Origin of the sequence: Rhizobium sp. SG570, assembly GCF_012275345.1 — a bacterium.
GTDB classification, from domain to species: Bacteria; Pseudomonadota; Alphaproteobacteria; order Rhizobiales; family Rhizobiaceae; genus Rhizobium; species Rhizobium lusitanum.
Map to the genome: position 1 here is coordinate 222,685 of NZ_JAAZQI010000006.1, position 57,671 is coordinate 280,355.

Consider the following 57,671-nt stretch of genomic DNA (forward strand, 5'->3'; position numbering starts at 1 on the left):
CGGAGTTGGTGGTGCGCGGCGGAATGACGATCCTCGGAGGATCGGAGGCGGCAGCGGCGAAATCCGCATGCGCCAGCAAGGCGAAACCGAGAGCGCAACCGAACGCGATCCTGCCGAAAACAGCCATGATAAACTCCTGTAGCGGGCGCCGCCAGCCGATGTCGCTGCCGCGGCGCTTCCATATCTATTTGGGGTCATGACGGTGGCAAAACCAGTGCTGCCGCAACCGGAAAACAACGCTTCACGATCGGTTGATCCTTAAGACGGCTTGCGCCATAACAGCGCAATCATTCCGAGGAGATTGCCCGTGAGCAGCTTGAAATTTGGCACCAGCGGCCTTCGCGGCCTGTCCGTCGACCTCATCGGACGGGCATCCGCCCTCTATGCGACCGCCTTTGCCCACCACCTGTTGAAGAGCGGCCATGCCAAACCCGGCGACCTCATTCTCGTCGGCCGCGACTTCCGCGAGTCGAGCCCTGCCATTTCGGCCACCTGCATCGGCGCCCTGAAGCGCGCCGGTCTGACGCCGATCGATTGCGGCGCGCTGCCGACCCCCGCGCTGGCGCTTTACGGGCTGCAGCTCAAAGCCGCCTCGCTGATGATCACCGGCTCGCATATTCCCGCCGATCGCAACGGCATCAAATTCTACCGGCCGGACGGCGAGATCGACAAGCAGGACGAGCTGGCGATCAGCGCGGAAGCAACCGCGATCATCGACACGCTCATCGACGAGACATCAGGCAGTGCCGAAAATCGCACGGCGGAGACCGAAGCGCTGTTCCTGGAACGCAACAAGGGTCTGCTTCCCGCAGGCAGCCTCGCGGGCCTCACCATCGGCGTCTATCAGCATAGCACGGTCGCCCGCGACCTCTTCGGCCAGGTGCTTGCCCATTACGGCGCTCGCGTGGTGCCGCTCGGCCGCTCCGAGAGCTTCATTCCGGTCGATACCGAGGCCGTTTCCGCCGATACCATCCGGCTGCTGAAGGGCTGGGCGCCGGAGCACGGGCTTGATGCCATCGTCTCGGCTGATGGCGATGGCGACCGGCCGCTTGTCGCGGATGAAACCGGCGAGCCGCTGCGCGGCGATCTGCTCGGCCTCATCGCCGCGAACTTCCTCGGCGCCGAGGTCGTGGTGACCCCGATCACCTCCAATTCCGGCATCGAGGCCGCCGGCTCCTATGCGGTCACCCGCACCCGCGTCGGCTCGCCTTATGTGATCGCCGGCATGGACGAAGCCGTTGCCGCCGGCAAGGCCAATGTCATGGGTTTCGAGGCCAATGGCGGCACGCTGACGGCGAGCCGCTTCACCGTCGCGGGCAAGCCCTTCGACGCCCTGCCGACACGGGACAGCTTCCTGCCGATCCTCGTGACGCTCTATGCCGCCGCACAGGCGAAGAAACCGCTCTCCGCCGTGGCCGGCGGCTATCGCCTGCCCTTTGCCGCCGCCGACCGTCTGGAGAATTTCCCTGTGGAAACCAGCGCCGCGCTGATGGCCTATTTGCGCGCTTCCGACGCCAACCTCGCGGACTTCCTTGGCCCCATTGCAGGGGTGACATCGAAGAGCGACATAGACGGGCTGCGGGTAACGCTTGCGGACGGCCGAATCATTCATTTCCGCCCCTCCGGAAACGCGCCGGAAATGCGCTGCTATGTCGAAGCCGGAAGCGAAAACGAGGCAAAGGCCCTGCTGGAACAGGGACTTGGCCTCATCACCGCGTGGGCGGCAGCCCGGGTCTGACCCGGGCTTCAACCGCTTTTTTCCAGATTGACACGAAAACTTCAAAAACCCTGTTGACACCAGACGGCCGCCCCCTTACATGCGTGTCCGTCGCCCAGATGGCGGAATTGGTAGACGCGCCAGCTTCAGGTGCTGGTACCCGAAAGGGTGTGGAGGTTCGAGTCCTCTTCTGGGCACCATTCCATTTGATCACTGCCAAGATCAAACACTTAATCCTGCACAATAATTTGCATATTTGCTGCTCTGTAACAGAGGGTAGCAACATTGCGTCTGGGCCTGCTCACGCGTCACCCACGCGCCCTCGTCCCCCACTTTGCGCAACCCTCCATCCCGCTACAGAACTACCTCTCGGTCCCCCATCTGGTTAACCTCCCGCAAGGGAGGGACAGACCAATAAGGGGAACAATAAAATGGACCATATCTGCAATCTCCTCTGGCTTGCTTTCAGCGTCGCTCTTCTCTTTGCCGCGCTGAACAGGAGGCTGGTCGGGGATTATCTGACCATGTGGTATCTGCTTGTCATCACGGCCATCGCCGTATTGGCCTGGGTTGGGGTATTCCCGACTGACGTCACCGCGGCGCGGGCCGGGTAACCTGGCGAAATGAAGCAATTTTGGCTTTGCCGGCCGTCATTTGTCACCTCATTCCAGGCATGAAAAAGCCGCCGAAAGTTTCTTTCGGCAGCTTCGAACACGGTGAGACATTGAATAAGAACGCCTCACCCCCAAGTGGTCTGCGCTAGAGCTTCGGGCTGAGCGGGACGATGGCGGCAAAGCGCAGCCAGTCCTTTTGCGCCTTCGGCGTCCATGCGGCCTCGGCAACGGCCGGCAGGCGTGGGAAGACCAGACGATTGAAGTAATCACGCGAGATGAAATTCTCCTGCCAGATGCAGGCCTGCACACCCTTCATGAGGTGCTTCAGTTCATCCGGGAAATCACCCTCCGCCTCGTAGGCATAGGTATGGGCCGGCGGCACCGTGCCGGCCCAGCTGGCACCGGGCTCCTGCCAGGCGTCGGCCTGCACCATGTCGAGATAATAGGCCTGGCCCGGGGTCATGACGACCTCATAGCCTTCGCGCGCAAGCTCGATGCCGACCTCGGGCTTTTCCCAGGCCATCAGCAGCGTGCCTTCGGCACCGACACCGCCACCATGGGCGACTTCGTTCCAGCCGGCAAGCTTGCGGCCGCGCTCGGTCAGCATGGCCTTGATGCGCTTCAGGAAATAGGATTGCAGCGCAAAGGTGCCCGATATGCCTTCCTTCTCCATCAGCTTGCGCGCCAGGGGCGAAGCGAGCCAGGAACCGTTGGCGACCTCGTCGCCGCCAATATGGATATATTCGGAAGGGAAGAGCTCGACCATTTCGTCGAAGACCTTGCCGAGGAATTCGTAGGTCGGCTCGATGGCGGGGTTCAATGCGTTGTTCGGAAAGCCCTGGACGGAATGATAGCTGTCCGGCGCTTCCTGCCCGTCCGTCAGGTCAGGCAGGGCAACAAGGGTGGCGGTGCTATGGCCGGGAATATCGACCTCGGGCACGACCTCGATGCCGAGCGCCAGGGCATGGGCGACGATCTCGCGCACATCATCCTGCGAATAGAAACCGCCGACGGGCTCGGCGGCGTTTCCGAGCTGCGGCAGCAACGGCTCATCCGGTCCGCGCAGCACGCCGGTCGATGTCAGCTGCGGATAGGCCCGGATCTCCAGCCGCCAGGCCTCGTCGTCCGTCAGGTGCCAGTGGAAGATATTGAGCTTCAGCCAGGCGAGAATGTCGAGCAGGCGCAGGACATCCGCCTTGGGGGTAAACTGCCTGGATACGTCGAGATGGCAGCCGCGCCAGCCGTAACGCGGTTGGTCGGCGATCTCGCCCGAAATCGGGAAGCGGAACTTGCCGGGTTCGCGTCGCGCGCCGTCCAGAAGCTGCGCCAGCGTCGTCAGGCCGTAGAGGCGGCCGGCATCGGCCGAATAGGCGAGCACGACCTCATCGCCGGAGAAGGTAAGCTCATAGGCTTCGCGCGCGAGCACCGGCCGATCGACGAAGCGCAGCACCCTGCCCTGCGGCGCGGCGATGAGGCTGAAGGGAATGTGATTGGCGGGAAACAGCCGGCGGAACAGCGCCTGCGCCATGGCGAGCGCCTTCACGCTTGCAGCATCCGTGCCCTTTGCGGGATAGAGCGCAACCGGGAAGTCTTTGCCCGGCTCGACATCGATCGTCGCCGGCCATGGTTGGATGGCGAAGGGAAGCTCCAGCCTGCCCTCCGGCAACAGCACCGGCGGCGGCTCGCTGACGCGGCCTTCGAGCAGGAGGTCCGACGTGAAGACGGTGACATGGCTGCCATCCGCCAGCGTCAAATAGGCTGATTTGGCGCCGTCGGTGCAATGCCGCGCGACCCGGTGAAGGGCGGAGACACTGAACGTCCAGCTCTCTCCGGGACCTACGGAGAAGCCTGCCGGTGGGGCGAACTCATGGAAATTGGCGTTGCGGCGGACGAAGATGGCATTGTCGCAGGCCTCTGGATCAACGACGCGCGTCAGTGTCGTATAGGCAAGGCGGAAATTCGCGAGCGGCGCATCCGAGAAATTGAAAAGCGTCAGGGTCAGTCGACCATGCTTTCCTCCCTCGGGAGACCAGGTGTTTTCGAGATGAAAGGAAGCCGGCTGCATCTTTGTTCCCTCTTTGGCGACGCGCGTTCAGAGCATGATGCCGAAAAGTGTAAGCGGTTTTCGGACGACATCATGCTCTACCTCTTTGATTCTAGGGCGGATTCAGATTGTAGGTCGAACAGACCTAAAATCATCCGACTCTAGTAGTGATCGGATTGTGAGAATGTGTGGGCGAGCTCGGCCTGCCCCGCAGTCAACCCGCAATCGACCGGCAGGCAAACGCCGGTAATGGCGGCGGCGAGCGGGCTTGCCAGGAAGGAAACCGCATTGGCGACATCGACCGGGTCGACGACGCGCTGCAGCGCATACCAGCGCTTTGCTTCCTCGAAGACATTCGGATTTGCGGCGGCGCGCTTTTCCCATGCCTGCGTGCGCACCGTGCCGGGTGCCACCGCGTTGGCACGGATGCCGAACTTGCCGTATTCGACAGCGACCAGCCGGGTGAAATGCAGGAGCCCCGCCTTGGCGGCGCTATAGGCCGGGTGGCCGAAGACCGCCAGGCCGTTGACGGAGGCGATGTTGACCAACGACCCTTTCGAGGCCTTCAACATGTCCTCGACGGCGCGGAAGCAGAGAAACGCCGCTTCCAGATTGAGGGCATTGTCGGCGCGCCAGATCTCGGGCGTCGTATCGTGCAGACTGACGGCGCGGGCAGCCCCGGCATTATTGACCAGCGTCCTCAGCGTGCCGAGCCGAGCCGTAGCCTTCGCCATCTCGGCGGTATCGGCTTCGCTTGTTATATCCGCCTTGAACGCAACGAAGCGCTCTGCGGTGCCCAACGCCTCCGCCGCCTTTTGCGCGGCAGCCTCGTCGATATCGACGAGCAGGATGACCTCGTGGTCATCCGCCAGGCGCTTGGCGATGGCGCGGCCGATATCGCCCGCGGCCCCGGTGACGATGGCTACCGATCTGCTCATGTCTCTGTTCCCTTGATGAAATCCTAGTCCCCGAGAAGCTGGCGATCATCGCCGTCGCGATGGGTGACGAGCTGCTGTTTGATACGGCGCAATGTCACCGTGGCCTGCGGCTGGATGCGGTATGCGACGAGGCTGGCGAGAATGTCGAGAACGGCCACATATGCGATGCGCGTCGATGTCGGTCGATAGATATTCTCGCCTTCCGGCAAATCGACCGGCACCGTGATGTCGGCGACGTGCGCCACCGGGCTTCCGCTCTGCGTCAGCGCAATGGTCGGCACCTTGGCCTCGCGCGCCAGCGTGAAGGCGCGCACGAGCTCGGCGTTGCGGCCGGAAAAAGACGAACCGATCAGCACATCCGTCGGCTTGGCGGCCGCAGCCATCATCAGCTGCATGCTGTGGTCGGAGCTTGCGGTGATGCGCAGGCCGAGCCGGAACAGACGGTTCTGCATCTCGCTGGCGATCATCGAGGAATTGCCGCCGGAGCCGAAGGCGTAGATCATCTCGGCGCCGGCGAGCCGATTGGCCGCCTGTTCGATGGCCGCGACATCGAGCCCGCGGTGCAGCAGGAAGAGCGCATTCTGCGCCTTGGTGATGATGTCCTGGGCGACATCGGCCGGGGCGATGCTCTTCGGCTCTGGCTTGAGATAGCGCATGCCGACATAGGCCGTGCGCGCAAGCTGCACCTTGAAATCGGAGAAGCTTTCGCAGCCGAGACGGCGGCAGAAGCGGGTGACGGTCGGCGGCGAGACATCCGCCTTGCCGGCCAGCTCGATGATGGAAGCGTTAACAGCGAATTCGAAGTCACCGAGGACGATATCGGCGATCCGGATTTCCGATTGTGAAAGCCGCCCCCTCTCGTCCTGCATGGTCGTGAAGATATCCATCAGCTCCCCCTTTGCGTTGCTGCGCTTAAGAACGTCCGATACTTAATGAGCGACGCAATCCATCTCAATCCGGTTATCCATCATCGGGCCAAAACATGGCGCAAGAGCGGTTGCGGCTCGCCGCCTGCTCTTCTCTGGCCGGAACCATAACGCTCGATGGACATCATGCGATTCCTGCAAATTATTTTCTTGATACGTTGACAAGTGACCATAGAAAGCAGAATTTGACCAGTGAAAATCGTGGATTATGAAAAGAATTTAAATGACGGCCGATACAATGCGTGATCCCTTCAAGAATCCCTTCCCTGCCAGCGATACCATAAGGCATGCGATCTGGGAGATGCTCGTGCCGCGTGACATCGACGCTTTCCTTGCCGCCGACTGGTCGTCGGTAGCAGGCGATTTCGTCGAGGAGGGCTTCATCGGCATCGACGGACGGCGCGAAATCAACCCCGACAAGTGGCGCCTCGCCTTTCCGACACTGTCAGCCTATCGCGAGGAATGGCTGCGCCAGGCGCGCGACTTCGCCGGCCAATCCTTTGCCGAGGATCCGCGTACCGCCATTTTCACGACGACGACGCTCGAAGACATCGAGATCGAAGGCGACACGGCGCTGGTGCGCAAGAAATTCGACGGCAGCCTGAAGAAGTCGGATGGCGGCATCGACGTGCTGAAATGGCAGACACTTTACTATTGCCGACTGCATGAGGGGCGCTGGAAGATCTCCGGCTTTACCGGTTACCTGCCGAACCCCATGGAATAAAGGCGACCGTATTGCGCATTTTCACTGCGGCATTCGCGACCGAGACGAATACCTTCTCCCCGATCTGTATCGACCGGCGCGCCTTCGAGGCTTCCCTCTATGCGCCGCCGGGCATGCATCCGGAAACGCCGACACTCTGTTCCGCACCGATCACTGTGGGACGGCGCGTTGCCGCCCAAAAGGGTTGGGACCTGATCGAGGGCACCGCGGCATGGGCCGATCCTGCCGGCCTGGTGAACCGCCGGACCTATGAGGACTTACGGGACGAGATCCTCGATCAGCTTCGTGCGGCCATGCCGGTCGATGCCGTGGTGCTTGGCCTGCACGGCGCCATGGTTGCGGACGGCTATGAGGATACCGAGGGTGACTTGCTGTCCCGGGTCCGCGAGATCGTCGGGCCGGACATTCTTGTCTGCGCCGAACTCGACCCGCACAGCCATCTGACCGAGAAGCGCGTCGCGGCTGCGGATTTCTTCGTCTACTTCAAGGAATTCCCGCACACCGATTTCGTCGATCGCGCCGAGGACCTCTGGCGCATTGCCGTCGATACGCTGGAAGGCCGCGTAGAGCCTGCCATGTCCGTGTTCGATTGCCGCATGATCGATGTCTTTCCGACATCGCGAGAGCCGATGCGCTCCTTCGTCGACAAGATCATGGCGATGGAAAAGAGCGATGCGGATATCCTGTCCATATCGGTCATTCATGGTTTCATGGCCGGCGACGTGCCTGAGATGGGCACGAAGCTGCTTGTCGTGACCAATAGCAAGCCGGATAAGGGCTCCGCGATTGCGCGTGCGCTCGGGCTGGAGCTGTTCTCCAAGCGCGGCACGTTCATCATGCCGCAGATCGACGAGAAGCAGGCGGTGAGCCAGGCCATGGCGGCGACATCAGGACCTGTCGTCATTGCCGACCTCTGGGACAATCCCGGCGGCGGTACGGCTGGTGATGCGACCGTCATTCTTCAGGAGCTGCTCGACCGCGGCGCCACCGACACGGCGATCGGCACGATCTGGGATCCGATGGCGGTGCAGATCTGCATGGCAGCGGGCGAAGGCGCGGAAATCCCGCTGCGGTTCGGCGCAAAATCGGCGCCTGGCACGGGCAATCCCATCGACGGCCTGGTCAAGATCATCAGCCTCGTCGCCAGTGCCGAGATGCGCTTCGGCGAAAGCTTCGCCCCCTTTGGCGACGCCGCGCATATCCAGCTCGACGGCATCGACATCATCCTCAATTCGACGCGCGCGCAGAGTTTCGATCCGAGCCTCTTCTCCGTGATGGGCATCGACCCCACGCTCAAGAAGATCCTGGTCATCAAATCAACCAATCATTTCTACGCGTCCTTCTCCAGGATCGCCTCGGAGATCCTTTACTGCTCCGCCGGAACGCCCTATCCGAACAATCCGGCCCGCACGCCCTATCGCCGCGCGCGGAAAGATATCTGGCCGATGGTGGCCGATCCTCATGTGGAAAAACGGAAAGAAGCCTGAGATGGCACATGATATTGCGCTCGAAATCAGCCCCAAGCCCGGCGACCGAATCGACGGAATTTCGACGCCGCGTCCGATCATCGACGAAGAGCGGCTGGCGGCGAATATAGCCCGCGTCCAGTCCTACATGGATGCGCACGGCTTGAACTTCCGGCCGCATATCAAGACGCACAAGATTCCCGCGCTGGCGCGCGCCCAGGTGGCCGCCGGCGCCAAGGGTATCAATTGCCAGAAGATCACCGAGGCGGAAGCCTTCGCCGATGCAGGTTTCGAGGATATCCTGATCACCTTCAATATTCTCGGCCCCGAAAAGCTCGTTCGCCTCTCGGCCTTGAACGATCGCATTTCCGGCTTGAAGGTCGTGGCCGACAACACCGTCACCGTCGACGGGCTCTCCGCCTGGTTCGCCGAACGCAGACCGCTGACCGTGCTGGTGGAATGCGATACGGGCGGCGCGCGCTGCGGCGTGCAATCGCCAGCCGAAGCTGCTGCGCTCGGCAAGCATATCGCCGGCAAAGAGCGCCTCGTCTTCGGCGGCTTGATGAGCTATCCGAAGCCGAACAATGCTGCCGGAACACAGGCGTTCCTCGCCGAAGCCGTCGCGTTGCTGAAGGGCGAGAACATCGAATGCCCGATCGTCAGCAACGGCGGCACGCCAAGCCTGTTCGAAGCGCATCTCGTGACGGCGGCCACCGAGCATCGCGCCGGAACCTATATCTACAATGACAGATCGATGGTGCGGGCAGGCCATTGCCGCGAGGAGGACTGCGCAATGCATATCCTCGCCACCGTCGTCTCGCGGCCGACGGAAGACCGCGCCGTTATCGATGCCGGCTCGAAGGCTCTTACCTCCGATCTCCTCGGCTTTGCGGATTACGGCCAAGTGGTCGGCTACCCGGAAGCCGTGATCAAGGGCCTTTCGGAAGAACATGGCGTCATCGATCTATCCAATTGCACCGGTCCGCGCCCGCAGATCGGCGACAAGATCCGCATCATCCCCAACCATACCTGCGTCGTGTCCAACCTGTTCGATCAGATGGTGTTTCACCGCGACGGTATCGTCACGCGCGTCGAGGATGTCGCTGCGCGCGGCCTGGTCTGGTAACGGCTTCAGCAGCAACCCGCCTTCATGCCTCGCGATCTACACACCTCACCAGGAGAACTGATCCTTTCCCGTCCGGCGACGGCAAAGTTAATCGCTCGACTGCTATTTTGTCACAGCGCTGGCCCGCTCCCCTCATTTTGAGGTACGCAGCCCACAGGGCGGAGCCTCGAAGGACAAGGCGGCCCGAGATGGCAACCGCTTCCCTTAGGAAGCCGCAGAATTCAGCAAATCCATGTCGATATCGGTCAGTTCCACCCTGCGCTCGAAGGCCATGCCGCTTTCATCGAACAGATGGCAATCGGCGATACGGATGCCGGTCTTGAGCGGTGCCTCCAGGCGGATGGCGACGCTGCCCGGCAGCGTGGCGCAAAAATTCTCGTCGACACCCTCGGCGGCGGCGTAGGCAACGGTCTGCGCACCCAGATGTTCGACGACGGTCGGCACGATGGTCAATGTCAGCTCGCCGCCACCGAGCTGGACATGCTCCGGCCGTATGCCGAGCGTCAGCGCCTTGCCGACCGCGCCCTGGCGCGGCGTCACCGGCAACAGCGCCTTCTGGCCCTTATAGTCTATTTCCACGCCGGCCTCGCTGACATCAGTGCAGGTCACGGGCAGGAAGTTCATCTTGGGATTGCCGATGAACCGGGCGACGAATGTATTCGCAGGCTTGTGATAAAGCTCCAGCGGCTCGCCGACCTGCGATATCTCGCCGGCATTGAGGACGACGATCCGGTCGGCCATGGTCATGGCTTCGACCTGGTCGTGGGTGACGTAGATCATCGTCGCCTGCAGCTGGTGATGCAGCTTCGCCAGCTCGATGCGCATGTCGGCGCGCAGAGCGGCGTCGAGGTTCGACAGGGGTTCGTCGAAAAGGAAGATCTTCGGCTCGCGGACGATCGCGCGGCCGATGGCGACGCGCTGGCGCTGGCCACCGGACAAATTGCCCGGCTTCTGCTGCAGGCGCTGCTCCAGATGCAAAATGCGGGCGGCATGCGCGACCTTGGCCTTGAGCTTGTCCTCCGGCATCTTCTCCACCCGCAAGGGGAAGGCGATGTTCTCGAACACCGACATATGCGGATAGAGAGCATAGGACTGGAACACCATGGCAATGCCGCGCTTGACGGGCGGCAGATCGTTGACGCGAGCGCCGTCGATCAGGATGTCGCCACTGGTCACCTCGTCGAGGCCGGCGATCATCCGCAGCAGGGTCGACTTGCCGCAACCGGACGGCCCGACGAAGACGATGAATTCACCGTCCGTGACGTCGAGCTCGACGCCTTTGATGACCTCGAAATGACCATAGAATTTCTTGACCTGATTAAGGTGCAGCTTTCCCAAACTCTGTCTCCGCGCGGCGCCGCCATTGTGCGTGCAGGGCTCGAAAGGCCGCGCGCGATGCGCGCGGCCCGGCGATTTGCGATCTTATTTGTACTGCTCGAGATTGGCAGCTGCCTTCTTCAGGGCATCCGCCGGCTCGGCCTTGCCTGTTACGACCGACTGGACCATCTCGATCATCACATTCTGGAAGCCCTTATAGTCCTTGAACAGCGGCTCGGGACCACCATAGCTGATGCCGTCGATGAACGGCTTCCAGAAGGGATCCTTCTTCTCGAACTCATCGACCATCGGAGACGGACGCAAAGGCGTGAGACCGGCGCCGCCCTGCAGCTCGTATTCGCCCTGCGGACCGGGCGATGTGATGAACTTCGCAAATTCGATCGCCTTGTCCTCGACGCCGCTGCCCTTGAAGACGGCAAGGCTGTCGGTGATGAGCAACGTGCCCTGGCCCTTGGCCGCCGGGCCGAGCGGCAACGGTGCGACGCCCCAGTTGATCTTCGTTTCCTTCAGGCGATAGGCAGCCCCCGAGCCCGCCTGGAGCATGCCGACTTTGCCGTCCAGGAAGATGGCGCGCATTTCGTTCTGCTCGTAAGCAGTCGGTCCTTCGACGGAGTAAGGCGTGATGTCCTTGTAGGCCTGAAGGGCGGCCAGCACTTCAGGGCTATCGAGCACGATCTTGTCGCCGTCGATCACCTTGCCGTTGTTGGTGTAAACCCAATGGAGGAACTGGTGCATGGTGTTGTCGAAGGTCTTGGCCGACAGGCCGTAGCCGGGGATACCGGTTTTTTCCTTGATCGTCTTGGCGTCGGCGATTTCTTCAGCCCAGGTGGTCGGCGGCTTCTCCGGATCGAGACCGGCCTGCTTGAAAAGGTCCTTGTTCCAGTAGAGCGCCTTGGTCGAGAAGGCGATCGGCACGCCCCACTGCTGGCCACCGGAGGTAACGGTACCGACGATACCCGGATAATATGTCTTCTTCTCATCGTCCGTCATCGGAATAGGAACGATGAGGTCGTTCTCCGCGAACTCCTTGAGCGTGCGCGAGCCGACATAGGCCATGGCGACCGGCGTGCCGGCTGCGGCAAGCGTCGTCGCCTTGTCCTGGCACTGTTCCCAGCCGACGACTTCGGGCTTGACCGCCCAACCCGGATTCTTGTCTTCCCATGCCTTGATATATTTCTCATGGATCGGGTCGATCTTGTCGCCGCAATAGATCCAGCTGATTTCCTTGTCGGCAGCATGGGCAGTCACAGCGCCAAGCGCGGTGGAGCCAAGCAAAGCAAGGGCAACCAGCCCCGTTTTGAAATGGAATGTCACGTTTAAGCTCCCGTTTCTCTGGTGTTTGATTGGTTTTATTGCTTCACCGCGCCGGCGGTCAGACCGCTGACGAGATACCGTTGCAGGAAGAAGATCACGACCAGCGCCGGCGCGATGCCGACGAAGCTTGCAGCCATGAGTTCGTTCCAGACGACCTCCTGCCGGCCGAAATAGGCAAACAGCCCAACCGGCAACGGCATGTATTCCGTTTTCGAATTGAAGGTGAGCGCATAGATGAACTGCTGCGCATAGGCCTCGATGAAGGAAGAAATCGCAACCACAGTGATACCAGGCATGGCGATCGGCAGAATGACGCGGCGCAGCGTGTAGAGCTGGCTCGCGCCATCGACATAGGCGGCCTCGTCGAGTTCGCGGGGAATGCGCCTGATATAGGTGTGCAGCAGCCAGATGCCCGTGGGTATGATGAAGGCCACGCCGGGTATGATCATGGCGAAATAGGTATTGAGCACGCCGAAGGAGCGCATGAGCCGGAACAGCGGGATCAGAAGAACGGCGCCGGAGAACATCTTGACGGCCAGAAAGGCGCCGAGCAACAGGCCGGCGCCCCTGAACTCGAACCGGGCGAAGGCATAGGCGGCCGGCACCACGAGGATCAGCACGATGATGGTGATCGAACCGGAGATCAGGAACGAGTTGAAGATATACCAGCCGAAGCCCGGCACGCTGGTCCACATCGTGCGATAGGCATCGAAGGACCCGTGCTCGGGGATGAAGCGGTAAGGCGATGAAAAAAGCTGGCTGAGCGGCTTGAGCGAGACCAGGAACCCTTCGATGAAGGGCGCCAGGACGAAGGTGAGGAACAGCAGGATTCCGGCATAGATGCCGATGAGCTCATACCATTTGTAACGATTGATCATCGCGGGCTGGCTCATCGCTTGGCTCCTGTGGAAAAGCGGCTGGTGAGGCGGAAATAGGCAAGGCAGAAAAGCGACAGGAAGATGCAGATCAGCACCGCGCGCGCAGCACCTTCCCCGTATTTGTAAGATCCGATCGCCGTGCGATAGGTGTCGATGATCATCGTCGTCGTCTCGCCGTTCGGGCCGCCGCGGGTCAAGATCCAAATGATGTCGAAGGAGTTGAACGTCGAAATCAGCGACAGCATCGACATGGTGACCAGAGAGGGCACCAGGAGCGGCAGCGTGATGCGGCGGAAGCGATAGAACCGGCCGGCACCGTCGGTCCAGGCGGCTTCATAGAGATCCTGCGGGATCGCCTGCATGGCCGCCAGCATATAAAGCGTCACCATCGGTACGCCGATCCAGACGTCGGTGACGATCGTCGCCCAGAAGGCCGTGCTGCCATAGGCAAGAAACGCAACCGGACTGTCGACGATGCCGAAGCGCTGCAGTAGGCCGGAAATCATGCCGAACTGGCCGTTATACATCCAGCCCCACATGAAGATGCCGATCGCCATGGGCACGATCCAGGGCGGCATGGTCAGCACCCGGAAGAGCGCACGCCCAGGAACCGCCGCATTCAACATGCTCGCGCCCAGGGTGCCGATGATCATCTTGATCGACACGGAAAAGAACGTCCAGATGAACGTGCGGACGATCACCGATGCGAATGTATCGTTGAAGATCTTGCCGTAGTTCTCGAAGCCGACCCAGTTCGTCACCCGCTTCAACGAGGCGTCGGTGAAGGACAGGATTATGGTGTCGACCAATGGATAGGCGACGATGATGGTGACGTAAAGGAGAGCCGGAAAAAGCAGGACCCAGGCGAAGATGATTGTGCTGCGTTGAACACCCATCTTGCGCCCCTCCCTAGGCTGCTCGTGAATAGAGCGCTTCGTCGAACTCGTCCCATATCGGTCGGAGATCCACGACGGTTCGCTTCATGCGTGCCTCATCCATCGAAAGTGCCAGGATGCCTGCCTCCAGCGCATTCAAGGTCGAGACCGGCAGGTGCTGCCCCGATTTGACATGCGAGATGATATCGGCCGCCATCTGCTCGTCGGCACCGTAGTGCTGCGAAAGCGCTGTGCGCGTCGCATAGGTCTTTTCGACCACCTTGTTGCCGGTCAGCATCTCATGGACGTTGAAATAGCCGCGAATGAAGTCGCCTTCCGCCATGCCCCGCGAACCCATGATGGCGAAGCGACGGAACTGGTCCGGTACGTTGAGATTGGTGTGAAAGTTCATGCCGACGCCGTTGGCGTATTCGACGATCGCCACCTGGTAATCGATTATGTCGCCATCGCTGTCGAAGACCTTGTCCGATCCCATCCAGCCGCTCGGCTTGCGATGGAAAAGCTCTAGGTCGTTGATGCCTTCCCTGGCCGGATCGTTTTCCGGAATGAAGCTCTTGCGCCCGCCGAAGCTTGCAACCCTCTCCGGACGCGCGCCGACCACGCCATTATAGAGATCGAGGTCGTGGCAGCATTTCTCCAGCATGAAGCTGCCGGAATAATGCTCGTAGCGGCGCCAGTCGCGCATGAAGAACGCGCCGTGATAGGGCTCGATATGTTCGGACGCCTCGATGGAAACGACGTGGCCAAGCTTTCCCTCGGCCTGCGCGACCAGCAGATCGCGATACATGGGCGAATAGCGCAGGACGAGACCGACCATCAGCCTCTCATGGCCATATTTCGCCATCAGCCGGGCAAGCTCGATGCTGTCCTTGATGGTGGTGACGATCGGCTTTTCGCAGAAGATCTTGAGGCCGGCCTCAAGCCCGATGCGAATATGGTCGAGGTGCATATGGTTCGGCGAGCCGATCATCAACAGATCGAACTTTTCGTTGGCGATCAGCTCCTGGGGAGTGGCATAGGCCTTTCCGGCGGAAATGCCCTTTTCGATCAAGCCCGGCAGACCCGCCGGCTCCGGATCGACATATCCGGCGATCTCGAAGCTTTCATCAATCGCCTTGAAGACATAGCCCAGATATCCCAGGCGGAATCCCAGCCCAATGATTCCAACTCGCATGCTTTTTCAGTTCCCACTACGTAATTTATTTTCGTAAGATTGGGACAAATTTTCGCATTCGTCAACGACGTTCGCGCATTTACTCGAAAACATGAAATTTATTTTCAGATGACCGCCTAAAAATGCGCAGCCCTATCGGAAGATGCTGCGCCTCATTTCATCGCATTGCTGCTTATTTCGGCATGGCAATGGCGTTATCTGTCAGGTCCGTTATATTGCCAATACTGGTAGTTCGGCTTTCTGGTGCTGCTGGAAGTAACGCCGTCCTGCTCGCAAACATAACCCAGGCGCGGGAGGCCTCGGTAGAAATAGCCCCTAATGAAGTCATCCGGATATAAGGTGGTCGTGCGGCATTGAAATTTCTCGTCGGCCGCCATTTTGGGCTCAGTTACACCAGGCAGGTTCTTGTAAGGATAGACGGGGCGGACATATGGCTTAGGGAGAAGCGGGTTGTCGGCAAAGCCGGTCGCGGGCATGAGGCCTGCGAGGAACAGAGCAACAATGACGATTTTCGATCTGGTCCACATGAATTGCTATCGTCCTTCACCGATGCGGACGTCACGACCGTGCGCCGCGTCAATCAGATATAGTGAAGCGGATGCCGGGCGCCAACGGGCAGGTCCGCAAAATCGCGTCCGGCGGGCAATATCCATCCCGGCAGGGAACCGTTCACGAGACGTTACACCAAACAAAATGCTTTTATCTCAAAATGCAACATCCACGTGCATCAGGCATTTGCGACAAGTGATAAGCATGTTATATAGTATAGATCTTGCATTCTTCATTTCCCGCCAACGCGATTTCTGTTTGTAGGAGTAACAGTCATTCTCGAACGGATTAGTCGTATTCCTCCGACCGGCGATCCTTTCATTGTTGCCGAGAGCGCGCAGCAAGTTCGCATCTATGTCATCAATCTCGATCGCTCGCGTGAGCGCTGGGAGAGATTGTGCGGCCAGGCCATGGACTACGACCTGAATATCACGCGAATTCCGGCTATCGACGGTCGTACGGTCGCGGAGAGGGATCGCGCCGATTTTCACCAGAAATCGTTCATCTACCATAACGGCCGCAAGCTGCTGCCCGGCGAATATGGCTGTTATCGCAGCCACCTGCTTGCCCTCCAGCAATTCGTCGCCAGCGGCGACAAGATGGCCATCATCATGGAGGATGACGTCGAGCTGAACGAAAGGCTGATCCCGCGTGCGATTGCCGCCATGGAGTGTGTCAACGGCGCACGCCTCGTCAAGCTGGTCAATCATCGCCTGGTCGGCTTCAAACCGATCTCGGAGACCGCTGAAAACGATATTGTCGGACGCTGCATGCACGGCCCACAAGGATCCGCCGCCTGCTACATCGTCAATCGAAAGGCCGCCAAGAAGCTGCTCATTACGCTGAAGCCCATGCTCCTTCCGTATGACGTCGCTCTTGAGCGCGGCTGGTCCACCGGCGTCGAGACATTTGCAACGCTCGAAAATATTGCGGACTTCAGCCCGTACCGCTCCGATACGACGATCGGCAAGCGCGTGCACTATCGCGCCGTGAAGCGACATTTCCTGCTACGGGCAACCGCACACTGGTTCCGCACATGCGATCAGCTGCATCGCTGGCGCTATGCCATCAAGGTCAAGCGGGAGACGGGCGTCAGCATCAGCGAACGCTGACGCCGGAGCGGTTGCGCAATTCCGGACGGAAAACCACCGCGCACTTTTCCTGGAACTGCCCTACAGCGGCGCGACGTTGTCGAGATTCGGCTGAACGACGGCGAGGTCCGTTTCACGTTCGCGGTAAACCAGATCGACAACTTCACTGCTCGGCGCATAACCGGACACCAGTTTTTGCAGCATTGTCCGTGCCAGGGGTATGTCGTTCTCGTCCAGTGCCGCCTCCAGCGCCGTAAGTCGCTTCGACAGTTCCGGCCAGGCCAAAAAATCCTCCTTGGCCTGCATGATGCGCGGATGGCTCGTCGGCTGCGGGTTGTCGCCGATCAGCAATTCTTCGAAAAGCTTTTCGCCGGGCCTCAAGCCGGTAATCTCCAGCTCGATATCGCCATCGGGCTCATCCTCGTCCCTAACCGTCAGACCGGACAATTCCACCATGCGGCGCGCTAGATCGGCGATGCGTACCGGCTCGCCCATATCAAGCAGAAAGACATCGCCGCCACCCGACATCGCACCGGCCTGGATCACCAGCTGCGAGGCCTCGGGAATGGTCATGAAATAACGGGTGATGTCGGGATGCGTCAGCGTGATCGGGCCGCCGTCGCGGATCTGCTGGCGAAACAGCGGCACGACCGAGCCGGATGAGCCAAGCACGTTGCCGAAGCGGACCATGGAGAAATTGGTGCTGGCGACACCGGGTTTGCGACCGGCGTCCATCGCCTGCAGCACCATCTCCGCCAGCCGCTTGCTCGCGCCCATGATGTTGGTGGGACGGACGGCCTTGTCCGTGCTGATGAGGACGAAATCGTCGACGCCATAGTCACGCGCCGCCTGGGCCGTGATCAACGTGCCCAGCACGTTGTTGCGGATGCCTTCGGCGGGATTGTACTCGACAAGCGGCACGTGCTTATAGGCGGCGGCGTGATAGACGGTTTTCGGCCGCCATGCCTCCATGATCTGCCTGATGCGCTGGCCGTCCCGGACGGATGCGAGGAAGGGGATGATGCGGACATCGGCGGGTTCTGCGGATGCAGCCGATTTTTCAAGCTCGCCGTGAATGGCGTAGAGCCCGAATTCATTCTGCTCAACCAGCAGCAGGGAGGATGGGCCGTTCTTCAGGATCTGGCGGCAAAGTTCGCTGCCGATCGAGCCGCCGGCGCCGGTCACCATAACGACCTTGCCTCGGATGTTCTTCTCGATCAGCGCGCGGTCGGGGACAATCACGTTGCGGCCGAGCAGATCCTCGATATCGAGTTCGCGCAGGTCGGAGACCGCGACACGGCCCTGCGCGAGCGCCGTCAAATCCGGCATGGTGCGCACGGTGACGCGAGCCTTGCGCATATCCTCGAGAATTTCGTTGCGGCGTTGCCGCGTCGCGTTCGGCAAGGCCAGCAGCACGCCCTTGATCTCGCTGGTAACCGCAAGCGCCGGCAGGTCGGTCGGATCATAGATCGGCAGGCCGCCCATGATGCTGCCCTGCAGATTGCGATCGTCATCGAGATAGCCGACAACATTCAGCTCGGCGCTGTTGGCAAGAGCGCCCGCGAGCTGGCGACCCGAAGCGCCGGCACCGTAGATCAGGACCTTTGCGAGCTGATTGCGGTTCAAGAGCCGCTGATAGGCATTGCCGAGCCAATAGCGCGTCCACATGCGCGACAGGCCGATAGCAATCAGCAGCAGCAGCGGCTGCAATATGCCGACCGTGCGCGGCACACCCGGCACGCTGATCGCGGTAAAAATCGTCATGAAGGCCAGCGCGTAGATGGCCACCGCCTTGAGAACCGTCACGAAAGCCGAAAGGCCCGCATATCGGAAAATGGCGCGATAGAGACCAAGGACGATGAAGATGGGGATGGCAACAAGGAGGGAGACGATGGCCGGCAGCCATTCGACGCCTTGCAGAATGACCCAATCGTCAAGGCGCAGACAATAGGCAAACCAAACCGTCAGCACGCAAAGGCTGGCGTCGACCAGCAACGCGAGCGCACGTTTGGTGGAGCGCGGCAGTGCCAGGAACGGCAGAACGAGCTTATCCGCGGGCACCATTGGTCAGTTTCCCCTGGCGCCGGTCATCGGAACAGCGCACCGCTTCTCTCGCATAGATCGTCTCACAATGTAGCCACGTGACGCATGATGATTGCATCATGCCTTCATTAGTAAAATTCAATCATTCCCAGCGCCGATTTACATCTAGAACAGCCGGCGCACAATTGCATCCCCGATATTGAAGAGGCGGAAGGCGGAAAAAGATCAATAAGGTTCACTTGGCCAGATAGCTGCGGATCGCGGGATGCCGGAACAGGCCGAGGAGAATGGCGAAGGTCATGCCAAGACCTGCGCCGAACATTGCGCCGGCGATCGATCCGGCTATCATCATCACTTTCCGAGCCGGACCATCCGCAGTCAGTGGCGGTTCAGCCTCGGAAATCACGCGAATATTGCTCTGCGACAGGTCCTGCGCATCGCTGCTCTGGCCGGATCGCTTGAGAAGCGACTCGTAGAGATCGCGGGTAGCGGCGGCCTTGCGCTGCAATTCGTTCAGGCCGACGAGCTTGCCCGACGTATTGACCTGCGATGCTTTCTGCACCGCCAGCTCCTTGGCAATATCCTGCTCGGTCCCCTGCGCCTGCTCATAGTCGGCGCGCGCCGATGTCATCTGTCGCTGCAATTCGCTCCGTATTTCCGCGGCGAGGCTTTCCAGCGCGGATTTCGCCGCGAGCAGGCGGGGATGGCGGGCACCCAGCTGGCTCTGCAGGCTGCCGACATTGGCGGCAAGCGTCGCATATTGTTGGCGCAGGCTGCTCAGCGCCGTCGATGCCGTGCCGCCGGCAGGGTTGTTGGGGTTGTTGGCGACGACATCCTCGAAGCTCAGCTTGCCGGCCGCATCCGCCCGCGCCTTGGCCTCGATCGTCCTCTGCTGGGCGGTCACCAGCATGTCGTTCAGCGCCGTCAGGCGCTTGTCGGAGATCAGATTGCCCTCGACAGCAACCATGTCATTGTCGGCGCGATAAGCCTCTACCGCTTTTTCAGCTGAAAGCACCTGCTGGCGCAGATCGTCAAGCCTGCTGTCCAGCGCGCTGTTGCTTGTCTTGAAGCTCTTCGCAGCAGCTCCGCTCTCTTCCTCGATGAAGGAGGAAACGAGCTGGTTGGCGATCTTTGCCGATTTCTGCGGATCGCGCGTCGTCACCTTCGCTGTTACGACATAGGTGCTCGATTCGCGAGCGATCTGCACTGCCTTCGACAGGGTTGCCGTCGCTATGTATTTCGCTGCCTCGCCGGTGGCGCCGCCATCGAACTGCGGATCCTGATCGAGCTTCAAGGCGTCTACGACGCGGCCCAACACCCTACCCGAAGACAGGATCTGCGTCTGGCTGTCGATCATCGTCGTGATCAGTTCGGGAGCCGTCGGCGCCTGCTGCGAGGAATCGGCGCCTCCGGTGGGCCGAGGATCGAAATAAAGACTGGTCTCGGCTGAGAATTTCTGCGGGATGAGCGGAATAACGGCAGCGCCCAGCACGGCGCAGACCACCGCCAAGGCGAGAACCAGAAACTTCTTTGCCCAGATCGAGCGAATGGCGGAGCGCAGATCGATCAATGGCGTATCTGCCGCAGGTATCGGCCCCGGTTGCGGAGCGACCGGCGGTACGGCAACGGTTGCCGGTTCCGTGAGCTGCGCGGCGGCGACAGCCAACGGCTCGACAGTTAGCGGCGGCGTCGCTTCCTTTTGAAGCTCGTGCCGGTCCGGCATCTGCCTGGGCGCGGAGTTGTTGCTGCTGGCCTGATCGACTAGTTCCGATGATGTGTCGGCCTCTGCTTCGGCGACGAAGTCGCGCGGACGCAATACCGGACTGCGCAGACGCAGACCGTCGCGCTGCGCGTCAGACGGCTGCGTACCGCGCCAACCCGCAAGTCGGTTCGCTCTCCTGCTTTGTTCCATTGAGCTCATGTCAGACTTTCAATGCTCCGCAGGCCGATTCCACGCAGCAGATGCCGAGAGTTTAGAAATGTTTGGCTAACGGAACATTAAGGACACTCCCAGGAAGTCGCCATGCAGGCGCCGGTTCGGTCCGCCCCTTCATCATTATTCAATACCGTAGCCCTTATGAGAGCGACGTATTCTCGTGGACAACAGGAACGTGCAATGACGGGATCGATGACGGAATTTCTGCGCCGCCTGCTGGCCGGGACGGTCATGCTGGCCGCAGCGGTGCAGGCAGACAGCGGTTTCGCCGCGACGCAGCTCTGCTATCGGGGTGTCAATCTTTCCGGCGCGGAGTACGGCGAGCGCGGCGGCGTGGCCAATGTCAACTACACCTACCCATCCGAGGAGACGGTCGGTTATTTCGCGAGCAAGGGCATGAACGTCGTGCGCCTGCCTTTCCGCTGGGAGCGGCTGCAGCCTGTACTCGGCCAGCCTTTCGACAGAGCGGAAATGCAGCGCTTGAAGGAGGCCGTCGACCTCATCCAGAAGCACGACATGGCCGTGGTTCTCGACCCACACAATTTCGGCTACTACGACAAGACCCAGGTAACGCAAGCACCGGCAACGGATCTTGCCTTCGGCGATTTCTGGGCACGACTCGCCATCGAATTCGCCAATCGCAAGGGCGTCATCTTCGGACTGATGAACGAGCCGCACGACATCAGGGCGCCCGACTGGCTGGAGGCGGCCAATACGGCCATTCGCAGCATCCGCACGGTTGGGGCACGCAACCTGATTCTCGTACCCGGCACGAACTGGACGGGGGCGCATAGCTGGTCTACCGACGTGCTGGGCGGCGGCGCCAACGGCACCGTCATGCTTGGGGTCAAAGATCCGCTCGATTTCTACGCCTTCGAATTCCATCAGTATCTCGATGTAGACAGTTCCGGGACGCATCCGGCATGCGATGGCAGCGACAGCGCGCGACAGGGATTGCTCGATGTCACGGACTGGCTACGCAACAACGGCAAGCGCGGCTTTCTTGGCGAATTCGGCGTGCCCGGCACACAGCCTTGCCTCGACGGGTTGAAGGCCGTTTTCGGCATCATGGCCGGCAATAGCGATGTTTGGCTCGGCTGGAGCTATTGGGCAGCGGGCGAATGGTGGCCGCCAGAGGAGCCGATGAACGTGCAGCCACGCAACGGCAAGGACCGGCCGCAAATGAAGACGATCACGGCGGCAGTCGGCAAGAAAATACCCTTGGCGCCTGGCTGCACAGCCGTCAAGCCGGCCGGCTGATCGGCTGAACTTCCGCGACCGGAGCAAGGTGGTTCGGCTTTTCACTGAAAGTCTGAGCCGCTCCAGTTCCTTATTTTCCAGCACATCCGGACGGAAAACCGCTACGCGCTTTTCCCGGAATTGCTCCAGCGGTTAGCGCTTTGTCACGAATCACGGGACTGCTATCGTTGTGACGGCCAAAGCATGCGGCAGTCGTGGACGACAGATGAGAAGCCTCACAGACAAACAGCGTATCGATTATCCGATCCTGGCGATCACGCTGTTTTCGGTGCTCTACAACTGCATCCTCGCCTATATCAACCACAACATCATGCCGCTCTCGATCTCGCACGTCGTGCTGTGCGAGGGTCTGATGATGATCTCCAGCGTGGCTTTCATCCTGAAGAAGGGGATTTACGAGGAAGACCTGCCGATCGTCCTGTTTCTCGGCTTCGCGCTGGTCATCACGATCTACATCATCGTCTTCAACCGCCTGACCTTCATCGACCAGTTCCGCAACATTCTGATCATCTTCGCCTTTGCCGGCATCGGCAGCTGGGCGAGCGAGAGAACGGTGAAGCTCGCTTTCCGGATCGCCTGCATAGCAGTGCTGTTGTTTCTCGTCTGCGAAATCGTCAGCACGCCCTTTTATGTCAGCCTGTTCCATCCCGGCGAATATTTCGAGAATACGCGCGGCATCAAGCAGGTGAGCTTCAACTCGACCGGCCTTTTCGCCAATGCCCTCGGCTTCCAGGGGCGCTTCTCCTTCGGCCTCATCGATCACCGCTCGTCATCGATCTTCCTGGAACAGGTGTCGCTCGCCAATTTCTGCGGCGTCATCGTCATCTACCTGCTCTCCTTCTGGCCGAAGCTCGCCCTCCTTGAAAAGGCGCTGTGCATCTCGACTGTGCTTTTGATCCTGCTCACCAATGACACCCGCACGATGCTGATTTTTTCCTGCGTCAGCATCGGAGGCTATTTTCTGTTTCCGAAAATCCCGAAGGCATTCAATCTGACGCTGATGCCGGTCATTATCCTCATCGGCTTCTTCGTGCATTTCATGAAGCCGGACGAGGTTGGCGACAATTTCACCGGGCGCATCGGGGTCACGATCAAGAAGATGCTGGACCTCGACATCCAGGCAATACTCGGCCTGTCGATCTCGCGTATCGGCGAATTTGCCGACAGCGGCTATGTCTATCTCATCTACGGATCGACGATTTTCGGCCTCATCGTCTTCTGGCTCTTCGTCTGCCTCTATCCGGCCGGAAGGACGGCGGCGCAAAGACGCTGTGCGCATTCACTCTCTCTTTTCATTTTTCTGAATATGATGATCGGCGGTACGGCGATCTTTTCCATCAAGATCGCCGGGCTGCTCTGGCTGCTCGTCGGTTACATGCGTGTTTCCGACAACCCGCGCGCCGTTCGGGTGCAGTCGGAAAACCTAAATGAAAGTAGAGTGCCGGGCTGACGACCATTCACGTCGGCAACGGCCGCGTGAGGATCGAGATGCTTGTTCAGTTGCAGTATCTGCGTGCCATCGCCGCGCTGATGGTCGTCTATTTTCATTCGATACTACAGGTGTCGAAGGTCCAGCCCGACTTCCAGACGGATTTCTACCTTTCCGGCGAAACCGGCGTCGACATTTTCTTCGTGCTCAGCGGCTTCGTCATGTGGCTCACCACTGCCGGGCGTGAAATACGTCCGCTGGATTTCTACCGACGCCGCATCCAGCGCATCGTGCCGCTCTACTGGCTGGCGACCTTGTTCGCAGCGAGCGTGGCACTTCTCGCTCCGACATTATTGAAGTCGACGGTCTTCGATCTTCCGCATCTGATTGCCTCGCTCTTTTTCCTTCCCTGGAAAAATCCCGCCGATCCGACGATGGCGGTCCCGGTGGTCGTTCCGGGCTGGACGCTCAATTACGAAATGTTCTTCTATTTCGTGTTCGGCTTGCTGCTGCTCGTGCGCGAAAAATATCGCATTGCGGCACTCTTTGCGACGATGACGACGATCATTCTCGTCTGCCGCTTCATGCCGGGCGGCATGACGGCGGCCAAATTCTACAGCGACCCGATCATCTACGAATTCCTGGCAGGCGTGGTTCTCGCCAAGCTCTATCTCGACAAGATCCTGCTGCCGCAGGCGGTTGCCTGGCCGGCGCTGGTGGTGGGATTCTCCTTTCTGCTGATCAACGAGGCACTTTGCGACGCCAGCACCCGCGCCTACACGTGGGGCGTCCCGGCGATCGTCATCCTGTATTCGGCCGTGTCGATCGACTTTTCGAAGCTTCCGGTCATCGCGACGCTGAACTATCTCGGCGATGCCTCCTATAGCATCTATCTCACCCACGCCTTCACGCTCGCATTTCTACGTATCATTTGCGTCCATCTGAACATCCAGATTCTGACAAGTCCTCCGGTCTTCATCGTCAGCTGCATCATCTGCTCGGCAATTGGCGGCGCCATCATTCATGAGCTGACGACACCCAGCCGCTGGCGGAAATGGAAGAGGAAGCGCGCGGTCGCCGCTTGACCGCCTCCTATCAGATTTTTTGGCGTCTGCTCTCAAGACGACGGGGATACGCGGCTTAAAGGCGCAATGGGAACGGAGTTTTCCGCCGCCTGTCATAAGCTTTGTCCCACGTTCGGATCGGGGAGCTTTTCCCTGAGTGCTGATTGCGATAAGCGAGCGGCGACGATGAGCCGTTCTACGAGGGAAGAGACATGAAGAACTATGTACTGACTGTATCGTGCCAGTCGACGCGCGGGATCGTTGCGGCGATAGCCAATTATCTGGCCGACCAGGGCTGCAACATCGTCGATTCCAGCCAGTTCGACGATCTCGACACCGGCAAGTTCTTCATGCGCGTCTCCTTCATCTCCGAGCAAGGGGTCGGCCTGGAGGCGCTGGTCGAAGGCTTCAAGCCGGTCGCCGCCAAGTTCGAGATGGAGGCCGAGATCCACGATGGCAAGAAGCGCATGAAGGTGCTCTTGATGGTCTCGCGCTTCGGCCATTGTCTCAACGACCTGCTCTACCGCTGGAAGATCGGCGCGCTGCCGATCGACATCGTCGGCGTCGTCTCCAACCATTTCGATTACCAGAAAGTCGTGGTCAACCACGACATCCCCTTCCACCATATTCCGGTGACGAAGGCCAACAAGCCGCAGGCGGAAGCACGGATCATGGAGGTGGTCGAGCAGACCGGCACCGAACTGATCGTGCTGGCCCGCTACATGCAGATCCTGTCGGATTCGATGTGCCAGAAGATGTCTGGCCGCATCATCAACATCCATCATTCCTTCCTGCCGTCCTTCAAGGGAGCGAACCCCTACAAGCAGGCCTATGAGCGCGGCGTGAAGCTGATCGGGGCGACGGCGCATTACGTGACGGCTGATCTCGACGAAGGTCCGATCATCGAGCAGGACACGGCCCGCATCACGCATGCGCAGTCGGCCGATGATTACGTCTCGATCGGCCGCGACGTCGAGAGCCAGGTGCTGGCCCGCGCCATCCATGCGCATATCCACTACCGCACCTTCCTCAACGGCAACCGCACCATCGTCTTCCCGGCAAGCCCGGGAAGCTATGCATCCGAGCGGATGGGGTGAGCCCCGATCGTTCGATCCACGGCCTTTCCCGATTACAGCATCCGCCGCAGCACCTCATCCTTTCGGAAGAGGTGGTGCCAGAGGGCTGCCACGACATGCAGGCTGACGATCGCATATAGGCAATAGGCGCCGTATTCATGGATTTCGGCGGCCATTCTCTCCAGCGGCTTGTCGAGCGGCAGGAGATTAGGCCACTGGAAAAGCCCGAACCACGGCAGGTCGTAACCGCCGGCCGCGGAGGTCGTGTAGCCTGCGAGCGGCATGAGGATCATCAGCGCATAAAGCAGGATATGCACGCCCCGCGCCGCATAGTGGTTGAGGGCGTCGAGCGGCTGCCGATATGCGGGCTCGCCGAAAGAAAACCTGAGCGGCAGGCGGATTGCAATCAACGCCAGCGCCGTCATGCCGAGCGATTTATGCACATCGAGAAGGCCGCGGCGAAGCGCCGAGCCCGGCACGAGATACGAGCAATAAAGACCAAGGCCGAGAGCTGAGATGATCACAATGGCCATAGTCCAGTGCAGGATTCGCTGCGACGGTCGGTATCGGAGTGTTGGCGTATCGGACGAGGCCTCGGTAGTGTTCGGCATATGCTGGTTCTCCGGTGGTCATGGGATTTCGGCGCAAATGGGTTGATCGTCCGGAACCTGGCTGATTTGAAGGCTTGTCAATTCACCTTCTCGCGAGCTGTGACGCCCGCAATCCGAAGTGCGATTGATGTCGTGCCAAAGGCGAAAACCCTTAGCGAGGCGATGGAAATCGTCCGGCGAGACGCGGGCCGGTTGCAGCTATTCGACTGAGGTCGACATCTGGGCGGAAGCCGCGCGAAGCCTATCTTCCGACTTATGTTCGATCACCCTATCTGTTTTCGGTGATTTTCTTTAGGATGGAATGGTTTAGTGTCGACGCAAATGAACCGTCCGGGGGGATGCCATGGCTGACGCCGCGCTCGTGAACCGTATGCAACTGCAAAGACCGGATATCACGCCGGAAGACGCAGCCGAGATCCTGCAGACGCATTACGGCCTCAGCGGAGCATTGAGCGAACTCGGCAGCCAGCAGGACCGCAACTATCGCATCGATGCCGGCGACAACGCCTATGTGCTGAAGATATGCCGGGCCGAATACGAGCTGGTCGAGCTCGAAGCGCAGAACGCCGCCATCCGCCACCTGCACGGCAAGCCCGATGCGCCTCGCATACCCGATGTCGTGCCATCACTCAACGGCCGCGACATTCTCACCATCACCATCCGCGAACAGGACTATCTCGTCCGGCTGCTCGGTTTTCTCCCCGGGCAGACATTGACGCGGCGCAAACATCTCTCACCGGCGGCCGCCGCCGGTCTCGGAGCACTTTCGGCCCGGCTCGCACGCGACCTCGCCGATTTCGAGCATCCCGGCCTTCACCGGAACCTGCAATGGGACCTGCGCCGGGCCGGGCCGGTCGCCGTGCAGCTCCTGTCGGCCATAACGGACCATGAGGCACGCGACCGCATCGCCAAGGCAATGGTGGCGGCGGTCAAGCGCATCCAGCCGCTCGCGAGCGCGCTGCGCGTCCAGCCCGTCCATCACGATGTCACCGACGACAATGTCGTCAGCCACCCTGATGCGCATGGTCAGCTCGTCCCGGATGGCGTGATCGATTTCGGCGATATCATCCAGGGCTGGCTGGTCGGCGATCTCGCCGTCACCTGCGCCTCGCTGCTGCATCACGCTGATGGTAATCCCTTCCAAATCCTTCCGGCCGTCAGGGCCTATCATGCGATCTATCCGCTGGAAGAGGCCGAGGCCAAGGCCCTATGGCCCCTGATCGTCGCGCGCGCCGTCATCCTGGCCGCAAGCACCGAACAGCAGCTCGCCATCGATCCCGACAACGACTATGTGCGCGGCAATCTCGATTTCGAACGCGAGATTTTCGATGTCGCGACCGGTGCGCAACCGGATGTGATGGAGGCCGCGATCCTGCGAACGATCGGCTTCGATGTCACCCCGATCGCGACCGAAGGCTGGTCGGCGCTGCTGCCGGATATCGATCCGCGAGAGATCGTCGCTGTCGATCTTTCCGTCACCGGGCCGGATTTTATCGATGGCAACTGGCAAAAGCCTGACATGGACTGGCGGCTGCTTGCGCAGGCGGCGATTGCCTCCGGCGCGGCGGCAACGCGCTACGGCGAATTCCGCCTGTCACTCGCGGCTCCGCTCAGCATGGCGCCGCCACGGAATTTCGCTCTGCACAGTGACATCTGCCTGCCGGCCGGCGCGACGGTTGCGGCGCCCTTCCCCGGGCTTCTACAGCGTCAAGGGCAACATCTTGTCCTTGTCGGCGAAGAGATCAGCCTGCATCTCGATGGTGTCGACACCGCACTCGAAGACGGCGCGGCCATCGAACGGGGCGCGACCCTGGGCACGATCGGCAGCGAGGGATCGGCGATCGGCGGATTGCGCGTGCAGTTCTGCCGTGTGCCGACACTGGAGCCGCCGCTCTATGCTGCAGCGGATCAGGCTGATGGATGGTCTGCCGTCTGCCCCTCGCCCGCCGCTCTGCTCAATGCCGCCTGCGAAGCGCCACGGCCGGATTCCTCCTCACTGCTTTCCTTGCGCAATGCGCATTTCGCCGAGCCGCAGAAACATTATTACGAGATCCCGCCGCAGATCGAACGCGGCTGGCGCGAATTCCTGTTCGACATGCAGGGCAGCTGCTATCTCGACATGGTCAACAACGTCACCACGCTCGGCCACGCCCATCCGCGACTGACGGCGGCCATCGCGCAGCAATGGTCCCGGCTCAACACCAACTCCCGCTTCCATTATGCCGCCGTCGCGGAATTTTCCGAGCGGCTGGCGACGCTGGCGCCGGAGGGGCTCGACAGCGTCTTCCTCGTCAACAGCGGCTCCGAAGCCAACGATTTGGCCATTCGCCTCGCCTGGGCGCATACCGGCAAGAGAAACATGCTTTGCCTGCTGGAGGCCTATCATGGCTGGACAGTCGCGAGCGACGCCGTCTCCACCTCGATTGCCGACAATCCGCAGGCGCTGACGACGCGGCCCGACTGGGTCCATCCCGTCATTTCCCCCAATACCTATCGCGGCCCATTCCGGGGCCCTGACTCCGGCCCCGATTATCTCGACGACGTCGCCGCAAAATTGCAGGCCATCGACCAAAAGGGCGACGGCCTTGCGGGCTTCATCGCGGAGGCGGTCTACGGCAATGCCGGCGGCATCACCCTGCCCCATGGCTATCTTGCCGGCGTCTATGATGCCGTGCGGCAACGCGGCGGCCTCTGCATCGCCGATGAGGTGCAAGTGGGCTATGGCCGGCTCGGCGAGCACTTCTGGGGCTTCGAGAGCCAGGGCGTCGTGCCCGATATCATCACCATCGCCAAGGGCATGGGCAACGGCCATCCGCTCGGCGCTGTCATCACGCGCCGCGAGATTGCCGGATCGCTCAAAAAGGAAGGCTATTTCTTCTCGTCTGCCGGCGGCAGCCCGGTAAGCTCGATCGTCGGGCTTACGGTTCTCGACATTCTGAGGGACGAAAACCTGCAGGAAAACGCCCAGCTCATCGGCGATCGTCTGAAGGCGGGGCTGATCGCGCTCATGGAACGCTTTCCCCTGATCGGCGCGGTGCACGGGATGGGCCTCTACCTCGGCGTGGAGTTCGTCCGCGACCGTGAAGCGCTGACACCCGCCACCGAGGAGACGGCCGCGATCTGCGAGCGCCTGCTCGATCTCGGGGTCGTCATGCAGCCGACCGGGGATCACCTGAACGTGTTGAAGATCAAGCCGCCGCTCTGCCTTTCCGCCGAGAGTGCCGATTTCTTCGTGAAGGCGCTGGAAAAGGTACTTGGAGACGGATTTTGATCCGTCCAACAGCGCCATTAACCATTAGGGTAATTTAGCGGCGGGTGAATTTTAATGCCGCCGGGGCATTGCCGAATCTGTCGTTCATTCCTACTTGTCTGTCGGTGATCGGCAATACCGTTCCACTACGGAAAGTTGCGCGGAGGTTGACACAACCTACCCCGCAATTAGCCAGGTACGGAATTATATTTCCCCGATCGTCGACATTTTGACATCTTTCGGAATATGTTTCTGGAGATGTATTTGTTATTATCTACTAAGATTGTAGACAATAGCACATCGGATCACCGGCTCTGGAATCGGAGCCTTAACAAGTACAACACCAACTAGGGACGTGACATGCTGAAAGTTAAAGCCATCGCTTCGATCCTTGGGCGGTCCGTGCTTGGCCATGACCGCTCGGGCGCGCTCTCCAGCCCGCGCTGTCGAATGTGACGTTCGTCCCCTTACCGGATTCAAACAGTCAATTCGCCATGTCTGCGCCGATAGCGGTGCGGAGGGAGTATATTTATGAAGAAGCAAGTTATCGAATACGCCGGCGTTCCGGTCGGCATCGTCGTTCCCGATCAGGATCGGCTCAAGTTCATTGCTGTGAAATATCACGTCCATGATCTGGACGAGCAGCACTTCAGAAATGCAGACGAAGTGAAGCTCGCGATCCGCGATCTCCTTTCTCGCCAACAGGCAAAGCCGATCCACGTTTGATGGATCGGCCTTGCCGCCACTTTTACATTCCAATCACCCGCCCTCGCCCTTCGAGGGTCGCTACGCTCTCACCTCAGGGTGAGGGCTGATCTTTCCGATACAATCAACCGGACCTATCCTGCTTTCGCCTTCGAAATCAGGTTTTATTGCATTCCACGCGAGGCCACTCCGCCCTCATGGTGAGATGGCCCGAAGGGCCCTGGAACCACGAGGGTCGGCCCCGACGCTCCAACAAACCCATCTTGTCTTTTCATCCTCTTTACGGTCCTATCGCCATGACAGCCTCGCGCTGCAAAAGGCGAAGGATTTTTCATTGGCTGCTCTTCTCAATCTCCTGACCGATATCGAAGGCGTCGCCGTCGGTCATTCCACCGATCTTGCGCTCGGCTCCGGCGTCACCGCCATCATCTTCGACGAACCGACCGTGGCCTCCTGCACAGTGCTCGGCGGCGCGCCGGGCGGACGCGATACCGCGCTGCTGGATCCGGCCATGACGGTCGGGGTTGTGGATGGCCTCGTTCTTTCAGGCGGTTCCGCCTTCGGGCTCGATGCGGCCGGCGGTGTTCAGGCGGGTCTTCGCGAAATCGGCCGTGGCTTGCAGGTCGGCGACGCGCGGGTGCCACTTGCGCCGCAGGCGATCCTTTTCGATCTCATCAATGGCGGCAACAAGGACTGGGGCCTGTATTCGCCCTATCGCGATATGGGCTATGCCGCCTTCAAAGCTGCGGGCAAAGGGCCGTTTGCACTCGGCAGCGTCGGCGCCGGCACAGGTGCCACGACGGCTACGGTCAAGGGCGGGCTCGGTTCGGCCAGCGCCGTCAGCAGCGAGGGATACCGGATCGCCGCCATCGTCGCCGTCAACGCGCTTGGCTCCGCCACCATCGGCGACGGCCCACATTTCTGGGCCGCTCCTTTCGAGGAGAATGGCGAATTCGGCGGGCTCGGCATGCCGAAAACCATTGATACACGCTTGCGGCTGAAGGGCACCAATGTCACCGCCACGACGATCGGCGCCATCGTTACCGACGCACGGCTGACCAAGGCGGAGGCACATCGCCTGTCGATCTTAGGCCATGACGGCTTTGCCCGCGCCCTGTTGCCGACGCATCTGCCGCTGGACGGTGATACGATATTTGCGGCCTCCACCGGCAAGCATGATCGCGACGACATGCCGAGCTTCATGGAGCTCTGCCACCTCGCCGCCATCGTCATGGCTCGCGCGATCGCCCGCGGCGTTTACGAGGCGGCGGCGCTGCCGATCGACGGCACGCAGCCCGCGTGGCGGGATCGCTTCGCCAAGCCTGTCGCCTAGCCGGAGGTTTCGCGCATGCAGATCCGGGCGCTGATCTATTTCGATGAGCTGGTGCGCACCAGTTCGATGCGTCAGGCGGCCGAAAACCTGAATGTGGCGCCGACGGCCATCAGCCGGCAGATCGAGAATCTCGAATATCACTTCGGCACGCAGCTGGTGGAACGCAGCGCCCGTGGCGTCAAGCTGACGGCCGCCGGCGAATTGCTGGCCGCACGCGCCGGCCGGACGCTGCGCGAACTCGAGCATGTGCATCAGTTGATCGAAGACCTGAAGGGCCTTCAGCGCGGCGGCGTCAGCATCTATGCCAATGGTGCTGCGGTCGCCAATATCCTCGCTCCCGCGCTTGCCGAATTCAGCCTGCGCTATCCAGGGCTTCGCTTCGAGGTGACCATCACCAGCGCGCGCGGCGCCATCGAAGCCGTCAACAGTGCCGAGGCCGATATGGCGGTGACGCTGTTTGCGCCGCCACTTTCGGGAACCAAAGTGCGCCTGCGCTCCGAGCTGATTTACGACGTGATCCTCGCGGCCTCGCATCCGCTCGCGGGTAGCAAGGAGATCACTGTGGCCGAAATCGCCGCGCACGCGCTTGCCGTGCCCGACCGCTCCTTCGGTGCGAGGCAAGCCTTCGACACCCTGTTCGAGCGTGAGGGGCTGACGCTCGATCCGGTATTCGAGACTGGATCGCTGGAAATGCAGAAGGAGCTGGTGCTGCGTGGCGCTGCGATCACCATGCTGCCGGCGCTGACGGTGCAGCGGGAGATCGCAGCAGGCCAGCTTATCGCCTTGCCCGTCGCTGATGGTAAGGGAGTGAGGACACCGATCGACCTCTGCGTCGCTCCCGACCGCCAGCTTTCCTTTGCCGCCGGCAAGCTGCTTGATTTCATCGAGCGCTTCATGCGCCAGCAACTGACCGCCAAGGAGAGGCAGGATTGATCGAAATACTGTAGATGACGGAATTCAGTGTAGCGATATCGGCTACACCGAGCACACATTTTCAGAATTGAGTGTACGCCCGCGAGATGACACTATCTTGAAAAGACCGTATGCCGGAAGGGAAGCCGGACTTGCGGACAAAAGCAAGGGAACTGAAATGACCACGTTTTTACGCCCGAGCCTCGGCGATTTTGCGCGCCGCCTCGCCTGCGGTGCGGCGCTTTCCGCCGGTCTTTTGATGCTTGGTCTAACGCCAGCGGAAGCTGCCAAGACGACGCTCAATCTCGGCATGAGCGTCGAGCCGACCGGGCTCGATCCGACGATCGCAGCACCCGTCGCGATCGGTCAGGTCACCTGGCAGAACATCTTCGAGGGGCTCGTTGCCATCGACGAAAGCGGCAAGATCGTGCCGCAGCTCGCAAAGAGCTGGGAAATATCTCCCGATGGCCTGACTTATACGTTCAAGCTGCAGAGCGGCGTCAAATTCCATGATGGCGAGGCCTTCGATTCGGCAGCGGCGAAATTCGCGCTCGATCGCGCCCGCGGCAAGGATTCCGTCAATCCGCAGAAGCGCTTCTTCGCGACCATCGCCTCGATCGATACGCCGGATCCGCAAACGCTGGTCCTGCATCTTTCCTCGCCGACCGGCAGCCTGCTCTACTGGCTCGGCTGGCCCTCTGCGGTCATGGTCGGACCGAAATCCTCCGCCAACGACAAGACGACGCCCGTCGGCACCGGCCCGTTCAAGTTTTCCTCTTGGGCGAAGGGTGACCATGTCGAACTCGCCAAGAACCCCGATTACTGGAACAAATCCGTCGACGTGAAGCTCGAGAAGGTCACCTTCCGCTTCATTTCCGACCCGCAGGCCGAAGCTGCGGCCCTGAAAGCCGGCGATCTCGACGCCTTTCCGGAATTCGCCGCGCCCGAGCTGATGAGCTCCTTCGACGGCGACCCCAGGCTGATGACCAAGATCGGCAATACCGAGCTGAAGGTCGTGGCCGGTATGAACAATACGCGCAAGCCCTTCGACGACAAGCGCGTGCGCCAGGCGCTGATGATGGCGCTCGACCGCAAGACGATCATCGAGGGCGCCTGGTCCGGTTTCGGCACGGCGATCGGCAGCCACTACACGCCGAACGATCCCGGCTACAAGGACCTGACGGGCACGCTTCCCTACGATACGGCGAAGGCCAAGGCGCTGCTCGCCGAAGCCGGCTATCCAAACGGCTTCAGCTTCACCATCAAGACACCGCAGATGGCCTATGCGCCGCGCAGCGCCCAGGTGATGCAGGCCATGTTCGCCGATATCGGCGTGACGATGAACATCGAGCCCACCGAGTTTCCGGCTAAATGGGTGCAGGACGTCTTCAGCGGCCGCAACTACGATATGACCATCGTCGCTCATGCCGAGCCGCTTGATATCGATATCTATTCGCGCGACCCTTATTACTTCAACTACAAGAACCCTGATTTCAACGAGCTGATGAAGAAGATCCAGCTCACTGCCGACCCGGTCGAGCAGAACAAGCTTTACGGGGAGGCGCAGACCATTCTCGCCGAGGATGTGCCCGCACTCTTCCTCTTCGTCATGCCGAAGCTCGGCGTCTGGGACAAGAAGCTGAAGGGCCTCTGGGAAAGCGAGCCTATTCCCTCGAACGTCCTTACCAACGTTTCCTGGGAAGACTGACCTCTTTCGCCTGCAGGCGCGGACGGGCGAATCGTTTCGCCCGCCGCCAACCATTTCGATGCCGGGCATGATCGGCCATGGACATGCTATGATCGCACTCCTCATCCGTAGGATTTTCGGGCTCCTGCTGACGCTGATCGCCGTTTCGCTGCTGGTCTTCGCGGTCATGGCGCTGCTGCCGGGCGATCCCGCTGCGATCACGCTCGGCACATCCGCGACACCGGAGACACTTGCAGCGCTGAGGCACGATATGGGCCTCGACCAGCCGCTGATCGTCCGCTACGGCCAATGGCTTGCCGGCGCGTTGACGGGTGATCTCGGCAAATCCTATACCTACGGCGTGCCGGTCGCCGGCCTGATTGCCGAACGGCTGGCCGTCACGCTGCCGCTTGCCGCCCTTGCCGTCGTGCTTTCGGTCCTCATCGCCGTTCCCCTCGGCGTTGCGGCTGCCGCCAGGCGCGGCGGCTTCTTCGACATCCTCGCCGCGCTGTTTTCGCAGATGGGCATTGCCGTGCCGGGTTTCTGGGTGGGGCTGCTGCTGGTGCTGCTGTTTGCCACCTCGCTCGGCTGGATGCCGGCCGGCGGCTTTCCCGGCTGGGGCAATGGGCTCTGGCCAGCGATGAAATCGCTGGTGCTGCCGGCTGTCGCCCTTGCCCTGCCGCAGGCGGCGGTGCTGACCCGGGTCACCCGTTCGGCCGTGCTCGACACACTGCATGAGGATTTCGCCCGCACGGCGCTTGCCAAGGGCCTGTCGCGCAGCCGCGTGCTCTGGGGACATGTCGTGCCGAATGCGCTGGTGCCGGTGCTCACCATTCTCGGCCTGCAATTCACCTTTCTCGTCGCCGGAGCCGTGCTGATCGAAAATGTCTTCACCCTGCCCGGCCTCGGCCGGCTCGCCTATCAGGCGCTTAGCCAGCGTGACATCATCGTGCTTCAGGATGTCGTGCTGTTCTTTGCCGGCCTCGTCATCGTCGTGAATTTCCTGGTGGATCTCTCTTATCTCGTCATCGATCCCCGGCTTCGGGCTGGAGGTGCACGATGAGCGTCACCGACAGCGCGACCGTCGCCCGCCCCCACCGTTCCCGCTTTCGCGAGCTGCGCCGCGCCAACCTGATCCTCGGGGCGATCATCATCCTTGCGCTTGTCGGCATCGCCATTCTCTCGCTGTTCTGGACGCCGGTGCCGCCGGCGAAGATGCAGATCACCCACAAGCTGCAGCCGCCTTTCGGCTTTGGGCTTCTCGGCACGGATCAGCTCGGCCACGACGTATTGTCCATGCTGATGGCCGGCTGCTGGAATTCGCTGTCGATCTCGGTCTCGGCCGTCGCGATCGGTGGCACGCTCGGGACGATCATCGGCATCACGGCGGCTGCGCGGCGCGGTATTTTCGAGGCGCTGGTCATGCGGGCCTGCGACGTGATCTTCGCGCTGCCGCCCATCCTCTCGGCCATGATCCTCGGCGCCTTTTTGGGAACGGGTCGAACAACCGCAATTCTGGCCATTGCCGTCTTCATGGTGCCGGTGTTTGCCCGCGTGGCGCTTGGCTCTGCTCTGCAGGCCTGGAGCCGCGACTATGTGCTGGCGGCGCGCGCGATCGGCAATACGCAGCTTTCGATCACCGTGCGTCACGTACTGCCGAATATCATGAGCGGCATCATCGTGCAGGCGACGATCCAGCTTGGCCTCGCGATCCTGACCGAAGCCGGGCTTGCCTTCCTGGGCTTAAGCGTGCCGCCACCGGAGCCGACCTGGGGCAGGATGCTCGCCGATGCCCAGACCTATTTCCATGCCGCGCCGTGGCTCGCCCTCCTGCCAGGCCTTGCCATCGCACTCTCCGTCCTCGGCTTCAACCTGCTCGGCGACGGCCTGCGCGACCTTCTCGACCCCCGCGAGGCGGCACGCTGATTTCAGACACGAAGAGAATAGACCATGACCGAACCGACCGATCTTTCCATCCGAGACCTCAAGCGCAAATTCGCCGACAAGAGCCTGTCGCCCAGCGAATACTGGCTGGCGCTCGAAAAGCATATCGATGCGTGGGAGCCGACGATATCGGCTCTCTATGCCTATGATCCCGAGGATGCTCGCAGGCAGGCAGCCGCCTCCAGCGCACGCTGGGCAAAGGGCGCGCCGCTTGGGCCGCTGGACGGCATCCCGGTGACCTTGAAGGAACTGATCGCCACCAAGGGCCAGCCGGTGCCGCTCGGCACGGCCGCCGTCGAGCTCGTTCCGGCAGCCGAGGACGCGCCGATCGCCGCCCGCATGCGCGAGGACGGCGCGGTGATCTTTGCCAAGACCACCTGCCCCGACTATGGCATGCTTTCCTCCGGCCTTTCCAGCTACCACAAGCTCAGCCGCAATCCATGGGATCCCTCACAAAATCCCGGCGGCTCCAGCGCCGGAGCTTCGGCAGCTGCGGCCGCTGGCTACGGACCGCTGCATATCGGTACGGATATCGGCGGTTCCGTGCGCCTGCCGGCCGGCTGGACCGGCATCTTCGGCTTCAAGCCGAGCCATGGCCGCATTCCCGTCGATCCCTACTATGTCGGGCGCTGCGCCGGGCCGATGACCCGAACCGTCGAGGATGCGGCCTTCTCCATGGCGACGCTGTCGCGGCCAGACTGGCGCGACGGCACCAGCCTGCCGCCGAGCGAGATCGACTGGCTGGACCTCGACATCGACGTCAGGGGAATGAAGATTGGGCTGATGCTGGATGCCGGCTGCGGGCTGCCTGTCGATGACGAGGTGCGCGATGCCGTTATATCAGCCGCCAGACGCTTCGAGGAAGCGGGTGCCATCATCATCGACGTTGCGCCGGTGCTGACACGGCAGATGCTGGATGGACTTGATATCTTCTGGCGGGCGCGCTTCTGGGGCGACATCATGGGTCTGAGCGAGGAACGCCGCAACATGATCCTGCCCTATATCCATATATGGGCCAAGGGCGGCGCCGATGTCAGCGGCGTCGAGGCAGTGCGCGGCTTCAACCAGACGATCGAGATGCGCAAGAGCTGCGGCAGGCTTTTCACCGAGGTAGACGCCGTGCTTTCGCCGACCAATCCGATCGTTTCCTATCCGGCGGAATGGGCCTCGCCGACCAACGACCCGGCCCTGCCGTTCGAGCATATCGCCTTCACCGTTCCCTGGAACATGTCGGAGCAGCCGGCCTCCTCGATCAATTGCGGCTTCTCCCGCTCCGGCATGCCGATCGGCCTGCAGATCGTTGGCCCGCGCTTCGACGACATGCTGGTCCTGCGGCTCTCCAAGGCTTTCGAGGACTGGACCGGCGGTGTTACCAACTGGCCGAAGCGGCCGGGATGAGCCGCCGGCTAGAGCGGTTACGCGTTTCACGGAATCGCCTAACCGCTCTAGCTTATTGTTTTTGCGCAATTCCGGACGGAAAACCGCTACGCACTTTTCCTGGAATTGCTCTAGTCTCGTGCCAAGGGTAGCGAAAGACCGATCTTCACCCGGTCCATGGTGACGAGCGATTTGAACTTCGTCACATTCGGATTGTCGTAGAAAAGGCGGCGCGTCAGGACTTCATAGTCGGACATGCTGGCCACGACGACGACGAGAACGAAATCGGCCTCGCCGGTGACCTGGTAACATTGTTGAACTTCGGGTGCGTCAAGGAAGCTGCGCTTAATCGCATTGATAAGATCGTAGCGTTCGTTGGCGATGTGGACTTCGACGATGATGGTGATCGGCAATGCCACTGCCGCCGGATCGACGACCGCGATATTCGCCTGTATGACGCCGCTCGCCTGCATGCGCTTGATGCGCCGCTGCACCGCGGGTGCCGACAGGTGGACGTGCTCGCCGATCGATCGCTGCGGGACGGTGTTGTCCTTCTGAAGAATATCGAGGATCTCCAGATCGAAACCGTCGAGATCGGCAGGGTTGGGCATTTCAAAACATCCCGTCATCAAAAATGAAACAAAATTGCACGAAGGCTGCCTAAATGGAGCCAAATCCTCGCCTCTTATGCAATAGATTTGCGCCACAAACCATCTGACTCCAAAAAGGTACAGGAATGTCCGCGCCCGAATACGATATCCGATCCCCAGTCGTTGGCGAAACCATGGCGGCGAAAGACGTTACCGCCATCGGCGTAGCCTCCGCATCCGATGGCTCGAAAGGTCTGGTTGTCGGTCTGGTGGCGATGGTTCTCGCGGCGCTGGCGATGAGCATCTCCCCCAGCCTCGTGCGCCTGGCCGATGTCGGCCCCTTCGCCAGCGCATTCTGGCGTGTCTTTCTCGCCCTGCCTATCCTTTGGGTATGGATGCGATATGCCGAGGCGGCAGGGGCCGACGCGCCCCGCGCGAGCTTCACGCTGGCGACCATCCTTGCCGGTCTCGCCTTTACGGGAGACCTGTTCTTCTGGCATCTCGCCATCTTGCGGACCACCATCGCCAACGCGACCTTCTTTGCGACGATGGCGCCGCTATGGGTCGTTATCTTCGGCTGGCTGCTGCTGCGGCAAAGGGTCAACCGCGCTACGCTTGTCGGGCTCCTCGTATGCCTTTCGGGCGGCACGGCGCTGGTGGTGCAGAGCCTTGCATTCAATCCAAGCCGCGCCGTCGGCGACACGCTGGGGATCATCACCGGTGCCTTCTTCGGCCTCTATTTTCTGGCGGTCGGCGCGGCGCGCGGCAGGACGAACGCCGCACGCGCGACCTTCGAATTGAGCGTCGTCACATCGGCAATCCTCTTTGTCGTTGCCTTCTTCTTCGAGCCGAGGATGCTGCCGCAATCGGTTTCGGGATGGGGCGTTCTCCTTGCGCTCGGCCTCGTCAGCCATGCCGGCGGGCAGGGGCTGGTCTCGGTGGCGCTCGGACGCCTGCCAACCGTTTTCTCGTCGCTCGTCATTTTCCTCGAGACGATCGCCGCCGCGGTTTTCGCCTGGGTCCTATTCGGTGAAAATGTCACGCTGATACAGGCCCTGGGCGGAATCATCATCGTCGCAGGCATCTGGATTTCCCGGCCGCGCACGCCGTAGAGGCTGTCTCTCGAAAGAAGCACGGGGCGCCAACCGCATTACAGCGTGGCGGCACCCTTTTGCTCGATGTCGGCATCGAGATCGTGCAATGCCTTTTCGATGACGCGCAGATCGTCCTGAAGACCGTCGTCCGCGCTCATCGAGCTTTCGCTGCCGGCGCGCTGGATGCCGCGCGCTTCACTTTGCAATTCGCGCAGCCTGTCGATCTTGCCGCTCTTGCGGATATGGCTGTCGCACAGAATATCCCTGACTGTCTTTTCCATCGCCGTAATGGGCATGTTTCTTCTCCTCTCGATAGGATATCGCGATCAGAAGAATAACGGACGAGCGGAGAGACTGTTCCGAGGCAGATCAACCGACGAAGCGGCGGTATCCGGTCGGCTGTTGGTAGAGCCAGCCGATACGCTCGACGGCGGCGGCGAAATTCTCGCGCGCGACGGTCATGGTATGGCCATTGGCATGGACGATGGTCTCCGGGTCCTCCATGATCGCAACATGGCCTTTCCAGAAGACGAAATCGCCACGACGCAGCTCCTCGCGGGCGATAGGCTCGCCGAGACCCGCTGCCTGCATATCGGTGTCGCGCGGTGCTGCACGCCCTGTCATAGAGAGCGCGAGTTGCACCAGCCCGGAGCAATCGATGCCCAGGCCGGAGCGGCCGCCCCAGAGATAGGGTGTCTCCAGAAAGCGCAAGGCGACGTCGACGTAATCGCCGCCGTCATTGTGACCGATTGGCTGCACATGCCTGGCAAAAATGGCGGTGCCGTCTTCCAGAACGACGTAATGATTGCCGCGCGCTTCGGCGGTGCCGCTGACGCGCACGCGGCTGCCCATCGAAAGCACTGTAACATACGGCTTGCGCAACTCCGATTCGGGATAAAGGAAGGTACGCTGCGGGATAACGATGTGCGTCGCTGCCGCCGTCCCTTCCTTGACCGCGCCTTCGGGGAGATAGCCGACATAGCCATCCGACAGGGACTTTACCCAGCACCAGCCATTGCTGCGCTCGAAAACCGTCACCTCCTCCCCCATCAGCAGCTCTGTATCGATGCCGTAGGCAAGATCCGGCTCTGGGCGAAGTGCTACAACGGGACCGACGATCTGTGCTTTGCTGCCTTCGACGAAGCGTTCGGCCTCGACTTTGCCTCGCAGCGAGGCTTCGGCGAGGTCAGGTCTGAAGGCGTTGAGACGGCGGTCGAGCGTCATGAAGAAAATCCCGAACTCATAGTTTGCGGCCCTGCTCGATAACGAGATCGCCGAGTTTTTCCAGATAGAGAGCGCCGGTAACCGTGCGCTTGATGATGACATTGCGGCGATCGCGATCGTCGCGCACGCGGTCGACCAGCCCCATCTCGCCCATCGTGTCAAGCGCCCGAGTGATGACCGGCTTGGTGACGCCGAGCGTCGCAGCAAGCCCGCGCACCGTATGCGGCGGCGGCACGAGATAGATCTGCAGCAGGATCGCGGTCTGCCGCAGCGTCAAATCATGATCCTCGCGGCGCACCTGAGTGAGCGTCACGCCGTGCCAGAGGCCAAGGGCCTGCGAGGCGGAGAGATCAAGCGGCAAGGGCAACCCCGAAAATCGTTACGCTACCGTTCCATTTTCGGCCAAGATCGTGGCGGATTCAAGGGGAATTCATCAACCCCTTCTCCCCGCAAAGGGGGGAGAAGGTGAGGCCGGGACATTGAGCTTAAGTGAAATGTCGAGGGCTCGGGATGGGGGCTTTCTCTGCAGCAGCCTCAAGACGAGAGTTACCGTCCTTTCGGATCCGTTATTGGTGACGGTCAGGCCAGTCCGGCGTGACCGCGCCGACGTGTCTGGCCCCTCACCCTAGCCCTCTCCCCGCAACGCGGGGAGAGGGAACTATAGTGCCCTAACGCACACTCTGCCGGATATGGTGATACAAAGCCCGGATCGCCTGTGCCTCGCCACCGCCCGGAGAGTGCGGTCGTTCGCTCTGAGCCCAGCCGAAGATGTCGAAATGCACCCAGCTCGGCGTTTTCGTGACGAAACGCTTGAGGAACAGGGCGGCGGTGATGGAGCCGGCCATGCCGCCGGCGGGCGCATTGGTGATATCGGCGAATTTCGTGCGGATATCCTTGTCGTAGCCCATGTAGAGCGGCATGCGCCACAGCGGGTCGTCCGTCTCCAGGCTCGCCTCGGTCAGATCGCGGGCAAGATCGTTGTCGTCGGTGAAGAAGGGCGGCAGGTCCGGGCCGAGCGCGACGCGGGCAGCGCCGGTCAGCGTTGCCATGTCGATCATCAGGTCGGGCGCATCCTCGTCGGCATAGGCAAGCGCGTCGGCAAGGATCAGCCGTCCCTCGGCGTCCGTGTTGTCGATCTGCACCGTCAAGCCCTTGCGGCTCTTGTAGATGTCACCGGGGCGGAATGCATTGGCCGAAATCGAGTTCTCGACGACCGGAACGATGACGCGCAGGTCGACCTTGAGCTTGGCGTCCATGATCATCAGCGCCAGGCCCATGACATTGGCGGCACCGCCCATGTCCTTCTTCATCAGGAGCATCGAGGATGCCGGCTTGATGTCGAGGCCGCCGGTATCGAAGCACACACCCTTGCCGACCAACGTGATGCGGCGATGGCCCTTCTTGCCCCAGCGCAGCTCCAAGAGGCGCGGGGCATCGGCGCTGGCGCGTCCCACAGTGTGCACCAGCGGGAAATTCTCCTTCAGCAGATCATCGCCGATGATGACGGACATGTCGGCCTTATAGTGCTGGGCAAGCGCCCGGAAGGCGGCTTCGAGCTGTTCCGGCCCCATGTCGTTGGTCGGCGTGTTGATGAGATCGCGGGCAAGAAAGACGCCGGCGAGCTGACGCTTGATGTCGGTGGCATCGGTATCGCGCGGGATCATCAGCGTCGGCGCCGTTACCTTCTCGGACTTGTAGCGCTCGAAACGATAGCTGCCGAGACCGAAGCCAAGCGAAAGCCGGTTCGCGGTCAAAGGCGCCGTTTCGATATGCCAGTCGCCCGCCGGCAGGCTGCGCGCCAGCCTGCCGGTCAGGAATGGCTGCTCGGACGGATTAGAGCCAAGGCCGAACAATGCACCGCCCAGATGTCCATCTGCCGTCGGGATCAGGAGCAAGGAGCCGCTGTCGGCCTTGTAGCCGGCCTTACGCGCCCAATCGAGCGCGATGGGATCGATGGTGCCGGTTTCTATATGCGCCGGCGTGACGGCAAAGATCGGCAGCGTCGCCCCACCCTTCGAATTGAAGGGCGTCGCGCGCTCGATGAATTGATAAGGGGCCATGACTTTCCTTTGACGATGACTTCAGGGAATCGAGAGTTAACCGTCTGTTAGGGTTAACAGATTATTGCTGGAGCGAACATTGCGTCGAACCTTTCCCTGTTCCGATTCTAGGCCGGGCGCAAGACTTAAGGATTCAGGGAAAAGCGTCATGTCCGCCGGTTCAATCGCGTCTTCGTTCAGAACCTTTCTTTTCCAGGGCACCTCGGCCGCGCTTCTGGCGCTCGCACTCGCAAGCTGCTCGACAACGGGCAAAGACAAGATGACGACCGGCTCGATCCCGACGGCGTCGAAGTCCCTCGATACGATGAACGGCAGCGACCTGGCGCAGGCGACCCTTACCTTCGGCAAGGCCTATGACGCCAATCCCAAGGATCGCGACGCCGGCGTCAACTATGCCAATGCCCTGCGCATGAGCGGCCGCAACGATCAGGCGCTTGCCGTCATGCAACAGGTTGCGATCAACAATCCGAGCGATCGCGGCGTGCTGGCGGCCTATGGCAAGGCACAGGCGGCGGCAGGCCAATTGGACGAGGCGCTGGCGACCATCGATCGCGCCCAGACCCCCGACCGACCCGATTGGCGCCTGGTGTCCGCACAAGGCGCGATCCTCGACCAGCTCGGCCGTTCCACCGATGCCCGCGGCAAATATCGCGACGCGCTGGTGCTGGCTCCCAACGAGCCGACGATCCTTTCCAACCTCGGCATGTCCTACGTGCTGACCGGCGATCTCAAGAATGCCGAAACCTATCTTCGTTCAGCCGTCGGCCAGCCGGGCGCCGACAGCCGCGTGCGGCAGAACCTGGCGCTTGTCGTCGGCCTGCAGGGCCGCTTCGCCGAAGCCGAGCAGATCGCCCGGCAGGAGCTCACGCCGCAGCAGGCAAACGCCAACGTCGCCTATCTGCGCTCCATGCTGGCGCAACAAAACTCATGGCAGAAGCTCGCCGCCAGTGGCGATGCGAAGAAAACGGTCCAATAAAATAATTCCAGTAAAATGAGCGGCGCTTGCCTCTGGAATTGCCCGTTCGCCAGTTGATCAACGCCAGATATGCCGTGGCAGGCCGTCGATCACCAACCGCGCTCCGAGCGCTCCGATGATGGCACCGGCAACCCTGTCGATCCACAATTTCGATCCAATGTAGAGCGCACGCGGGCGATTGGACGAAAAAGCCATCGTCACCACCATGTACCAGCCCGTCTCGACCAAGAAAACTGCCGGCGGCACGGTGAGCAGCAACCAGGGAGCGGGAGACGCCGGAAGAAGTGCTGCAAAAATACTGCCATAGAAGATGGCCGTCTTCGGATTGCTGAGCTGGGTTCCAAGCGCAAACAGGAAATTGCGCACGATACCGGCCGCCGCCGGCGTGGCCGGTGCGTCGATCGGGAGATCATGCGCCGCGCTGCGCCAGATGCGGATGCCGACATAGATCAGATAGAGGCCGCCCGCGACCTTCAGCGCGAGGTACAACCATTCGACCTTCATCAAAAGCGCGCTCAGGCCGAACAGAGCCAGCGTCGCGAAGATGACGCTGCCGGTTCCCATGCCGAAGGCGGCGGCGAGACCGGCCTTGCGCGAGCGGGAAACGGCAATCCGGGACACGAGCACAAAGCTCGGCCCGGGGCTGACGGCCCCTATAAAAACCGCGGCGATAACGCTGAAAAATATGGCTGTGGATGACATGCGACACCTCCCAACATGCCTGGAAATCCGCTTGGCAACTGATGCGAACCTCCGCGCATCGGGGAGGCCATCCGCTGATGCTGTCAGCGACTTCAAATTGGAGATTAACCACGCTTCCGCGCTGGCGGCAAGCTTGCCGGTCAGAACTTGTCCATGGCCTGAATGATCGCCGGACCGAGAATGACCGCCATCAGAACGGGCAGGAAGAAGACGATCATCGGCACTGTCAGCTTCGGCGGCAAGGCGGCCGCCTTCTTCTCCGCCTCGTTCATGCGCTCGTCGCGGCCTTCCTGTGCCATGACGCGCAAGGCCTGCGATAGCGGCGTACCGTAGCGCTCGGCCTGGATAAGAGCCTGGGTTACGGACTTTACAAGTTCGATCTGGGTGCGGGCGGCAAGATTGTCGAAGGCGGTGCGGCGATCCTGCAGGAATGAAAGCTCGGCCGTGGTCAGCACCATTTCCTCGGCAAGCGGCGGGGATTGCTCGGCCATTTCCTCGGCCACACGGCGCATGCCGGCTTCGATTGATATGCCCGACTCCACGCAGATCAGCATCAGGTCGAGGGCATCGGGCCAGGCGCGCTTGATCGACTTCTGGCGCTTGGTCACCAAATTCGAAACATAGATGTTCGGCGCATAAAAGCCGAGATAGGCCGTGCCGATGACGCCGAGCAGGCGGATCGGAAGAGGCTTGGCGGCGAAATATCCGAGAACGAAGACCAGGACGATGGCAACGGCCAGAAACAGGAACGGCAACAGAAACCGCGCCACCAGAAACATGTTCAGCGCGTTTTCCGAACGCAGGCCGGCGGCACGCAGACGGTTGACCGTATTTGCGTCCACCAGCGCGTTGCGCAGATTGAAACGCTCGACGATCTGCCTGACGTTACGATTGTTCTGGTTGCGCAGCGTTGCCTTGCCGCCTTCGGCGCTCAGCCGCGCCCGCTCGCGCGCCCGGATCTGCTCGCGCTCCGTCGACACGGCCTTCATACGCTTATTGAGATCGCCGCGCTCAAGCATGGGCATGGCGATCGTATAGAAGGTAGCAAAGACGGCGATCGCGACGACGACGGCGAGAATGGTGCCGGGATCGGTCAGTTGAGAAGCCAGATCGGACATGGGCTATGCGGCTCCTTCCGCTCAGATCTCGAAATTGACCATGTTGCGCATGATGTAGATGCCGATCGACATCCAGATGCCAGCGCCCATCAGGATCAGGTGACCGCGCGGATCGCTGAACAGGACCATCATGTACTGCGGCGACGTCAGGTAGACGAGCAGCATGACGATGAAGGGCAGCGCGCCGATGATGGCGGCGGACGCCTTTGCTTCCATCGACAGCGCCTGGACCTTCGCCTTCATTTTCTTGCGTTCACGCAGCACCCGCGACAGGTTGCCCAACGCTTCCGACAGGTTGCCGCCAGCCTGAGCCTGGATGGTGATGACGATTGCAAAGAAACTCACCTCCTGCAGTGGCATATGGTTGTTCATGCGCCCACAGGCATCCGACATGCTGAGGCCGACCTGCTGTGCCTCGACCACCCGCCGGAACTCGGTCTTGACCGGCTCGCGCGCCTCGCCCGCCACCAGCCGTATGGCATCGTGGAGTGGCAGACCAGCGCGAAGCGAGCGCGTGATAAGATCCAGCGCGTTCGGAAACTCATCGAGGAATTTGTTCTGCCGGCGCTTGATGAGGAACCCGATGAGCCAGCGCGGCAGACCGAAGGCGGCAGCGAAGGGCAAACCCAGGATGACGAGGAACGGTGCACCGCCGATGAAAAGGATCAACATGACAAACAGGCCGAACAGCACGCTGAAGACGTAGAAACGCGAGGGCGTCAGCGACAGGCCAGCCTGTCCCAGGCGCGCTTTCAGCGACTGCTTCTTCTTGATGTTTTCGGTCTGGCGCTTTTCCAGATCCTTCAGCGAATCCTGCACCGACTTGCGCCGCTTCGACAGTTCCTGAACACGATCACGCGTAGCCTTGACCTTCAGCCGGTCGGTCTCGGCTTGGCTGACCCGGTTGACGCGGCTGTCGGCCTTCTTCTGCGACTCGATCCGCGAATAAAGAATGCCATAGCAGATCGCAGCCGCGGAGACGGCCGTAAGCAAGACAATCAGTAGCACCGTTGGATCGACACCGAACATGGGGAGTCCTATTGCGACTTTTGTTCCATCTCATCGAGGGCGGCGGCCAGGCGCTTTTCCTCGTTATAATAGCGTGCACGATCCCAGAAATGCGGCTTGCCGATACCGGTGGAGACGTGCCGACCGATGATGCGGCCATTGGCGTCCTCGCCTTCCATCTCATAGCGCATCAGGTCCTGCGTAATGATCACATCGCCCTCCATGCCGATCACCTCGGTAATCTGGGTGATCCGTCGCGAACCGTCGCGCAGGCGCGCGGCCTGGATGATCACGTCGACGGAGCTGGAAACGATTTCGCGCACGGTCTTGGCCGGCAGGCTGAAGCCGCCCATCGCGATCATCGATTCGATACGGCTCAGGCATTCGCGCGGCGTGTTGGCGTGGATGGTGCCCATGGAGCCATCGTGACCGGTATTCATTGCCTGCAGCAGATCGAAGACCTCGGGGCCGCGCACTTCGCCGACGATGATGCGTTCGGGGCGCATACGCAGGCAGTTCTTGACGAGGTCGCGCATGGTGATCTCGCCCTCCCCCTCGATATTCGGCGGGCGGGTTTCGAGACGCACGACATGCGGCTGCTGCAACTGCAACTCTGCGGTGTCTTCGCAGGTGATGACGCGTTCGTGACGGTCGATGTAATTGGTCAGGCAGTTCAGAAGCGTCGTCTTGCCCGAGCCGGTGCCGCCGGAGATAACGACGTTGCAGCGTACGCGGCCGATGATCTGCAGCAGTGTCGCACCCTCCGGCGTGATGGCGCCGAAGCGGACGAGCTGGTCGAGCGTCAGCTTATCCTTCTTGAATTTGCGAATGGTAAGCGCCGGGCCGTCGATCGACAGTGGCGGCGCTATGACGTTGACGCGCGAGCCGTCGGGCAGGCGAGCGTCGCAGATCGGGCTCGATTCATCGACGCGGCGGCCGACCTGGCTCACGATGCGCTGGCAGATGGAAAGAAGCTGGGCATTATCGCGGAAACGGATTTCGGATTCGACGGTCTTGCCGCCCACTTCGATGAAAGTCTGACCTGCGCCATTGACCATGATATCGGCGATATCATCGCGTGCCAGCAGTGGCTCAAGCGGGCCATAGCCAAGCACGTCGTTACAAATATCCTCGAGCAGTTCCTCCTGCTCGGAAATGGACATCGCAAAATTCTTGATGGTGATGATGTCGTTGACGATATCGCGGATTTCTTCGCGCGCGGCTTCATTGTCGAGCTTGGAAAGCTGTGACAGGTCGATCGTATCGATCAGCGCGGAAAAGACCTGCGCCTTGGTGTCGTAATATTCCTCGGTGCGTGCGGGTCGGCGCCGGGCGGGCGTCTGCATCGAAGGCGGTGCCACCTGTTGACGCGGCTGCGCGGCGTCGCGCGACGGCTCGACCAGCACTGCCGGACCCGCGAGTGCGCCCGTCGTGGCAGGCGCGCGCGCCGGCGCCGGCGGAAGTGCGCCGCCACCGCTCTTTGCAGAACCTTCATTTCCGCGCTTGCCAAACATGGTCTCGATCCAACTCCATTACTGCAGCATGATTTTCACCGAGGGAAATCGACCCTTCGAAACTCATGCGAAATCAAACAACTACTTCCGCTTCAGGCGACCAAGAAGGCCGCCCCTTTTTGCCTTCTTCACAGCGATGCGCCCGGTGACGATGTGCGATATCTGCGCGAAAGTCTCGGCGACCGGCGACTTCGGATCCGTCTCCGAGATCATGCGACCACTATTGGCCGCATTGCCGAACAGATTGATGTCGAACGGGATGATGGCGATCGGATCCGTCTCCAATGGCGCGCAGAATTCCACCGGGTTGATCTCGGGGCGCTTCGGCATGCCGACTTGATTGAGAATGAGATGCGGCGCCTTGTCGTTGGGACGCAATTTGCGCAACGCGTCAATCAGGTTCTTGGTGTTGCGCAGATTGGCAAGATCGGGCGCGGCGCAAATGACGACTTCATCGACAGCCGCAAGCACCGAGCGTGTCCATTCTGTCCACTGATGGGGTACGTCGAGGACGGCGACCGGCGCGCTGCGCTGAAGAACATCCAGGACGGGCAGGAATGCCTGACCGTCGAAATCATAGGCACGATCCAGCATGGAGGGCGCAGCCAGCAACGACAGATGCTGCGAGCATTTGGTCAGCAGGCGATCGAGGAAGACCTCGTCAAGACGCTCCGGCGCATAGACTGCCTCGGCAATACCCTGAGCGGGGTCCTGGTCGAAATCGATGTTGGCCGTGCCGTACGGCAGATCGAGATCGGCAAGAATGGTTTCGGTCGAGAACAGGGTCGAGATTCCGAAGGCGCAATTATGCGCGATCGTGGATGCGCCTACCCCACCCTTCGCGCCGACGAAGGCAATGCTGCGGCCGAGCGGCTCCGCGTCGGGGTCGATGAAAATCCCCGCCATCGCCGTCATGATATCGTTCATATCAACGGGCTGGACTATATATTCGGAAATACCGTTGCGCATCAGTTCGCGGTAAAGGGCGATATCATTGTGGTAACCGACAATGATCACCTTGGTGCTCGGATCGCAGACGGCCGCGAGCGGCGCCAGTTCGGCCAGCAGATTGCGCGAATTTGCGCGCGTCTCGAGGACAATCAGATTGGGTGTCGGCGTCGAAGCAAACATGTTCGCAGCAGCGGCCGTGCCGCCGCTGGTGATCCGGAGGTTGACCTTGGACATGCGGCGATCGTTGGCGCATCGGTCCATAACCTGCTGCAACTGCTCGCTTTCGCAGAAGACATGCACGGAAATGCGCGGCAGCGGCCGCAAGTTGTCGAGGTTGCCAGAGCGCGGGGCTTCCTCGGCCTCCGCGGCAGTCGATCCAATGTCGTAATCGATGGCGCTCATCACTTTATCCTGTTCTGCCGACCGCTTGCTCTCAATTTCCAGAACTGAACCCGCCGAGGGTGGCCGTGCTGGTCGCGACCGAGCCGCTGCGATAATTGTCGATTATCTTGCCGCGCTGATCGGTATCGATCGGCGTCGTGGCGCGCGGTGAGATAAGATCCGTCGGGTTGGCGACCTGCGCCGCCAGGTTCTGCTGGGTCGCGCAGCCGAAATTGTAATAGTTCTGGTTGTCGAAGGCGTTGTCTGAGAGATCGTCGGGCCATTGGCCGCAAGCATTGGTGGCCGCCGTCGTCGCGGCGAAGCGCAGACGGATCGGAGCAGCGTCATCAGGACCACCGGCTGGATAATAGGTATCGACGATACGCCCCGACGGTATGCCATTTGCCACCATTTCCCGGCGAATCTGCCGGCGCAGCGCCGATGCGGCCAAAGTGTTTACCGACTGCCTTGGCGACAGTATTTCGACCGTGCCGGTCGCGTGCGCCCTATAGTCCTGAACGAAGCCGCGGACGGTGTCGCGCATGCCCGTGGTCAGGTGGCGGTCGCTGGCGGCCACCGGTATGTCGATATTATGTTCCTTCTCCGTCAAGACGATCGGGTGGCGCTGACGATAATCGTCATTGATGGCGCTGGTCGTCATGCGATCCCTTGAATCGGCACAGCCGCTGACGGAGACGGCCGTCAAGATCAAGACCGGGGCAATCAAGGCCAGCGTGGAGAAACGGGGCCGGCCGGTGCGGGGCGCGTTGCGGTCGAGACTGGCCATCTTCTGATCTCTCGTTGATCCGGTTGAAAAGGTGCGCGTCATGCTCCGTGTCCCCTCATTTGTAGATGAAGCCAACGGTGCCGTGAAAATCGGCGTCGGCGACCGGCGGCGCATCCTTGCGGCCGTAAATCTTGTTGACACGGTTCATGAAGAAGCCGCTGACATCGTTGCTCGGCGAGAAATTGTCGTCGGGACGAGCCAGCTGACTGCGGGCCACCGGGCGGACCAGATAGGGCGTCGCAATAATGACCAGCTCGCTTTCGTCGCGCTGGAAGCTCTTCTGTCGGAACAGCGCACCGAGGATCGGGATTTTCGAGGCGCCGGGCGTACCGTTGGTGGTCTGTTGGATGGTATCATTCAAAAGGCCGGCAAGGGCGATCGAGCCGCCGGACGGCAATTCAACCGAGGTATCGGCGGCGCGCTGATTATACGTTGCCGTGTTTGCCGTGCCGATAGGGTTCGACACCTGCGTCTGTATGTGCAGGCTGATGCGTCCGGCAGACAATACGACCGGCGTGAAGGCCAGGCTGATACCATAGTTGAAGGGCGTGATTGTAACACTCCCATCCTTGTTCGACGTGGAATAGAGTGTCTGACCGCCCGAAGTGAACGTCGCGGCCTGACCGGAGATCGCCGTCAACGTCGGCTCCGCCAATGTACGAACGGCGCCCGCCTGTTCCATTGCGTTGAGATAGGTGCCGATACTGTACTTGCCGACGGCAGTTTTGAAGAGGCTGGCAAGACCGCCGCCGGCAGCCGCCGCGCTCGCGTCGTTCTGAATATTGCCGAGCTGCGCCACCGTCAGACCAGAAGAGTTGCTGACAAGATTGTCGAAGCCGATCTGCTTCAGCACGCTACGCTTGATCTCGGCGACGGTCACCTTGAGCGTGACCTGATCCTCGCCCTCGATTTGCAACATGTTGACGATCTGCGAGGTCTGCCGCCCTTCAGCGAAGAGAGCGACAGAGCTGTTGTCGCCGCTGCCTGTCGCCGTCGCGAAGCGAGTGGTTGCTTCACCGCCCTTCAGGAAGGCCTGGGCAAGCTGCACAGCCCGTGACGCATCCTGCGGCGTGCGTACGGTGCCTGTCAGGACGATATTGTCGGAAACAATTTCGACATTGATATCGGAGTCCGGGATGAAACGCTTGATATTGTCCTGCAGGCCGGCAATGTCGCGCTCGATCTGCAGGTCGAGGCTGACGATTTCCTTGCCGTCCGCACCGAAGACGAAGATATTGGTCTGGCCGACCGTCTTGCCGAAAAGATAGATGCGACGCGATGTGCGTGTCACAGCATCCGCCATTTTCGGATCGGAAACGAGAATATCATGTGCGTCGGCCGGCAGATCGACGACCAGCGCCTTGTTGAGACCAAGCTTCAAAGTGCGCTTCGTGCCGAGGCCGGCAATCGTAACGATGCTGTCGGAACCGCCTGCACGTGCGACGGACATACGCAGAAAAGCCGGGATGTCCGCCAAGGGCAATCCCGCAAAAGCCACGGAAAACGAGAGAATTGCAGCAAGGGGAGAGCTGGCTTTCTTGTTGGTCTTGAACATGATCCCGCCCCTTCTCATTGTGGTTTCATTCCGGTTGGGCCATCGGTCACGATCGCTCCCGACTTGATGACTTGCACAAGGCCGCTGCCGCTGTCGCCGGCCAGCAGATAGTCGGCGGCGGTCGTATCCGGTTGCTGTGCGTCGGCGACGGAGCGCAATGCCAGCGTCAGCCGGTCGGCCATCTGGTGCGCGACGACCAGAACCTTCGTCTGATCCGGCGTCAGTTCCAGCGTCGCGGTCACCCCAACCGCAGCCTTGCTGCCGTCCTGCTTCTCCTCGATCTGCTGGTCGACGGCCAAGACACGCACGTTGCTGAGCACCGTCTCGGTTATGAGCTGCTGCTGCGCACCCTTGCGGACCATGATCACGTCGACGCGGTCATTCGGAAGAATGAAGCCGCCGGCACCGGTCGCGACGGAAATCTCGGTGGCGACGGCCCGCTTGCCGGAGGGCAGCAACGAGGAAAGGATGCGGCTGTTGGAATCGGCGACCTTTTCTTCCCGGATCGGCTCGCCCTCGAAAATCGGCAGGCGGACCACCGCGCCGTTCAGGTCTTTCAGCGCGTCGGGCCGCTCGCTCTCGGTGATAAGGCCCTTGACGATGCCGCTTTCCGGCCAGCCCATCCAGTGGACCGAGCTCTCATTCAGGCGCGAGCCGACGGGCAGGTTGGCACTCGCAACGAGCACATTGATCGTTGCTTCCTTTTCCACCACCGCCGCAACCTGGGGCACGATATTGTGCGAACCGGCCAGACGCATCGCGAGCAGGCCGGCCATCCCTGCCGCGACAGCTGCCACTGCGAGTATCATTATGCGAGCGGGTTTCATGGTCATTCCTTGGGGAACAGGATTCTTCGCCCCGCAGAATGCTCAGCAATTGGTATAATTATAGTTAATGGTGTATTACATTTATAATTACTTAACCATAATTACTTGATGTAAATTAGAGAATATTTATATAGTGATTTAATTTATACTCGCCGATTCCCGGCTTAGAGCGCCCCTTGGGTCGCTGCAATCAAAAGCGGCGAGGAGGGAAAGGCAAGGATGCCGCCGATGGCAATCGCAATGCCGTAGGGGATTTTTTTGGCGACCATCAATGAATTCGGCACGGGCAGACCAATGGCCATGATGATGCTGGATTGCGACCGAAGCAAAACGATCAGAACCGTCACCACCCCGCCGATAAACGCGACATAGACGAGAAATTCCATCAGCGAAGAATCGAAACCGAACCAGAGTGCTGCAGCAGCCAAGAGCTTCGCATCGCCGCCGCCCATGACATTCAGCGCGAACAGCGCGAAGCAGGCAAAAAAGACAATGCCGGCGCCGGCGAAGTGCATACCGATTTCCGCAAATGAAAATCCGAAAACGGGCGCCAATACCAAGAATGAGACTGCGAGCGCCAGAGACACACGATTTGGGATCGTCATGGTCAGCAGATCGGAGATCGCCGCTATCGACATGCAAAGCGGAAAGATGAGTAATACTGCAGCTTCAAGCAATGCTAACTCCTCCGATCCTGTGTACTAAAAAAGAAACCGCCCACATTATTGGGCGGTTCCCATACCAAATTACTATTATGGCACCGCGACAGATTAATGTGCGGCCGAAGCGTTATTCATCTTCGTCGAGATGTTGTTGAAGGTCGTGCTGAGCGTATTGCCCAGGGTGGTTGCGCCGGCAATGATGGCGACCGAGATCAGAGCAGCGATCAGGCCGTATTCGATTGCGGTCGCACCGGATTCATCCTTCAGGAAGCGCGAAAAAAGCTTGGACATTGATTTACTCCACTCACTTTGTTGACAGCACGTCCGCCAACTGTTTGCCGTTGATCGGATGCGTTGAACCCTAGTCGCGCGCCGTTTCCATCGCTTTAAGGAAGTGGGTTAACACAGTGTAAATTCCAAAGCGAAAATAGAATAGTTAACTCCAATTCATGTCTTTCCAAGCATTTTTAAAGAAAACTTTTAGCTTAAAAGAAATTATTAGGTACATGTATATTAGAATAATATGCGACTTGCCTCGTAATGACACGTAGTTGTCGTGAAAAACGAAGAACGGAAGTCAGATGAGGGACACCAGCGTCATAATCACGCTATCGAGCGACGCCTTAATCGTTCATTCACCATTCTTTCTCATTCTGTGCGGTAAACATTTTCGACATCAACTCCAAGAGGCAAAGCCATGCCAATCGGCGGCAAAACCGCATTCCTTGCCGGCGTAGTCGCCCTGGCCAGCATGACACCACAGCATTCCCAGGCTGCGGGAGAAAGCATGCTGCGCGTCTACATGGATCACGCGCGCGTATTGAAGCTTGACCGTCCCGTCGCGAAAGTCATCGTCGGAAATTCCCAGGTCGCCGATGCGACTGTCGCGGATCCGAAGACCATCGTGCTGACCGGCCGCAATTTTGGCACCACGAATATCATCCTGCTCGATGCTGACGACAATGCGATCGTGGACGAACAGATCCTGGTCTCGATCGATGAAGGCAATACAGTGCGCGTCTTTCGCCAAACGGATCGCGCCGTACTGTCGTGCACACCCAATTGCGAACAGCACGCCCAGCAGAGCAATACCGCGACAGCCGCGCCAACTGGCCAGTAAGACGCTTTTGTTGATGCAAATATTCGAAAGAAATATTTAGGAATTACCCTCCAATCGATAATTCTGGTTTCCTTTAAATATGAAGAGAGAAGAGAAACGGATTATCAAGAAAGCATCTCTAGTTTCACCCGCAGGCAAATCGCCGCGGATACTCAACGATGCCAGACGATGATCTTCTCGGAAACAAGAGCCCAGCACGGCGGCGTGCCCGAGGTCGTTTGCGCGAATTCGTGCGCTCTCGCGACGGAACCGCGGCGATCGAATTCGCTTTGCTTGCCATTCCCTATTTCCTGATCGTCTTCGCGATCCTGGAGACCTTCGTCGCCTTCACCGCCGAGCAGGTCATTTCCAATGCCGTCGACACCCTGTCGCGCCAGATCAGAACCGGACAAATCACCGCAAGCAATACAACTCAGCAGCAATTCCGCCAGGCCTTCTGCAATGAGATCTCGGTGCTGATCACCTGCTCGTCATCGGAAGCGACGACGCCATCGAGCCTCTATCTCGATGTTGAAAACTACGCCAGCTTCGCAGCCATGCCGACGACAGTTCCGCGCCAATCGTCGACGGATCCCTATTCCGATCTCAAGACCACCGGCTTTGCATTCGCACCTGGCGGCGCCAAATCCATGAACATGGTGCGCGCCTATTATCGATGGCAGATCATGACGGACCTCATGCGGCCCTATCTCACCAACATACGACCGTCCGACGGCTCGATGCCGACGACCTACCTCATCGTCGCGACCGCTGCTTTCCAGAATGAGAACTATCCTTGAGCGGGCAAGCGAACATAATAGAGAAGGAAGGCACGTCCTTCGGTCTCCTGCGGCGCTTTGCACGCGACCGGCGCGGCGTCGGCGCGATCGAATTCGCCATTCTCTTTCCCGTGCTGCTGATGCTCTACCTCGGCGCTTTCGAGCTTACCGTCGGCCTCAGCTTCTCGAAGCGCGCCAGCCGCTCGGCCGGCTCGATCGCGGATATCGTCTCGCAGCAGTCGAGCGTCACGAAGTCGGTGCTTGCCACCATGCCGTCCGTGGCCAGTGCTATTTTCGCGCCCTATGTCACGACCGGCCTGACATTGAAGATTACCGGCATTGCGATCGACGCTACAGGAAATGCGACGGTGGCCTGGTCTTGGGCACAAGACGGGACGCGGCCCTATTCGGCCGGCACCGCGGTCACGATCCCCAGCAGCCTGAACCAGGCGAGCACGTTCCTCGTCCGCAGCGAGCTTGCCATCCCTTACCAGCTCATCAGTTTCGGCGCCAACTTCCTGCCGAGCGGCACCAACCAGATCACCATAAGCCGGCAGTATTACTATCGCCAGCGCGTCGGCACGTCGATCAGCTGCAGCGATTGCTGAGCGCGATCATCAAGACCAAGCTCGGCGTTCCCAACCGAAACGGAAAATTGCCAAGTCGGTGGCTCCGTTATATGGGTGACGTCCAATGCACCCGGCGGAACCGCCGGGCGGCGATGATCTTTATCGGGTGATCCATGGCGCGCGCCTTTCTCTTCGTTCTGGACTCTTTTGGCGTCGGCGGCGGCCCGGATGCGGCAAGCTATGGTGACGAGGGCGCCGACACGCTCGGCCATATCGCCGAATTCTGTGCCGCCGGTGCCGCCGACCGCGAAGGCCTGCGCCAGGGACCGTTGGTATTGCCGACCATGTCCGCCTTCGGGCTGCTGGAGATCGCCAAGGCGGCGACAGGCAGCTATCCCGCCGGAATGCCGCAGCCTGAGAAGCTTTATGGGGTCTACGGCTGCGCCAGCGAGGTTTCACGCGGCAAGGACACGCCATCAGGCCATTGGGAGATCGCCGGAACGCCTGTTATGTTCGATTGGGGTTACTTTCCGGCCGAGGGCGACGCCTTTCCGCCGGAGCTGGTGAAAGCCATCTGCGAGGCGGCCGATCTGCCCGGTATTCTCGGCAATTGCCATGCGTCCGGCACGGATATCATCGCCAGGCTCGGGGAAGAGCATATTCGCAGTGGCAAGCCGATCTGCTACACCTCGTCCGATTCCGTCTTCCAGATCGCCGCACATGAGCAGTATTTCGGGCTGGATCGGCTGATCGGCCTCTGCAAGATCGTGCGCACCCTGCTCGATCCCTATAATATCGGCCGCGTCATTGCCCGCCCCTTCGTCGGCGAGACAGCGGCAACATTCGAGCGGACCGGAAACCGCCGCGACTTCTCCGTGCTGCCGCCGGAACCGACCCTGCTCGACCGCCTCATCAAGGCCGAACGCACCGTGCATGCGGTGGGCAAGATCGGCGATATCTTCGCCCATCAGGGCGTTTCCAAAGTCATCAAGGCCAATGGCAACATGGCTTTGATGGATGCCACGCTGAAGGCCATGGACGAAGCTGCCGACGGCGATCTGGTCTTCACCAATTTCGTCGATTTCGACATGGTCTACGGCCATCGCCGCGATGTGCCGGGCTATGCTGCGGCACTCGAGGCCTTCGACGCGCGGCTGCCGGAAGTGCTTAAGAAAATGAAGGCAGGCGATCTCGTCATACTGACCGCCGATCACGGTTGCGACCCGACTTGGCGCGGCACGGATCACACGCGCGAGCGCGTACCGGTCATCGCCTATGGACCGGGAATCCGCTCGCGCTCCATCGGCATCCGCCAAACCTATGCCGACATCGGCGAGACGATCGCACAACATCTGGGCGTTGCGGCAGGACCGCATGGAAGGAGTTTCCTTTGACATCGCATTTGAAGAAGGTGGAGCTGCATTGCCATCTGGAAGGCGCGGCTCCGCCAGCGCTGACGCTCGCGCAGGCACGGAAATACGGCGTCGACACCAGCGCTTTCCTCAAGGATGGCATCTATCTCTGGAAGGATTTCGCCGAATTCCTCGTCTGCTACGACAAGGTTTCCGAGGTCTATCGCACGGAGGAAGATTATGCGCTGCTGACGGAAACCTATCTGGAAGAGCTTGCCGGCATCGGCACCATCTATAGCGAGCTCATCGTCTCGCCCGATCATGGGGACCGCATCGGCCTCGGCGCCGACGCCTATATGGCCGGGGTTTCTGCCGGTATTCGGGCCGCCAAGGCAAAGACCGGCATCGAGGCCCGGCTGATCGTGACAGGCGAACGCCACTTCGGCCCGGACCGGGTGGTGAAGGCGGCCGAATATGCGGCCAGGAGCGACAATCCGCTGATATCAGGTTTCAACATGGCGGGCGAAGAACGTATGGGCCGCGTCGCCGATTACGCCCGCGCCTTCGACATCGCCCGCGAGGCCGGTCTCGGCATCACCATCCATGCCGGCGAAGTCTGCGGCGCCTTCAGCGTTGCCGATGCCGTCGAGCTGGTTCGCCCCGATCGTATCGGCCATGGCGTGCGCGCCGTCGAGGATGCAGACCTCGTCAAGCGCCTCGCCGATCTCGGCACGGTGCTGGAGGTCTGCCCGGGCTCTAACGTCGCACTCAATGTCTTCCCGGATTTCCCGTCGCATCCACTGCGCAAGCTGCGCGAGGCCGGCGTGCGGGTGACCATCAACTCCGACGATCCGCCCTTCTTCCATACGTCGCTCAAGCGTGAATACGAACTGGCGTCAACCGCCTTCGGCTTCAGCGACGACGAGATCGACGCCATGACCCGCACGGCAATCGAAGCGGCCTTCGTGGACGAGGCGACCCGGGCGGCGTTGCTGGCGAGG

General features: G+C 60.6%; 53 protein-coding genes and 1 tRNA gene (2 of these 54 only partly in view). 26 read left to right on the forward strand and 28 right to left on the reverse strand.

Annotated elements, in window-relative coordinates; genetic code table 11:
• Window positions 1-127, reverse strand: the 5' end (the start) of a protein-coding gene (locus FHT28_RS14885; protein ID WP_037197164.1) for a BA14K family protein. The gene continues 302 nt to the left of window position 1, outside the view; only the first 127 of its 429 coding nucleotides appear in the window; its start codon is at window positions 125-127; the stop codon falls past the left edge of the window.
• Between the two features lie 189 nt (window positions 128-316).
• On the opposite strand from FHT28_RS14885, the gene FHT28_RS14890 reads away from it, so the two are divergent.
• From FHT28_RS14890 to FHT28_RS14900, 3 genes are all read left to right on the forward strand, one after another.
• The gene (locus tag FHT28_RS14890) at window positions 317-1,738 is read left to right on the forward strand and encodes a phosphomannomutase (RefSeq protein WP_210255763.1); all 1,422 of its coding nucleotides are present in this window, start codon (window positions 317-319) and stop codon (window positions 1,736-1,738) included.
• Window positions 1,739-1,830: 92 nt separating this feature from the next.
• Window positions 1,831-1,917: transfer RNA gene (locus FHT28_RS14895), tRNA-Leu, on the forward strand.
• A gap of 231 nt (window positions 1,918-2,148) precedes the next feature.
• Window positions 2,149-2,331, forward strand: coding sequence for a hypothetical protein (locus tag FHT28_RS14900; protein ID WP_037197161.1), 183 nt, complete (start codon window positions 2,149-2,151; stop codon window positions 2,329-2,331).
• Window positions 2,332-2,476: 145 nt separating this feature from the next.
• On the opposite strand, the gene FHT28_RS14905 is transcribed toward FHT28_RS14900, so the two are convergent.
• The 3 genes from FHT28_RS14905 to FHT28_RS14915 all read right to left on the reverse strand — a co-directional run bounded on the left by FHT28_RS14905 (window position 2,477) and on the right by FHT28_RS14915 (window position 6,200).
• A complete protein-coding gene (locus tag FHT28_RS14905) occupies window positions 2,477-4,396 on the reverse strand; it encodes a family 20 glycosylhydrolase (RefSeq protein WP_168596611.1) in 1,920 nt (639 codons plus the stop codon).
• A 140-nt stretch (window positions 4,397-4,536) separates the two neighbouring features.
• Complete coding sequence (locus tag FHT28_RS14910) at window positions 4,537-5,313, reverse strand: SDR family oxidoreductase (RefSeq protein ID WP_168596612.1); 777 nt, start codon at window positions 5,311-5,313, stop codon at window positions 4,537-4,539.
• 23 nt (window positions 5,314-5,336) lie between these two features.
• The gene (locus FHT28_RS14915) at window positions 5,337-6,200 is read right to left on the reverse strand and encodes a MurR/RpiR family transcriptional regulator (RefSeq protein ID WP_037197158.1); all 864 of its coding nucleotides are present in this window, start codon (window positions 6,198-6,200) and stop codon (window positions 5,337-5,339) included.
• Between the two features lie 277 nt (window positions 6,201-6,477).
• On the opposite strand from FHT28_RS14915, the gene FHT28_RS14920 reads away from it, so the two are divergent.
• From FHT28_RS14920 to FHT28_RS14930, 3 genes are read left to right on the forward strand one after another with little or no spacing between them, the layout of a single operon-like run.
• Entirely contained in the window at window positions 6,478-6,963 is a 486-nt protein-coding gene (locus FHT28_RS14920) for a hypothetical protein (protein WP_092576009.1), read from the forward strand.
• Between the two features lie 11 nt (window positions 6,964-6,974).
• A complete protein-coding gene (locus tag FHT28_RS14925; RefSeq protein WP_092575917.1) occupies window positions 6,975-8,450 on the forward strand; it encodes a M81 family metallopeptidase in 1,476 nt (491 codons plus the stop codon).
• 1 nt (window position 8,451) lies between these two features.
• On the forward strand, window positions 8,452-9,555 hold the full coding sequence (locus tag FHT28_RS14930; protein ID WP_168596613.1) for a D-TA family PLP-dependent enzyme: 1,104 nt from the start codon (window positions 8,452-8,454) through the stop codon (window positions 9,553-9,555).
• Window positions 9,556-9,759: 204 nt separating this feature from the next.
• On the opposite strand, the gene ugpC is transcribed toward FHT28_RS14930, so the two are convergent.
• The 6 genes from ugpC to FHT28_RS14960 all read right to left on the reverse strand — a co-directional run bounded on the left by ugpC (window position 9,760) and on the right by FHT28_RS14960 (window position 15,682).
• Window positions 9,760-10,893 carry a sn-glycerol-3-phosphate ABC transporter ATP-binding protein UgpC gene (gene ugpC, locus FHT28_RS14935; protein ID WP_037197154.1) on the reverse strand — a complete coding sequence of 378 codons (1,134 nt, stop codon included), beginning with the start codon at window positions 10,891-10,893 and terminating at the stop codon, window positions 9,760-9,762.
• A gap of 84 nt (window positions 10,894-10,977) precedes the next feature.
• Window positions 10,978-12,207: an ABC transporter substrate-binding protein gene (locus FHT28_RS14940; protein ID WP_037197153.1), complete on the reverse strand. Its 1,230-nt coding sequence runs from the start codon at window positions 12,205-12,207 to the stop codon at window positions 10,978-10,980.
• Between the two features lie 35 nt (window positions 12,208-12,242).
• Window positions 12,243-13,100 (reverse strand): carbohydrate ABC transporter permease, encoded by an 858-nt coding sequence (locus tag FHT28_RS14945; protein WP_034514198.1) that lies wholly within the window; start codon window positions 13,098-13,100, stop codon window positions 12,243-12,245.
• On the reverse strand, window positions 13,097-13,981 hold the full coding sequence (locus tag FHT28_RS14950) for a sugar ABC transporter permease (RefSeq protein ID WP_037197151.1): 885 nt from the start codon (window positions 13,979-13,981) through the stop codon (window positions 13,097-13,099). Before FHT28_RS14950 ends, FHT28_RS14945 begins: the two co-directional genes overlap by 4 nt.
• 13 nt (window positions 13,982-13,994) lie before the next feature.
• Window positions 13,995-15,155, reverse strand: coding sequence for a Gfo/Idh/MocA family oxidoreductase (locus FHT28_RS14955; RefSeq protein ID WP_037197150.1), 1,161 nt, complete (start codon window positions 15,153-15,155; stop codon window positions 13,995-13,997).
• A gap of 194 nt (window positions 15,156-15,349) precedes the next feature.
• A complete protein-coding gene (locus FHT28_RS14960) occupies window positions 15,350-15,682 on the reverse strand; it encodes a hypothetical protein (RefSeq protein ID WP_168596614.1) in 333 nt (110 codons plus the stop codon).
• 381 nt (window positions 15,683-16,063) lie between these two features.
• Here FHT28_RS14960 and FHT28_RS14965 point away from each other — a divergent pair, with 381 nt between their 5' ends.
• Entirely contained in the window at window positions 16,064-16,816 is a 753-nt protein-coding gene (locus FHT28_RS14965; RefSeq protein ID WP_245297586.1) for a glycosyltransferase family 25 protein, read from the forward strand.
• A gap of 60 nt (window positions 16,817-16,876) precedes the next feature.
• On the opposite strand, the gene FHT28_RS14970 is transcribed toward FHT28_RS14965, so the two are convergent.
• Window positions 16,877-18,859: a nucleoside-diphosphate sugar epimerase/dehydratase gene (locus FHT28_RS14970; RefSeq protein WP_037197147.1), complete on the reverse strand. Its 1,983-nt coding sequence runs from the start codon at window positions 18,857-18,859 to the stop codon at window positions 16,877-16,879.
• Window positions 18,860-19,073: 214 nt separating this feature from the next.
• Window positions 19,074-20,759: a GumC family protein gene (locus FHT28_RS14975; protein WP_168596615.1), complete on the reverse strand. Its 1,686-nt coding sequence runs from the start codon at window positions 20,757-20,759 to the stop codon at window positions 19,074-19,076.
• 195 nt (window positions 20,760-20,954) lie between these two features.
• On the opposite strand from FHT28_RS14975, the gene FHT28_RS14980 reads away from it, so the two are divergent.
• The 4 genes from FHT28_RS14980 (at window position 20,955) to purU (ending at window position 25,624) form a co-directional block, all read left to right on the forward strand.
• Entirely contained in the window at window positions 20,955-22,034 is a 1,080-nt protein-coding gene (locus FHT28_RS14980) for a glycoside hydrolase family 5 protein (RefSeq protein ID WP_168596616.1), read from the forward strand.
• A 205-nt stretch (window positions 22,035-22,239) separates the two neighbouring features.
• Window positions 22,240-23,484, forward strand: coding sequence for a hypothetical protein (locus tag FHT28_RS14985; protein WP_168596617.1), 1,245 nt, complete (start codon window positions 22,240-22,242; stop codon window positions 23,482-23,484).
• Window positions 23,485-23,522: 38 nt separating this feature from the next.
• Window positions 23,523-24,548 (forward strand): acyltransferase, encoded by a 1,026-nt coding sequence (locus FHT28_RS14990; protein WP_037197143.1) that lies wholly within the window; start codon window positions 23,523-23,525, stop codon window positions 24,546-24,548.
• A 191-nt stretch (window positions 24,549-24,739) separates the two neighbouring features.
• Window positions 24,740-25,624 carry a formyltetrahydrofolate deformylase gene (gene purU, locus FHT28_RS14995; protein ID WP_092575736.1) on the forward strand — a complete coding sequence of 295 codons (885 nt, stop codon included), beginning with the start codon at window positions 24,740-24,742 and terminating at the stop codon, window positions 25,622-25,624.
• 32 nt (window positions 25,625-25,656) lie between these two features.
• Here purU and FHT28_RS15000 read toward each other — a convergent pair whose 3' ends face one another.
• Complete coding sequence (locus FHT28_RS15000) at window positions 25,657-26,214, reverse strand: cytochrome b (RefSeq protein WP_037200963.1); 558 nt, start codon at window positions 26,212-26,214, stop codon at window positions 25,657-25,659.
• A gap of 343 nt (window positions 26,215-26,557) precedes the next feature.
• Between FHT28_RS15000 and FHT28_RS15005 the strand changes: the two genes are divergently transcribed.
• From FHT28_RS15005 to FHT28_RS15040, 8 genes are all read left to right on the forward strand, one after another.
• Complete coding sequence (locus FHT28_RS15005; RefSeq protein WP_168596618.1) at window positions 26,558-29,485, forward strand: aminotransferase; 2,928 nt, start codon at window positions 26,558-26,560, stop codon at window positions 29,483-29,485.
• A gap of 510 nt (window positions 29,486-29,995) precedes the next feature.
• Window positions 29,996-30,190 carry a hypothetical protein gene (locus FHT28_RS15010; protein WP_015338438.1) on the forward strand — a complete coding sequence of 65 codons (195 nt, stop codon included), beginning with the start codon at window positions 29,996-29,998 and terminating at the stop codon, window positions 30,188-30,190.
• A gap of 313 nt (window positions 30,191-30,503) precedes the next feature.
• A complete protein-coding gene (locus FHT28_RS15015) occupies window positions 30,504-31,502 on the forward strand; it encodes a P1 family peptidase (RefSeq protein ID WP_168596619.1) in 999 nt (332 codons plus the stop codon).
• Window positions 31,503-31,517: 15 nt separating this feature from the next.
• Window positions 31,518-32,435, forward strand: a complete 918-nt coding sequence (locus FHT28_RS15020; protein WP_168596620.1) for a LysR family transcriptional regulator — start codon at window positions 31,518-31,520, stop codon at window positions 32,433-32,435.
• Between the two features lie 157 nt (window positions 32,436-32,592).
• A complete protein-coding gene (locus tag FHT28_RS15025) occupies window positions 32,593-34,122 on the forward strand; it encodes an ABC transporter substrate-binding protein (RefSeq protein ID WP_168596621.1) in 1,530 nt (509 codons plus the stop codon).
• An 88-nt stretch (window positions 34,123-34,210) separates the two neighbouring features.
• The gene (locus FHT28_RS15030; protein ID WP_112442636.1) at window positions 34,211-35,164 is read left to right on the forward strand and encodes an ABC transporter permease; all 954 of its coding nucleotides are present in this window, start codon (window positions 34,211-34,213) and stop codon (window positions 35,162-35,164) included.
• A complete protein-coding gene (locus FHT28_RS15035; RefSeq protein WP_168596622.1) occupies window positions 35,161-36,027 on the forward strand; it encodes an ABC transporter permease in 867 nt (288 codons plus the stop codon). The genes FHT28_RS15030 and FHT28_RS15035 overlap by 4 nt, the downstream gene beginning before the upstream one ends.
• A 24-nt stretch (window positions 36,028-36,051) precedes the next feature.
• A complete protein-coding gene (locus FHT28_RS15040; RefSeq protein WP_168596623.1) occupies window positions 36,052-37,443 on the forward strand; it encodes an amidase in 1,392 nt (463 codons plus the stop codon).
• 110 nt (window positions 37,444-37,553) lie between these two features.
• Here FHT28_RS15040 and FHT28_RS15045 read toward each other — a convergent pair whose 3' ends face one another.
• On the reverse strand, window positions 37,554-38,033 hold the full coding sequence (locus tag FHT28_RS15045; RefSeq protein ID WP_168596624.1) for an Lrp/AsnC family transcriptional regulator: 480 nt from the start codon (window positions 38,031-38,033) through the stop codon (window positions 37,554-37,556).
• 125 nt (window positions 38,034-38,158) lie between these two features.
• On the opposite strand from FHT28_RS15045, the gene FHT28_RS15050 reads away from it, so the two are divergent.
• A complete protein-coding gene (locus FHT28_RS15050; protein ID WP_168596625.1) occupies window positions 38,159-39,124 on the forward strand; it encodes a DMT family transporter in 966 nt (321 codons plus the stop codon).
• A gap of 38 nt (window positions 39,125-39,162) precedes the next feature.
• Here the strand turns inward: FHT28_RS15050 and FHT28_RS15055 are convergent, their stop codons facing one another.
• The 4 genes from FHT28_RS15055 to FHT28_RS15070 all read right to left on the reverse strand — a co-directional run bounded on the left by FHT28_RS15055 (window position 39,163) and on the right by FHT28_RS15070 (window position 42,390).
• The gene (locus FHT28_RS15055) at window positions 39,163-39,402 is read right to left on the reverse strand and encodes a hypothetical protein (RefSeq protein WP_037200979.1); all 240 of its coding nucleotides are present in this window, start codon (window positions 39,400-39,402) and stop codon (window positions 39,163-39,165) included.
• Window positions 39,403-39,475: 73 nt separating this feature from the next.
• Window positions 39,476-40,330: an NlpC/P60 family protein gene (locus FHT28_RS15060; RefSeq protein WP_168596626.1), complete on the reverse strand. Its 855-nt coding sequence runs from the start codon at window positions 40,328-40,330 to the stop codon at window positions 39,476-39,478.
• Between the two features lie 16 nt (window positions 40,331-40,346).
• Window positions 40,347-40,691: a MarR family winged helix-turn-helix transcriptional regulator gene (locus FHT28_RS15065; protein WP_034511967.1), complete on the reverse strand. Its 345-nt coding sequence runs from the start codon at window positions 40,689-40,691 to the stop codon at window positions 40,347-40,349.
• Between the two features lie 307 nt (window positions 40,692-40,998).
• A complete protein-coding gene (locus FHT28_RS15070) occupies window positions 40,999-42,390 on the reverse strand; it encodes a M17 family metallopeptidase (RefSeq protein ID WP_037200981.1) in 1,392 nt (463 codons plus the stop codon).
• Window positions 42,391-42,538: 148 nt separating this feature from the next.
• On the opposite strand from FHT28_RS15070, the gene FHT28_RS15075 reads away from it, so the two are divergent.
• Window positions 42,539-43,366, forward strand: a complete 828-nt coding sequence (locus FHT28_RS15075; protein WP_037200983.1) for a tetratricopeptide repeat protein — start codon at window positions 42,539-42,541, stop codon at window positions 43,364-43,366.
• A gap of 57 nt (window positions 43,367-43,423) precedes the next feature.
• Here FHT28_RS15075 and FHT28_RS15080 read toward each other — a convergent pair whose 3' ends face one another.
• The 10 genes from FHT28_RS15080 to FHT28_RS15125 all read right to left on the reverse strand — a co-directional run bounded on the left by FHT28_RS15080 (window position 43,424) and on the right by FHT28_RS15125 (window position 53,162).
• A complete protein-coding gene (locus tag FHT28_RS15080) occupies window positions 43,424-44,068 on the reverse strand; it encodes a LysE family transporter (protein WP_168596627.1) in 645 nt (214 codons plus the stop codon).
• Window positions 44,069-44,208: 140 nt separating this feature from the next.
• Window positions 44,209-45,186: a type II secretion system F family protein gene (locus FHT28_RS15085; RefSeq protein ID WP_168596628.1), complete on the reverse strand. Its 978-nt coding sequence runs from the start codon at window positions 45,184-45,186 to the stop codon at window positions 44,209-44,211.
• 21 nt (window positions 45,187-45,207) lie between these two features.
• Window positions 45,208-46,215 (reverse strand): type II secretion system F family protein, encoded by a 1,008-nt coding sequence (locus FHT28_RS15090; protein WP_037200990.1) that lies wholly within the window; start codon window positions 46,213-46,215, stop codon window positions 45,208-45,210.
• 8 nt (window positions 46,216-46,223) lie between these two features.
• Entirely contained in the window at window positions 46,224-47,708 is a 1,485-nt protein-coding gene (locus FHT28_RS15095; RefSeq protein ID WP_168596629.1) for a CpaF family protein, read from the reverse strand.
• Between the two features lie 81 nt (window positions 47,709-47,789).
• The gene (locus FHT28_RS15100) at window positions 47,790-49,061 is read right to left on the reverse strand and encodes a CpaE family protein (RefSeq protein ID WP_092575953.1); all 1,272 of its coding nucleotides are present in this window, start codon (window positions 49,059-49,061) and stop codon (window positions 47,790-47,792) included.
• 31 nt (window positions 49,062-49,092) lie between these two features.
• Window positions 49,093-49,827 (reverse strand): CpaD family pilus assembly lipoprotein, encoded by a 735-nt coding sequence (locus FHT28_RS15105; protein WP_168596630.1) that lies wholly within the window; start codon window positions 49,825-49,827, stop codon window positions 49,093-49,095.
• 55 nt (window positions 49,828-49,882) lie between these two features.
• Complete coding sequence (locus FHT28_RS15110; RefSeq protein WP_168596631.1) at window positions 49,883-51,382, reverse strand: type II and III secretion system protein family protein; 1,500 nt, start codon at window positions 51,380-51,382, stop codon at window positions 49,883-49,885.
• A gap of 14 nt (window positions 51,383-51,396) precedes the next feature.
• Window positions 51,397-52,209: a Flp pilus assembly protein CpaB gene (cpaB, locus tag FHT28_RS15115; RefSeq protein ID WP_092576010.1), complete on the reverse strand. Its 813-nt coding sequence runs from the start codon at window positions 52,207-52,209 to the stop codon at window positions 51,397-51,399.
• A 164-nt stretch (window positions 52,210-52,373) separates the two neighbouring features.
• Window positions 52,374-52,886, reverse strand: coding sequence for a prepilin peptidase (locus FHT28_RS15120; RefSeq protein ID WP_092575962.1), 513 nt, complete (start codon window positions 52,884-52,886; stop codon window positions 52,374-52,376).
• A gap of 93 nt (window positions 52,887-52,979) precedes the next feature.
• Window positions 52,980-53,162, reverse strand: coding sequence for a Flp family type IVb pilin (locus tag FHT28_RS15125; RefSeq protein ID WP_092575965.1), 183 nt, complete (start codon window positions 53,160-53,162; stop codon window positions 52,980-52,982).
• A 406-nt stretch (window positions 53,163-53,568) separates the two neighbouring features.
• Here FHT28_RS15125 and FHT28_RS15130 point away from each other — a divergent pair, with 406 nt between their 5' ends.
• The 5 genes from FHT28_RS15130 to FHT28_RS15150 form a co-directional block, all read left to right on the forward strand.
• Entirely contained in the window at window positions 53,569-53,991 is a 423-nt protein-coding gene (locus tag FHT28_RS15130; RefSeq protein WP_168596632.1) for a pilus assembly protein N-terminal domain-containing protein, read from the forward strand.
• 158 nt (window positions 53,992-54,149) lie between these two features.
• Window positions 54,150-54,770 (forward strand): TadE/TadG family type IV pilus assembly protein, encoded by a 621-nt coding sequence (locus FHT28_RS15135; RefSeq protein WP_168596633.1) that lies wholly within the window; start codon window positions 54,150-54,152, stop codon window positions 54,768-54,770.
• Window positions 54,767-55,357, forward strand: coding sequence for a TadE/TadG family type IV pilus assembly protein (locus FHT28_RS15140; protein WP_234904012.1), 591 nt, complete (start codon window positions 54,767-54,769; stop codon window positions 55,355-55,357). The genes FHT28_RS15135 and FHT28_RS15140 overlap by 4 nt, the downstream gene beginning before the upstream one ends.
• 134 nt (window positions 55,358-55,491) lie before the next feature.
• Window positions 55,492-56,712 carry a phosphopentomutase gene (locus FHT28_RS15145; protein ID WP_168596634.1) on the forward strand — a complete coding sequence of 407 codons (1,221 nt, stop codon included), beginning with the start codon at window positions 55,492-55,494 and terminating at the stop codon, window positions 56,710-56,712.
• On the forward strand, window positions 56,709-57,671 hold the 5' portion of the coding sequence (locus FHT28_RS15150; protein WP_037200388.1) for an adenosine deaminase. The gene runs 6 nt beyond the window's last position; only the first 963 of its 969 coding nucleotides appear in the window; the start codon lies at window positions 56,709-56,711; its stop codon lies off the right edge, out of view. The genes FHT28_RS15145 and FHT28_RS15150 overlap by 4 nt, the downstream gene beginning before the upstream one ends.

Bases quoted from the DNA above. Each gene is read 5' to 3' on its own strand.
- FHT28_RS14900 (WP_037197161.1), top strand. From the start codon at position 2,149: ATGGACCATATCTGCAATCTCCTCTGGCTTGCTTTCAGCGTCGCTCTT.
- FHT28_RS14905 (WP_168596611.1), bottom strand. From the start codon at position 4,396: ATGCAGCCGGCTTCCTTTCATCTCGAAAACACCTGGTCTCCCGAGGGA.
- FHT28_RS14910 (WP_168596612.1), bottom strand. From the start codon at position 5,313: ATGAGCAGATCGGTAGCCATCGTCACCGGGGCCGCGGGCGATATCGGC.
- FHT28_RS14915 (WP_037197158.1), bottom strand. From the start codon at position 6,200: ATGGATATCTTCACGACCATGCAGGACGAGAGGGGGCGGCTTTCACAA.
- FHT28_RS14920 (WP_092576009.1), top strand. From the start codon at position 6,478: ATGCGTGATCCCTTCAAGAATCCCTTCCCTGCCAGCGATACCATAAGG.
- FHT28_RS14930 (WP_168596613.1), top strand. From the start codon at position 8,452: ATGGCACATGATATTGCGCTCGAAATCAGCCCCAAGCCCGGCGACCGA.
- FHT28_RS14945 (WP_034514198.1), bottom strand. From the start codon at position 13,100: ATGAGCCAGCCCGCGATGATCAATCGTTACAAATGGTATGAGCTCATC.
- FHT28_RS14950 (WP_037197151.1), bottom strand. From the start codon at position 13,981: ATGGGTGTTCAACGCAGCACAATCATCTTCGCCTGGGTCCTGCTTTTT.
- FHT28_RS14955 (WP_037197150.1), bottom strand. From the start codon at position 15,155: ATGCGAGTTGGAATCATTGGGCTGGGATTCCGCCTGGGATATCTGGGC.
- FHT28_RS14960 (WP_168596614.1), bottom strand. From the start codon at position 15,682: ATGTGGACCAGATCGAAAATCGTCATTGTTGCTCTGTTCCTCGCAGGC.
- FHT28_RS14970 (WP_037197147.1), bottom strand. From the start codon at position 18,859: ATGGTGCCCGCGGATAAGCTCGTTCTGCCGTTCCTGGCACTGCCGCGC.
- FHT28_RS14975 (WP_168596615.1), bottom strand. From the start codon at position 20,759: ATGAGCTCAATGGAACAAAGCAGGAGAGCGAACCGACTTGCGGGTTGG.
- FHT28_RS14980 (WP_168596616.1), top strand. From the start codon at position 20,955: ATGACGGGATCGATGACGGAATTTCTGCGCCGCCTGCTGGCCGGGACG.
- FHT28_RS14985 (WP_168596617.1), top strand. From the start codon at position 22,240: ATGAGAAGCCTCACAGACAAACAGCGTATCGATTATCCGATCCTGGCG.
- FHT28_RS14990 (WP_037197143.1), top strand. From the start codon at position 23,523: ATGCTTGTTCAGTTGCAGTATCTGCGTGCCATCGCCGCGCTGATGGTC.
- purU (WP_092575736.1), top strand. From the start codon at position 24,740: ATGAAGAACTATGTACTGACTGTATCGTGCCAGTCGACGCGCGGGATC.
- FHT28_RS15000 (WP_037200963.1), bottom strand. From the start codon at position 26,214: ATGCCGAACACTACCGAGGCCTCGTCCGATACGCCAACACTCCGATAC.
- FHT28_RS15005 (WP_168596618.1), top strand. From the start codon at position 26,558: ATGGCTGACGCCGCGCTCGTGAACCGTATGCAACTGCAAAGACCGGAT.
- FHT28_RS15010 (WP_015338438.1), top strand. From the start codon at position 29,996: ATGAAGAAGCAAGTTATCGAATACGCCGGCGTTCCGGTCGGCATCGTC.
- FHT28_RS15020 (WP_168596620.1), top strand. From the start codon at position 31,518: ATGCAGATCCGGGCGCTGATCTATTTCGATGAGCTGGTGCGCACCAGT.
- FHT28_RS15025 (WP_168596621.1), top strand. From the start codon at position 32,593: ATGACCACGTTTTTACGCCCGAGCCTCGGCGATTTTGCGCGCCGCCTC.
- FHT28_RS15030 (WP_112442636.1), top strand. From the start codon at position 34,211: ATGATCGCACTCCTCATCCGTAGGATTTTCGGGCTCCTGCTGACGCTG.
- FHT28_RS15035 (WP_168596622.1), top strand. From the start codon at position 35,161: ATGAGCGTCACCGACAGCGCGACCGTCGCCCGCCCCCACCGTTCCCGC.
- FHT28_RS15040 (WP_168596623.1), top strand. From the start codon at position 36,052: ATGACCGAACCGACCGATCTTTCCATCCGAGACCTCAAGCGCAAATTC.
- FHT28_RS15045 (WP_168596624.1), bottom strand. From the start codon at position 38,033: ATGCCCAACCCTGCCGATCTCGACGGTTTCGATCTGGAGATCCTCGAT.
- FHT28_RS15050 (WP_168596625.1), top strand. From the start codon at position 38,159: ATGTCCGCGCCCGAATACGATATCCGATCCCCAGTCGTTGGCGAAACC.
- FHT28_RS15055 (WP_037200979.1), bottom strand. From the start codon at position 39,402: ATGCCCATTACGGCGATGGAAAAGACAGTCAGGGATATTCTGTGCGAC.
- FHT28_RS15060 (WP_168596626.1), bottom strand. From the start codon at position 40,330: ATGACGCTCGACCGCCGTCTCAACGCCTTCAGACCTGACCTCGCCGAA.
- FHT28_RS15070 (WP_037200981.1), bottom strand. From the start codon at position 42,390: ATGGCCCCTTATCAATTCATCGAGCGCGCGACGCCCTTCAATTCGAAG.
- FHT28_RS15075 (WP_037200983.1), top strand. From the start codon at position 42,539: ATGTCCGCCGGTTCAATCGCGTCTTCGTTCAGAACCTTTCTTTTCCAG.
- FHT28_RS15080 (WP_168596627.1), bottom strand. From the start codon at position 44,068: ATGTCATCCACAGCCATATTTTTCAGCGTTATCGCCGCGGTTTTTATA.
- FHT28_RS15085 (WP_168596628.1), bottom strand. From the start codon at position 45,186: ATGTCCGATCTGGCTTCTCAACTGACCGATCCCGGCACCATTCTCGCC.
- FHT28_RS15090 (WP_037200990.1), bottom strand. From the start codon at position 46,215: ATGTTCGGTGTCGATCCAACGGTGCTACTGATTGTCTTGCTTACGGCC.
- FHT28_RS15095 (WP_168596629.1), bottom strand. From the start codon at position 47,708: ATGTTTGGCAAGCGCGGAAATGAAGGTTCTGCAAAGAGCGGTGGCGGC.
- FHT28_RS15100 (WP_092575953.1), bottom strand. From the start codon at position 49,061: ATGAGCGCCATCGATTACGACATTGGATCGACTGCCGCGGAGGCCGAG.
- FHT28_RS15105 (WP_168596630.1), bottom strand. From the start codon at position 49,827: ATGGCCAGTCTCGACCGCAACGCGCCCCGCACCGGCCGGCCCCGTTTC.
- FHT28_RS15110 (WP_168596631.1), bottom strand. From the start codon at position 51,382: ATGTTCAAGACCAACAAGAAAGCCAGCTCTCCCCTTGCTGCAATTCTC.
- cpaB (WP_092576010.1), bottom strand. From the start codon at position 52,209: ATGAAACCCGCTCGCATAATGATACTCGCAGTGGCAGCTGTCGCGGCA.
- FHT28_RS15125 (WP_092575965.1), bottom strand. From the start codon at position 53,162: ATGTCCAAGCTTTTTTCGCGCTTCCTGAAGGATGAATCCGGTGCGACC.
- FHT28_RS15130 (WP_168596632.1), top strand. From the start codon at position 53,569: ATGCCAATCGGCGGCAAAACCGCATTCCTTGCCGGCGTAGTCGCCCTG.
- FHT28_RS15135 (WP_168596633.1), top strand. From the start codon at position 54,150: ATGCCAGACGATGATCTTCTCGGAAACAAGAGCCCAGCACGGCGGCGT.
- FHT28_RS15145 (WP_168596634.1), top strand. From the start codon at position 55,492: ATGGCGCGCGCCTTTCTCTTCGTTCTGGACTCTTTTGGCGTCGGCGGC.